The organism is Dysgonomonas sp. PH5-45 (genome assembly GCF_029893235.1).
Taxonomy (GTDB): Bacteria; Bacteroidota; Bacteroidia; order Bacteroidales; family Dysgonomonadaceae; genus UBA1309.
Window position 1 is genome coordinate 1 of the sequence record NZ_JARXWE010000018.1, and the last position, 57393, is coordinate 57393.

The window sequence follows — 57393 nt, forward strand, 5'->3', positions numbered from 1 at the left end:
CAAGAGATTGAGCAAATATTTGGTGCGCTTATTTCATTGATAATAAATAATTTAACTAAACAAATCAGCGAATTGTTTCAACTACTGATTCGCATAATTAATGAAATTCTTGAAGCCATAGCGGACGAAGTGCAAGCAAAGGCTTTTTATATACTTGCCGAAAATCAAAAGGATTTGGATCGTATAGACGATAAAGAAAGCCTCCGGTATGCTAAATTGCAACTGACCGAAGAAACGTTGCTACGGATTGCCGAAGATATCCGTGGGGTAATAGAATTGCCTTCTCCCACAGGGAAGCAAATAGAGAATACTACGTTGCCAAATGGCTTGCGATTATGTAAAACGGCAGTCCCTTTCGGGGTGGTTGGTGTTGTGTTCGAAACCGGTCCGTACGCGTGCTTTGAGGTTTTTTCTCTTTGCTTCAAATCGGCAAATGCTTGTGTGCTGAAAGGTGATGCAAGTATGAAGTACTCTAACCAAGCCATTGTTGATATAATACGCAGTGTGCTCGATGAATGCGGCTTGAATCCGAATGTTTGTATTTTGTTGCCCAACCATAAGGAAACGATGAGCGAATTGCTGCAAGCCAAGGGTTTTATCGACCTGATTGTGCCTAAAGGGGGTAGGGCGCTGATTGATGTTGTTTGCCGGGATGCCCGTATGCCTGTTATAGAAACGGGCGCGGGTGTGTGTCACACTTATTTTCATTCGAGCGGAAAAGCCGAAACAGGACAAAAAATCATCACCAATGCAAAAATAAGACGTATAAATGCGTGCAATACACTCGATTGTTTGGTCATAGATAAAGACAGATTGAATGATTTGCCATATCTTTGCCGGGGTTTACGCGACAACGATGTTATTATTTACGCCGACCGTCATGCGTATGCGGCCTTGCGGGGCAGTTATCCCGACAGTTTGCTGGAAGAAGCCTCCGCCGATAGCTATGGTACAGAGTTCTTGGATTATAAGATGGCGGTAAAAACGGTCTCGAACATAGAAGAAGCCTTGAGGCATATTTCACAGTATGGAGGCAAGCACAGCGAAGCTGTTGTGGCGGAGAGCGCAGATGCCATTGCGTTGTTCAGAACTTTGGTGGATGCTGCCTGTGTTTATGTTAATGCTTCAACCGCATTTACCGATGGTCAGCAGTTTGGCTTGGGTGGCGAAGTTGGCGTCAGCGTCCAGAAACTCCATGCCAGAGGCCCCGTCGGATTAGAGGGTCTTTGTACCCATAAATGGATTGTGGAAGGTGAGGGGCAAATAAGAGAAAATTAGAAATGAAGAGGAAAAAGAAAAACAATAAAAAACGAACCATAAATATAGACGATTATATAAAAGCCGTAAAGAAAGCCGACCGCGAAATACAGTTGGAACAATCGGCCGGTTGGGTGGCTGTAAACAAGATACACAAAAGCAAAAAAGTATATAGCCGTAAGAATCTGAAAAAAGATTATCTGAACGAATAACTTAATTTGAATATGCAACGAAACCTTACATTAGACTATTTTAAACTGCTACTAAGTATCTTAGTTATACTTATACATTTGCAGCCTCTTACCTACGGGCGCATATTTGTTGCTTACGAAATATCGAACGGTTTGGCACGGATAGCAGTGCCATGTTTTTTTATAATTAACGGTTATTTTATAGATCGTTTTATTGATGATGGTAAAAAAGTATGGAACTACATTCTGCACTTGTTTTTGGTTTATGTGGTTTGGACTCTCATATATGGCGGACTTAAATTTCCGGATGTTATTACAGCCTTCCTTACCGGGGGCATTCATTTATGGTATGTTCCGGCTCTGATTGGAGCTGTTTTGATAGTGTATGCTGTGAGAAAGATGAAAATAAATATTCATCTTACATTGGGGCTTGTTTGTGTGTTTGTTGTGATAGGATATTATATCCAGAATTTTACAGCCTTGCCCGAACAATACTCGGCAATAGTGTATCGGAATTGTTTCTTTGAAGGGTTTCCCTTTGTATTTATGGGATATTTCCTGAAACAAAAAGATATTATATCTAAACTGAGCAAGTATAAAATAGTAATTCTGGGTCTTGCCCTTTTGTTTAGCGTAACCCTTTTTGCGGAAGTGTATATTGGTTTCAAAAATAAATGGGGTATGGATATTTATTTGTCTTTATTACCCCTGTGTGCGCTTCTATTTATATTAGTCATGTTTTTTCCTAAATATAGTGATAAACCGGATTATATACAGAGCAATTTGCCTTCGGGGATATATTTCTCGCACATGCTTGTCTTGGAGTTTGTTCTTTCTGGTACATCGGGTGAACGTTATATATTGCTTCCCGAAATAATATTTCTTACAATCCTTTTGGCAAGCGTAATTGTAATTGTTAATAAACGGATAAAGATTTTTATATAACTCCATAATGAATAATAAAGTACCAGCCAGTCCGTATATGAGTTTCTCGCGGCAGAAGTGGGCGGCGCTCCGCGACTCGGAACCCTTGACGCTGACCGAAGGAGAGTTAGCAACACTGAAGGGCATCAATGAGGAGATTTCTATTGGCGACGTAGAGGATATTTATTTGCCATTGTCGCGTTTGCTGAATTATTACGTCAATGCAACCACCTCGCGACAGGCTGCGATAATGAACTTCTTGAGCGAAGAGAACAAAAAAATCCCTTTCATCATAAGCATTGCCGGAAGCGTGTCGGCCGGAAAAAGCACTGCTGCGCGCGTCTTACAGGCATTGCTCAGCCGGTGGAAAGAGCATACGAAGGTTGCTTTGGTAACTACCGATGGCTTTTTATACCCGAACGATGTGTTGGAAGAAAAGGGGCTGATGCTGAAAAAAGGCTTTCCGCAGTCGTACAACATACAGCGGTTGTTGCAGTTTATGGTAGACGTAAAGTCGGGCAATAGTAGTGTAAAAGCTCCTATTTATTCGCATTTGGTTTACGATATTGTTCCCGACGAGTACGAGGAAATAAATCAACCCGATATTCTGATTCTTGAAGGCCTTAATGTATTGCAGAGCGGAATGGATTACCCTCACGACAAGCCCCGTGTTTTTGTATCAGACTTTGTCGATTTTTCTATTTATGTAGATGCCGAGGAAGAGATGCTGGAAGACTGGTATGTATCGCGTTTCCTTAAATTCAGGGAGGGGGCTTTTGCCAACCCGCAATCCTATTTCCATAGCTATACCAAGCTGACGGAGAGCGAAGCCACAAAAATGGCAAAAACAATCTGGCGCGAAATTAACCGGAAAAATCTGCGGCGTAATATACTACCCACCCGCGAAAGGGCAAGCCTTATTATCCATAAGGGGAAGGAGCATGTCATTGATTATGTACGCCTGAGACGATAGCAGAATTTGCCCGAGGAAAGATAGAAAATGATATTTTTGCACTTCAATATATACGTAATCGTGTTTTTTAGCGTTATTATTTTCAGGTTAAGATAGTTTAAGCCTGTACTATTTATACTTTGTATGATTGATTATATAAAAGGGACGATTGAAGAATTGACACCGGCTTCGGCAACTGTCGAGACGGCGGGTATCGGTTACTTCCTTCAAATATCGCTCAATACATATACAGCCCTTAGGGGGAAAAAAGAGAGTAGGCTCTATGTTTATGAGGCTATTCGCGAGGACGCTTACCAGCTTTTTGGCTTTTTCGATAAGCGTGAGCGCGACTTGTTTATGTTGCTTATCTCTGTTTCGGGCGTGGGGGCAAGTACGGCACGGATGATACTCTCGTCGATGTCGGCAAGTGAACTCGAAAACGTTATCGCTTCGGGCAATGCCGATATACTGAAAACGGTAAAAGGCATCGGCCTGAAAACCGCACAGAGAATCATTGTAGATTTGAAAGACAAGATAAAAACCGTAGGCGATGGCCTTATCGGCTCGCCTCAAGGGGTTGTTGCAAATTCTGTATTGACCGAAGAATCGGTAGCGGCGCTCGTTATGCTTGGTTTTGCGCAAGCGGCATCGCAAAAGGTTGTGAATAAAATATTAAAAGAAAAACCCGATAGCACCATAGAGCAGGTAATTAAACAGGCTTTGAAGATGCTTTAAGTTACTGGAAGGGTGATAAATACATTGTTTTTCTGTATTGAAAAAGGCGTATAAAAACATATTATTGTTGACTGTGTTTGTCAGTTGCTTGAGCATTTGGGCTTTAACCCAAGGCGGGCAATTGAGCAGCTTTCCTGTGTCTTTGATGAGCGGAAGCATGGACGTGCAGCAAACCCCGCCGCCATCGCAGGACGACTCGAAGGTGCGTTTTGATGTGAAGAAAACACAGCCTCAAACCGTTGAGGACTTAAATGTAAAACCTCCAATCGATTTGCGCGACCCTTCTAACATTCAGAGCGAAGTCGTTTACGACGACTTGCTGAAGATGTACCTGTTCCGTACAAAAGTCGGGGACGGAGAGTGGACAACAACCATGACCATGACTCCGCGCGAGTATCACGATTATATGCTCAACCGTTCGATGAGCGACTACTTCAAAACCAAATACGTAGCCGAACAGGGAAAAGATACGGCTGGCGACTTCTCGTTACGGGATGTGAAAATAAGTCTGGGTGCTGCCGAAAGGATATTCGGTCCGGGTGGCGTTCGTGTTAAAACCCAAGGGTATGTTGAGGTGAAAATGGGTATGAAGCACTCTTTCAGAGACGACCCTTCGATATCGGAAAAGAACCGAAGCCGCATGATGTTTGACTTTGACGAAGAAATAAAACTGAACGTAAAGGCATCCGTAGGCGACAAAGTGAATTTCGATATGAACTACGATACGGGTAGTACATTCGATTTCGATTCAAAAAAACTGAAGCTTGGCTACGAAGGCAAAGAAGACGAGATAGTGAAACGCTTGGAAGCCGGTAATATCTCAATGCAAACCACCAACTCGCTGATAAACGGAAGCTCGTCGCTGTTCGGTATCCGTTCCGACCTCCAGTTTGGTAAATTTAAAGTGAGTGCTGTGGTGTCGCAGCAGGAAGCACAATCGCAAACCGTGGGTTCGCAGGGTGGCATACAAACCACTCCTTTCGAGTTCATGGCCGACCAATATGACGAAAACCGCCACTTCTTTTTAGGGCATTATTTCCGCGACAATTACGACTATGCCATGTCGTCGCTGCCAACCGTGAAATCGCAGGTGAGGATTAAAGAGATGGAGGTTTGGATAACAAACAAACGGGGCAACTATGACCAAGCGCGCAACATTGTAGCTTTTGCCGATTTAGGAGAGACAGGCAAGATAAAGAACGATAAATGGACACCTCTGTTGTCGGCATCGGCTCCACCTCAAAACAGGGCTAACAGTCTGTATTCGAGCATGACGGGAACTTACTCCGGCATCAGGGATATAAGTCAGGTTAATAATATATTGCAGAATCAGGTAGGGCTTGAAAGCGGGTTAGACTACGAAAAAGTAGAAAACGCGCGCCTGTTGTCACCTTCGGAATATACGTATACCCCCGAAACAGGGTTTATTTCGCTGAAGAGTGCTTTACAATCGGACGAGGTTCTGGCTGTGGCCTATAAATACGAAATACAGGGCACGACTTACAATGTAGGTGAGATGTCGTCCGAAGTTACCGATACCTACCGCGATTCTACTTCGGTAACCACCGATGCCCTTGTGGGGGGAGCTCTGATACTGAAGCTTCTGAAACCCGTGGCACTATCGCCCGATGCCTATACGTGGGATTTGATGATGAAAAACGTTTATTCGCTCAATGCTTATGGCGTGCAGGAAGACCGCTTCCGCCTAAATATCTCTTACCAGAGCGATACAACGGGAACATACGTAAACTATATACAGGACGGAAATATAAAAGACTCGCTACTACTGAGGGTGATGGGGCTCGACAGGCTTAACACTAAAAAGGCGGCACACCCCGATGGTATCTTCGACTTTGTTGAGGGATACACCGTGCTTTCGTCAAACGGGCGCATAATATTTCCGGTGGTAGAACCTTTTGGTTCTCACTTAGAGAATGTTATAGGCGATACAATTATCTCCAATAAATACGTTTACAAAGAGTTGTACAACTCCACGCTTACCGAGGCACAACAGGTTGCCGAGAAGAATAAGTTTAAGATAAGTGGTTCGTACAAATCTACTTCTACGGGAACCATAAGCCTCAATGCCACGAATGTGGCCAAGGGGTCGGTTGTTGTTAAGAGTGGGGGCATTGTACTCACCGAAGGGGTCGATTATACGGTCGATTATCTGATGGGGCAGGTAACCATCATCAACGATGCCTATTCAAACAGTGCCACTCCGCTAACGGTGTCTTTAGAGAACCAGTCGCTGTTCAGCATGCAGCGCAAAACGGTTTTGGGGCTGAACCTGAGTTACGATTTCAGTAAAGACTTCACGATAGGCGGAACCATAATGCACCTTTCGGAAAAACCGCTGACAACCAAAACCGAGGTAGGCAGCGAGTCGCTCAAGAATACAATCTGGGGGCTGAATATGTCGTACCGCACAGAGTCGCAGTGGCTTACCAATCTGGTAGACAAGCTGCCGTTTTATAATGCAACCGCACCGTCGAGCATAGCTCTTAATGCCGAATTTGCCCAGCTCATACCGGGGCATTACGAAAACGAATATACGGGTGGCTACTCGTTTATTGATGACTTCGAGTCGGCCAAGTCGAGCATAGATATACGTTACCCCAGTTATTGGTCTTTGGCTTCTACCCCTAACAAAAAAAGCATGTTCCCTGAAGCCTCTTTGGTCGATAATGTAGACTATGGAAAAAATCGTGCGCATATAGCTTGGTTTGGCATAGACCCTTTGTTCAACCGTAAAAACTCGTCGCTGACACCTCAACACATAAAGGACGACAAAGACCAGCAGTCGCTACACTTTGTACGCGAAATAAAGGTAAGCGAGATATACCCAAACCGCGATCAGGCTTATAACGAAAACGCGTCGCTGACGCCCCTCAACATATCGTACTACCCCATGCAACGCGGGCCTTACAACCTTGATGCCGCGGGAATGAACGATGATGGAACATTGAGCAATCCCGAAAAACGCTGGGGAGGTATCATGCGCCGTTTCGACAGCAAAGACTTCGAGGCTCAGAATATCGAGTATATCGAGTTCTGGCTGATGGATCCCTTTGTCTATAACAACGACCCCAAGCGGAAAGACGAATTCTATAACGGGGGAGGGGAGCTTTACATCAACCTCGGCGAAATATCGGAAGATATACTGAAAGACGGACGCAAGTTTTACGAAAACGGGCTACCTACCGATGGCGATGTAACTAAATATATAGAAAACAATTGGGGGCGTGTTCCTTCACAGCAATCTACCGTCTATGCTTTCGATGTAAACAACAGCTCTAAACAAGACGTAGGGCTTAACGGATTGAGTACCGAACAAGAAAAAGAACACCATTCGTATAAGGCTTATATCGAATCTATCAGGGCAAAGCTACCCGCCGAAACTATTAGACGGATGGAAGACGATCCTTTTTCGCCTCTTAACGACCCCGGTGGCGATAACTACCATTATTACAGGGGCAACGATTACGACCGCAACCAAGTAAGCGTTCTTGACCGTTACAAATATTACAACGGTACGGAAGGCAACTCCACACCGGTACCCGGCCAAGACAACCTTGCCGGTACAGCCCGTAGCACCCCCGATGTGGAAGATATAGACAGCGACAATACGATGACCGAAACCGAATCGTTTTACGAATATAAGGTTGAACTATACCCCGGCATGGGTGTAGACGATACGCGGAATAAATATATAGTAGACCAGCAGACCATACCCATAAAACTACGTAACGGAGACACCGAAGATATAACATGGTATCAGTTCAAGATTCCGATTAAGGAACCTGACGACAAAGTAGGGAAAATCAATGGATTCAAATCCATCCGCTTTGCCCGTATGTACCTCACTCAGTTTGCCGAACCCGTGTATCTGCGCTTTGCTTCGTTAGAAATGGTACGTGGCGACTGGCGTGTCTATTCGGGAGCCTTAGAGCCTAATGTGCCTCTTGGCAACGGAACGCTGAACACAACAACTATAAACATAGAAGAAAACTCTAAGAAAGAGCCGGTAAACTATATCATGCCTCCCGGTGTGTCGCGTATGACAGACCCCAACCAGCCGCAGCTTACGCAGCTGAACGAGCAGGCAATGTCTCTACGTGTAGATAAGCTTACCACCGGCGACTCGCGTGCCATTTACCGCAGCACAGCCTTAGACCTCCGCCGTTACAAGCGTTTGCAGATGTTCTCGCATGTCGAGGAAGTTGTGAACGACCCGATAGGTTTGAACAAGGGCGAATTGTCGGTATTCATCCGCTTAGGATCGGACTACAAGAATAACTATTACGAGTACGAGATACCTCTTGCCGTAACTCCTGCCGGAGTGTATAGCAACAATAGTTCGGCACACCGCAAAATAGTGTGGCCGGAATCGAACATGTTCGACTTTGCGCTCGAATCGCTCAAAAATGTAAAACTGAGCAGAAACCGCGAAAAACGTAAGGCCGGTTCTACGGTGTCTTATTCTACCCTCCATTCCGAAAAAGACCCCGAAAACCCACAAAACAAGATATCGGTGATAGGTAACCCGTCGCTTGCCGAAGTGAAGGTGCTGATGATAGGTGTTCGCAACAATTCGCGCGATACGAAGTCGGGCGAGGTATGGGTAAACGAACTCCGCTTGACGGATTTTGACGAAGAAGGCGGATGGGCGGCACAAGGTAGCTTGAGTGTAAACCTTTCGGACCTGGCTACAATAAATGTATCGGGACGGAAGGAGACTTCGGGCTTCGGGTCTTTGGAGCAAAGCCTGACCGAACGCCGGATAGACGACTATTCGATGGTTAACTTCTCTACTAATATAGATGTAGGTAAGCTCTTGCCCGAAAAAGCAAAGGTTTCGGTTCCTATCTATTATGCCTATTCCAATCAGACGTCAACGCCCAAGTACGACCCTCTGGATCAGGATGTGACCCTCGATGAGGCTCTCTCTTTGGTGAGTACTAAAGCCGAGAAAGACTCTATCAAGAATCTGGCTCAAACCAAAACAACAACCAAGAGTTTCAGCATTACTAATGCAAAGGTGGATATAAAGAGTAAAACACCAATGCCTTACGACCCTGCCAACTTTACCTTCGGATACGCGTACAGCCGTACGGATGCCAGCGAACCGACTGTTAAGTACGATATAGCGAAAAACTATGCCCTGAACCTGAATTATAACTACAGTCCTCAGGCCAAACCTTGGGAACCTTTCAAAAACTCGAAGAGTAAGGCTCCTATAACTAAATACTTGAAATCGTTAGGCTTTTCTTATCTGCCAAACAATATAAGTTTGGGTTCGTACATAACCCGTAACTATACCGAAACCATGATGCGCGATATGGAAAGTTATACTTTGGAGGACGGAGGAGCCAACAGCAACCAGTATCTGACATTCAGCCAGGAGTTTTATTGGGATAGGGAATTCAGTTTGAGTTGGGATTTCTTGAAGAACCTTAAATTCAGTTTCCAATCGGGAACCCGTGCCGAGATTGAAGAGCCTTACTTACCGGTAAACAAATCGCTCTATCGTGACGAGTATGAAGTCTGGAAAGACTCCGTTATGCAGAGTATAAAGAATCTGGGAACACCCCTGTCGTACAAACAATCGGCCAAGCTTACTTATACCCTGCCCACAAACAATATTCCGTTTTTGGACTGGATAAGCAGTTCGGCCAACTACGACGCCACTTATAGGTGGGATAGGGGAGCCGATGCCGAAGAAGACCTGCAAACAGGAAACTCGCTCTATAACAGTGTTACCTACACGCTCAACAACCGCCTCAATCTGGTATCGTTCTACAACAAGTTCGATTTTTTGAAGAAGGTGAACCAGAAGTTCGACTCATCGTCGCGAAGCAGCGCAAGTAACCGAAACCGTCCGCAGCAAGCGCAAAAGGCAGAGAAAAAGAAAAAATTTGAACGTCAGGTCAAGCTCAATACCGATAGTGTAACCATCGTGAAGCACAACCTGAATACCAAAAACATAAAAGTAACAGCCCGTATCGACAGTTTACGGCGGTATATGGTCAAGTTTAAAAAAATAGATAAGAATACGATAGCCATACAAAACAAAGATTCGGTTGCCATAAACATCAGCATACTTCAAGGGCCCGACCCCGAAGAGAACACATGGTATAAAGTGGCTCAATACGCATCGCGTGGGTTGATGTCGGTTCGTTCGCTTTCTTTCAACTATTCGCGCCGTCAGGAAACCTCTATTTCGGGCTATAAATCGCAAGTGGGCGATGTGTTTGGGCAACGCGATACGAATTCGGATTTCGGCTTGGCTCCGGGTCTTGATTTTGCTTTTGGTTTTGCCGGGGGCGAAAGCTATATAGACAAACTGTTGGCCAACGATATGCTTATCCATAACGATTCTATAAGTATATCGCCTGCCATTTATAACCAAACCGAAAGATTTGAGTTCAAAGCACAGCTCGAACCTATAAGAGGTTTGAAGATAGACCTTACAACCCTGCGCGAAACGTCCGACCGTACAGAATTTCAGTACATGCAAAACGGTATGCCGCGCACGTACGGGGGTAGCTTCTCGATGACAACCATCGCCCTGTCGTCGGCACTGAAGTCGAGCAGTTCAAGGAACAACTATGCTTCCGCCACGTTCGATAAATTCCTTGCCATGCGCGGTGTGATAGCACAACGGATAGAGAACCAATATGCAGGCAAGAAATATCCTACCGGTGGATTTTTTACCCAATTGCCGGGTATGGGTGGTGCTGATTACAGACCGGGGGCATTGAGCGAGAACTCGTCGGATGTACTGATTCCCGCGTTCTTTGCCGCTTATACGGGCAAAAGCGGGAGTTCGGCATCGCTCAACCTTTTCCCAACCTTAACGGCTCTGTTGCCAAACTGGTCCATAACCTACGATGGGCTTATACATGTGCCTTGGTTCAAAGATAAATTCAAATCGTTCAAGCTGTTGCATGCCTATACGTGTCTGTATCGGATAGGGGCGTACAGTTCCGCGTCCGACTGGGTGCAAATGAGCGGCGATTTGGGCTTTGTGAGCAACAGCACAACGGGTACGATGCAGGCTGTGCCTTCTTCGCCCTACGTTATACCTTCGGTAAGTTTGACCGAGGCCTTCAATCCGTTGTTTGGAGCAGAAGGTACGCTCAACAATAGCATGACCCTGCGTGCCAAATATAACAACAATCGCTCGGTAAGCTTAAACACATCGTCTTATCAGGTTGTGGAAAACTTTACCAACGAGCTTGTGTTCGGATTGGGATATCGCATCAGTAACTTCAACCGTGTGATAGGTATTACCGATAGGCAAACCAAAGGGTTTAACAACGACCTGAACATTTCGGCCGACTTCAAGTATAACAAAACACATGCCTATATCCGCAAGATTATAGAGGGATACACACAGGCAACCTCGGGTGCAACCAAGCTGACAATAAACCTGTCGGCCGACTACGCGCTGAGCAAGGCTCTGACCCTGAAAGCATATCTGGAAAGAATAGTGAACGATCCTTTGATTTCCACATCGTCTGTTCCTACAACAAATACAAATTTCGGTATCAGCCTCCGGTTTACTCTGAATCAGTAGGCGGTAAGTCTTTGGTAGGGTCTGTTGGTTCTGCTTCCGCTTTCAACTTCCTTTTCTGGTATGGCAGGTTAAATTTTTCTTGCCACAAAAGCCACAGCAAGAAAACAACGCCATCGTAATAGAGCCACCGGAACACATCTTTGTGGAACAACTGAAACCAGTCTTTTCTGAAAACGCGGTGCATCTGGGGGGTATCGCTCCAAACGCGTTGGTTGTACCATTCGTTGAAGGCTATAAATTCGGTAGGGAATCCGTTTTTGGTGAGTATCGCGGTTACCGAAATGCGGAGTATGTTAATGCCCCAAAGTACTATTATGGCTAAGGGCACGTAGTATAGTTTTTTGCGCCAAGGGCCGTAGTAGCACATCAGTATGAGGGCAAATATAAATATCTGCTTCAGGCTTGTGCAGCCCCATACAATACGCAAGCGTAGGGCATCGGGAAAGTAGATGATAATCCCCTCGCGCGAGAAGGTTTCGTATCCGAACAGGTCGTGTACCATCCAGTACACCGATTTGGCTACGATCTCGCATATAGGGTACACCTCTCTGGTAAGGTCTCTGCCCAAAAAAATAAACGAACTGCCGGTATCGCCTTCCGATACAAAAAGCTTATAAAGAAGGTCAAAGCCTATAAACAAAAACAAAAACCATAGTATATCCTTAAATGGCGATAAGGATTTCAGAGTGTTGCGCAGAGTTACTTTTATTTCGGAAGCCATTTATCTTTAATTTTTGCTTTGGTAAAGGTATAAATAAAGTTGAAATATGAGTGCTGCCGTAAATTTTATTTAAGAAGCAGTGCTGCCCTGTTTGTTATTTTATATAATTGTGTGTGCTTCTATAACTTATGAATAACAGATGACGGGAACTTTTAGTCGTCCATAATAAGTTAAGATATATGAATTTTGGAAATATTATGATTAGTAAAAAACCATTTCGTGTAGGAGCTATCCGAAAAAACAATACATTTGTAAGCGAAAAAATAAAAAAAGTTACTTATATTTTTTATAAAACAGAATGCAGAAAATAAATAAACTGATTTTAATCGTTATTCTGCTTTGTTCTTCTATAGGAGTCATTGCACAAAGTACAAACTCTCCATATAGTCGCTATGGATATGGTGTATTGAACGACCGCTCGGTTGGCCTATCAAGGGGTATGGGCGGTATCAGTTACGGGTTGAGGAGCAATCTGAGTGCAAATCCGGGCAACCCTGCTTCGTATTCGAAAGTCGATTCCCTTACTTTTATACTCGATTTTGGGGTGAGCTACTCTAATGTGCGCTTAGACGATGGAACGAATAAAATAAATAAAGACAACGGAGGGCTCGATTATATAACCATGCTGATGCCTCTCAGTAAGAGGGTAGGCTTTAGTTTTGGGCTTATTCCTTTTTCGTCGGTAGGATATAAATATGGCAAGGTTCAGAATCTGAATGGTGTGGCTTACAGAGAGTCGCACGAAGGTTCGGGTGGCTTCAGCCAACTATACGGAGGTGTGGCATATGAGCCTTTCAACGGACTATCGGTAGGGGCCAACGTGTCTTACATGTTTGGTACATTGAAGCACGACAGAAGTGTGCCGTCTATATCGGACGGTCTTCAGAACGACCCTTACACTTCTTTCCAGTACAGAAAATTCAGGCTGAATTCCCCTAAAGTAGATTTTGGCGTTCAGTACGAAATGCCTTTGTCTAAGATACAAACCCTTACGCTTGGCGCGGTGTTTTCGCCCAAGATGACGGGCAGGGGTAAGATTACGCAGAACACCTATAAGGTGAATTCTTCGTCGGGCTCGATGATGACGGGCGACACAATCTCGCACGCGGGTTTGGATGTAGGTTTCCCGATGGCGATAGGCTTTGGGGTAACTTATGCCCGCGATAACCGTTTGCTTCTTGGAGCCGATGTAACGTACGAAGCTTGGGAGAAAGTGAATACCGACACTCTTATAAACGATGGCATGCTGAGCAAAGATCGTTTCAATAACCGATGGAAGGTGAATGCCGGTGTTGAATATTGCATAAATCCGTACGAACGTAGCATCTTTAAACGGATGAAGTTCAGAGGGGGTATCAACTACTCTAACTCTTACATGAATGTTTTGAATGCCGATGGCAGGATAGGCGGCTATAAGCAGTATGGAGCAACAATAGGTTTCGGTATTCCTATCCGGGATCATATTTTTTCCGACCGCACGTCTTATCTGAACATAAACTTTGAGTACACAAAACTCAAAGGCGATATGTCTAACATGGTAAATGAGCAATACTTTGGCGTATCGGTCAATGTAAATATCAACGAATTGTGGTTTATGAGACGTAAGTTCAAGTAAAACAGACGCGCCGTTCGCGTTGCGTTTTGTTTTCGGAGAGGGAATGTAAGAATATTTTGATTTTAAACAGAAAAAATATAAAAAGACTATATATAGCAGCTTTGGCAGGAGTTGCTATATTTGTTTTTTCGGCTTGTAGCGAAGAAACGAAAGAAACGGTTGCCTTGAAGTATAATAAGGAAACCGTACCAACGATCGACACCGACAGCGCAACTATCCTCATATCCGATTCGGGAATCGTCCGCTATAAACTGGTGGCCAAAACCTATCAGATTCTGGATAAGGCAAGCAACCCTCACTGGTATTTCCCCGATGGGGCATACCTTGAGCAGTTCGACCCGTTTTTGCGCCCGCAAGCCACCGTTAAGGCCGACACAGCATGGAACTATACACGACAAAAATATTGGCGTCTGAAAGGGCATGTGCACATCAAAACAATAGAAGGCAAGGAGCTTAAAACCGACGAACTGGTGTGGAACGTGGAAACACGTACCATCTCGTCCGACTCATATTTTGAGTATCTGAATCCGGGCGAAACTATACTGAAGGGTATAGGCTTCAAAACCAACGAGCAAATGAGCTGGTTTAGTACTTCGAAACCCGACGGAGGATACTATTACGCCCCCGATGATACAGAAAACACTGCCGTGAACGACACAATCCAATCTCGTTAGAAGCCTGAATACGGATTGTTATGTCTGACAACAGGCATGGTTATGATGTTGTTTTTTTGGTATATGTTATTCATTTTCGGTTCAAAATTATTATATTCGCATGCTAATTTGTATTTTTTAAGAAAAATCAATATAAAATAAAAATAACAGTAAGTTTTAAATGGCTGCATTACAAAGTATTAGAAAGAGATCCGGTCTTTTGATCGGTATTCTGGGGCTTGCCTTATTGGCATTTATACTCGGCGACTTATTCAATTCGGGAAGCTCGTTATTCAATAAGTTTAGAGATAAGGCTTTTGTTGTGAACGGAGATGTTGTTTCCACAAAAGAATATCAAGACAGGATAACAGAAATGGAAGAGTTCTACAAGATGAGAATGGGAATATCTAACTTAAGTGAAGACCAATCGACTCAGCTTAGAGAACAAATTTACCAACAGATGGTAAACGAAATGATTGTGAGCGAGCAAGCTCAGAAACTTGGCTTGATCGTTACCGACGAAGAGCTGAGCGATATGATTTATGGTCAGAACATTTCGCCCGTGCTTCAACAGTTTTTTGGTGACCCGCAAACAGGCGTCGTAGACAGGCAAGCAATTGCTCAATATATGAATTCTTTGAATACCGACCCTGCCTCATTGCAGGACGACGAGCAGAGAATGCAGTTGGCATCTATGCAGGCTATGTGGAAGGTTATTCACGGAATGATTAAAACACAACGCCTTGAAGAAAAATATACATCCCTGATAGCAGGGGCGATGTTGGTAAACGATGTGGAAGCCAAATCGACGTTTGAGGCAACAAAGAAAAGAGCGGACATCGCTTACGTTATTCAACGCTACGACGCGATACCCGATTCTACTGTCAAGGTAGCCGATACCGAAATAGCGGCTCTCTATAAGGAGCGTAAAAACAACTTTAAGTTGCAAACCGAATTAAGAAAGGTTTCGTACTTTGTTAAAGATCTTATACCAAGTGCCGACGATTATGCTGTGGTTGAAAAAGAAGCGAACACCGTTCGTGAAAAACTGACTGCTTCGACCAATCCGGAGATGGTGGTAGCCGATTATTCGGACACACCTTACCGCGATGTGTTTGAGTCTGTTTCTTCGCTTGCTCCCAACTTGAAGGAGTTTGCGCAGGCTGCATCTGCCGGCGATATTTTAGGTCCTGTAAGAAGCGACGAAAGCTATGGCGTTTATCGTTTTATTGACAGAACAAACAGAGCCGACTCTGTGAAACTGCAAATGATATTTATTCCGGAAGGAGCAGATAAGGTAGTAAGCAATAACTTTGCCGATAGTATTTTTAATGTAATTAAAGGCGGAAAAGATTTTGCCCAGGTTGCAACCGAACTGAACCAAGGTAATGCCAATGCAGGCCAAGGAATGTGGGTGACAGAACAATTGCTGGCTCAAAGCAATATGGACAAAGAGTTTATCAGCTCTTGCTTTAATGCTCCAAAAGAAGATGTATTTAAGAAAACATCGCCCGGTGTAATCCAGATAGTGAGGGTTGAAGATAAAACCGCTCCGGTAGAAAAAGTGAAGATAGCAAAAGTTGTGCTTCCTGTTGTAGTGAGCGACCGCACAATGAATAATCTGGACAATGAATTAAATAAATTCTTGACAGACAACGGCGATTCTAAAAACTTCGAAAAAGCAGCGAAAGAACAAGGCTACACCTTAGAGTCGGATGTTCTGATTTCGCCTTCGCAATATAATATCGGTAATGTGAGTGGTTCGCGCTCTGTTATCCATTGGGCGTTTAACGAAAAAGTTGGTTCTGTAAAGAAATTCGACTTTTCGGAACAACGAATAGTTGCCCTCATTAAAACCGAGATAGAAGACAAATATATGCCTCAATCGGAAGTTGAAGATATACTGAAAGCCGAAATTATCAAAAACAAAAAAGCCGAAAAGATGATTGCCGAATTAAGTGCGAAAAATCTGAAAACACTCGATGCTTATGCTCAGGCTTTGAATACGAAAGTTGATACAACCCGCTTTGTTACTTTCGGAACGGCCAACATAATGGGCTTGGGACGTGAACCTATAATGAATGTCTATGCCGAAGTTGGTAAACTGAATACAACAACAGCTCCTCTTAAAGGTGAGAACGGTGTAGTAATACTGAACGTGCTGAACAAGGCCGACCAAGAAGGTATGACCTACAATCCGGAACGGATAAAGATGGAGACACAGCAACGTACCAATTACTATATGAGCAGATACATGCTGTCGAGCTTGAGGACGAAAGTGAAAGTAGAAGATAACCGTGTGAGATTCTTCTAACACAGAGAGATACAAAAAAATATAAGGAAAAGCCTTCGGTATTTATTTTACACCGAAGGCTTTTTTTTATTAAGTTTGGAACAGAACTATTCAAGAAGGGAAAATGACAAAAAAAGAAAGATATCAAGGCGTTATAAAATGGTTTGAAGCCAATATGACTATTGCCGAAACGGAGTTGCATTACGATAACCCTTTTCATTTGCTGATAGCCGTAATCTTATCGGCACAATGTACGGATAAGAGGGTGAATATGGTTACCCCTCCGCTTTTTGAGCATTACCCCACCCCCGAGGTAATGGCCTTATCGTCGGCCGACGAAATATACACATTCATAAAGAGTGTTTCGTATCCCAACAATAAGGCTAAGAACCTTTTGGGAATGGCCAAAAAGATAGTTGCCGATTTTGACGGTAAAGTGCCCGATACATTGGAGGAGTTGGAAACAATACCCGGCGTGGGGCGCAAAACGGCAAATGTGATGCTTGCCGTAGCCTTCGATAAGCCTGCCATGCCTGTCGATACACATGTGTTCAGGTTGGCAAACAGGATAGGCTTGACTACAAACTCCAAAACCCCATTAGAAACAGAGCGCGAGCTTGTAAAATATATTCCACAAGATTTGTTATCTAAAGCCCATCATTGGCTCATATTGCATGGCAGGTATGTATGCGTGGCTCGAAAGCCGAAGTGCGAAGAATGCGGGCTAAAACAATGGTGCAAGTATTTTGCGGCAAATAAGCTGTAGAAGAAAAATATGTGTAAGAGCAATGCTGTTTTGCCCCATCAGAGCAATTCTTTCATATAATCGGATATCTGCTTGCCGGCAACGCCCCAGTTAAGGCGGGTTTTGTATTCGTTGTAGGCCGAGAGGGCTAAATCGGAATACCTTTTCGTGTTGGTAAAAGTGTTACTGATGTAGTCCGCAAAAAGTGAAACAGGGCTTTCCGGGGCAAAGGTAATGCCGTTTACGTTATCTTTGATTATGGTAGTTATACCGCCCGTTTTGCTCGAAATGGATGGTATGCCGTATGCCGCGGCTTCGCAAAATACCAAACCGTAGGCTTCCGCTTGCGAGGGCATAAACAGGAAGTGGCAATTCTGTATTGTTTTCTCAAAAAGTTCTAATCCCTGCGGTGTCGCTTTGCTTATAAAACCGTGGTTTACGACGAATGGGGCTTGTGCCACTTCGTTGGGCAGGCTGTCTAAGCCTAAGATGTGTAATTCGGTATTTAATCCCCCTTGGTTCAGTTCTTTTACGGTACGGAATACGGTGTCTCCACCCTTGCGTTCCCAATCAACACCGATAAATAATATTCTGCAAACAGACGAATCCCGGTTGTTGATGGCCGACTTTACTTCGTCGAATGTAAGCTCGTGGTCTATATTTGCTCCCATTGGCACAACCCGCACCTTGTTGGGGGGAGTTCCATAATCTTTTATTGCGCTTTGTGCTGCCCAATCGGACGAAAATATGGCGAGCGAAGATGTGTCAACAGCTTTTTGGTCTAACCGTAAGCCTTCTTTTATCGTGATTTTACTCAGGTTTTTATACCAATCGTAGTAGTCGATCATGGCCGCGAAAGTAGCATCCGTGTAAAAAACTTTAGGTTGCTTACAATCTAAATGGGCAATGGGCATAGTGCCGGGCGAAAAAACGATGTCGGCATTCAGACCTTGCAGTTTTTGGCTTACCTGCTGTGCATATTGTTTTACTACGAAGGGAGCCCGGTTTAGTTGGTACTTCTTACCCGATTTTATGCTTACCTGATATTTCAGGCGGGTAAATAAATCTAACCTCTCCTCCAAGCCTGCAATGTGTTCGAGTTGATTTCCGGCTACATTGCTAATTGCTTTTGCAATGTAAAACTCTGAGCCCGACCAGTTTTTTATGTCGATCGACTCGAATCGTGATATGTAGGCGATTTTCATGAAGTTGTTCCCCTCAGGGCTTAAACGATGTCGATAAAGCGTTTTTCCACTTTATTAAATACCCAAGAACCAACTATAATTACCACAATGGTAAACACGAAACTGTATAGTAACCCTCCCCAGCTGAAATCGCCTGCTCCAAGAACGCCGTATTTAAAGGCCTCAAAAATAGAAGAAAGAGGATTCAGTTCTATAAATATTGCCAATTTGGGGAATGTCTCTTTCAGTACAGACATAGGGTAGGCTATCGGTGTTGCAAGTTGCCATAGTTGTATGGCAAAGCTTATGAGTATGGCTATATCCCTGTATTTTACGGTAAGAGAAGATATGATGATACCCAAGCCTAATCCCATACCGGCAAGCATCACTACAAGTAAGGGGAAGAGCAAGGCATATTCGTTGACGTTCACAAAGGTTCCCTTTAGGGCAAAGTAAGTATATATCGAGATAAAAAGCAGAAGCTGTATGCCAAACTTCAAGAGGTTGGATATAGCACTGGAAAAAGGCACAACCAGCCTCGGGAAATATACCTTGCTGAAAACATTCGCATTCCCCGAAAATGTGGAAGAACTGGCGCTAAGGCAGTCGGTAAAATATCCCCAAAGAACCAATCCCGCCATATAAAACAAGGGTTGGGGTATTCCGTCGGTGGGTATTTTTGCTATTCCTCCATAAATGAACATAAACATTATGGTAGAAAAAATGGGCTGGATAAAAAACCAAAGAGGGCCAAGTATAGTTTGCTTATATACTGTTGTGATATTGCGGTTTACATATAGCATCATGAGGTCTTTGTAGGCCCATACTTCTTTTATGTTCAGTTCAAATTTCTTTGTTTTGGGTTTTATTATTATATCCCATTTATCGTTATCGGTAGATATAGCCATGTTTGGTTGTTTTTGTTAAGAGCAGACAAATATATAAACAAATACTTTTATTTGGAAATTTGGAGGGTACATATACGGACATAAATAAAAAGATCCACACGGATTTCCATGCGGATCTTTTTATTTCTTTTTTGAAATGCTTATTACTGTGCAGGAGCAGCTTCAGCAGCAGGAGCTTCTTCAACAACAGGAGTTGCAACTGAATCACCTTCAACAGGAGCAACAACTTCAGGAGCTTCTTCAGCAACAACAGCAGTTGTATCTGTTTCAGGAGCAGCTTCTGTGTTAGCTTTGTTAGAGCATGAAGCGAAAGAAAGAGCAACGATTGCAGCAGCAAATAAAACTAATTTTTTCATTTTTTCAATAGTTTAAAGTAAATTGTTATCTTGTTTTCGAATAATTAAATTCGTTGCAAATATAGGATACTTTTTTGATATTTTATATCCTTATCACATTTTTTTTATGGATAAAAGCAAATTTTCATCAAATCACACCTCATAGAGGTATCGTTTGATGCTTTTTTTGGGGGTTTTCTCAAATTCGGTAGGGTAAATATTCATTGCCGTAATATTTTCGTAGCCGGCCACCATTTTGTTGAGTTCCTGTTTGTTTGCATCCATTATTACTTGTAGTTCGCCGGTGTCGATGCCATCGGCGTCCATTGCTTCATAGTCGGGATATACCAATGCCACAAGCTTGTTATTGCGCAAAACGACAAGGCTTTCCGAAACGTAGGGCATGTTGTTTATCTTGGCTTCAATCTCTTCCGGAAATATGTTTTGCCCGCTTGGCCCCAGTATCATGGTTTTGCTGCGGCCTCTCAGGTAAATGCGGTTGTTGCTGTCGGTTGTGCCCAAATCGCCCGTTTTGAGCCAGCCATCGCTGGTGAATGCGGCTTTGGTGGCCTCTTCGTTTTTGTAATAGCCGGCCATCACGTTTTCGCCGCGTACTTGTATTTCGCCAAGTGTGTTGTAAGGGTCGGGCGAGTCGACACGCAATTCCATTATATCTTTCAGTATTTGTCCGCACGAGGTAGGCACAAAGTCGTAATGATGGTCGTACGAGATAAGCGGAGCGCACTCTGTCATGCCATATCCCACCGTGAACCGGAATTTTATCTGATACAGAAAACTCTCCACCTCCTGATTGAAGGCAGCCCCACCTATAATTACTTCGCTGAACCGCCCGCCCAACGCACTGGTAAGCCCTTCGCGTATCTTTGCCTGTATTTTTTGTTTTACGATGGGTATATTCATCGCAATCTTCATTGTTGGTGTGCTTAGCTTAGGCAGGATTGTTTTTTTGTAAATCTTTTCTATGATAAGCGGAACGGTAACAATGAGGTGTGGTTTTACATCGGCAAAAGCCTGAAGCAGAATTCTGGGCGATGGCGTTTTGGTCAGTAAAAATGTATGTGCCCCTGCCGATTGGGCGTACAGGAAGGTAAACGCACAACCGTAGGTGTGTGCCAAAGGGAGGAACGACAGTACGTTTTCGCCCCTGTTCAAGATATTGAGCGTGGCGGCATAGGTTACATTCCCTGCCAGATTGTTGGCTGTGAGCATAACGCCTTTGCTGAAACCTGTTGTGCCCGAAGTGTAGTTTATCAGTACAACCTCGCTGTTATCTACCTCGGCATATTTCACATCGGCGGGCGAATATCCTTGGGGGTATTTCTCTGTCAGCAGTTTTTCGCGGCTGTCAAGAATTTCTTTTATGTTTTCGCCGTTTTTCTGGTACAGGAACGTGTAGTCTCTGTTTTCGATGGATATGGCTCCACGGATGAGGGGCAATTGCGCATCGTCCAGATTTTCCCATATCTGGTTACTTGTGAATATAAGTTTCGAATCGGAATGGTTCAGTATATGCTGAATGCTGTCGGGGTGGAAATCGCGTAATATAGGTACAATCACCGCTCCGTAGGTTACCGTGGCCAGATATGCAATGCACCACAGCGAATTATCTTTGCCTATCAGGGCAATTTTATCGCCTCTTTTTATTCCGGTTTTTTCGAAGAAGATGTGTAGTTTTTCTATCTGCGTTGCAGTATCCCTATAATATAATGTATTGTTTTCTGAATAGTCGGTAAACGAAGGTAGGTCCCAATTTGTTTTGAAACTGTGTTCATACAACTTTACAAGATTCTGCTTAATCATAAATATTGCACGTTTTTGGTGAATATGTGCAAAAATAAGTTCTTTTAGGCTATTCGCAAAGCTTTTTATATTTAAAATAGATTCAATTTGTGTATTTTTGCACACCCACAATGATGTGATACGAAAAGTATATCGCAAGGAAGGGATACATTAAGAGGATGATAGACAATACCATATTCGAAAATAAAAAAGCGGCTTACCTTACTTTGGGCTGCAAGCTTAACTTTGCCGAGACTTCGGCCATTGGCAAGCAACTGTCCGATTTGGGGATACGCCGTGCCCGTCGGGGGGAGGTTGCCGATGTGTGCGTAATCAATACCTGTTCGGTTACCGAGCTTGCTGATAAGAAATGCCGTCAGGCCGTCAGGAAGATGATAAAGGAAAACCCCGGCGCGTTTGTTATCGTAACGGGCTGTTATGCACAGCTAAAACCCAACGATATACTGAAGATAGACGGCGTAGATGTGGTGTTGGGAGCCGAGCAAAAAATGGATGTGGTAGGCTATCTGAACGATTTGAAGAAAAAAGACCGTGGAACGGCCTTTACAACCCAAACGGCGCAGATAAAAACGTTTGTGCCTTCTTGTTCGTGCGACGACCGCACACGCTACTTCCTGAAAGTGCAAGACGGGTGCGACTATTTCTGCTCGTATTGTACCATCCCCTTTGCCCGGGGGCGTAGCCGTAACGGAACCATAGAGAGTTTGGTGAAGCAAGCCCGTGAGGTGGCAGTCGGTGGCGGACGCGAAATAGTGCTGACAGGCGTCAATATTGGCGATTTTGGGCATACAACGGGCGAAACGTTTTTCGACCTCGTGAAGGCTCTTGACGAAGTTGAGGGCATAGACCGTTTTCGTATATCGTCTATCGAGCCCAATTTGCTGACCGACGAGATTATAGAATTTGTGGCCCGTTCAAAGCGGTTTGCTCCTCATTTTCATATACCTTTGCAATCGGGGTCGGACGATGTGCTGCGGCTCATGAAGCGCCGTTACGATACGGCCCTCTTCCGCCACCGTGTGGAGAAGATTAAGGAAGTGATGCCTCAGGCTTTTATAGGTGTGGATGTGATTGTGGGAACCCGAGGCGAAACCGATCAGTATTTTGAAGATGCCTTGCGGTTTATTGACAGTTTGCCGGTTTCGCAACTCCATGTGTTCACTTACTCCGAGCGTCCGGGAACACAGGCCTTGAAAATAGACTATGCCGTAGACCCCAAGACGAAGCATGCTCGTTGCAAAGCCTTACTCGATATATCGGACCGGAAGACGGACGCTTTTTACCGTTCGCAACAGGGAACCCTACGCAGGGTATTGTTTGAACATACCCCTCATGGCGACAAGATGTATGGCTTTACCGAAAACTATGTGAAGGTGGAAGCCCCTTACAACGAAACAAAAGTAAATAACATAGAAACACTTGTTTTAGGCGATTTCTCCTCCGACGGGGTTGCCCTTAAAGCAAAACAAGAGTAAAACAGATTAGGATAGCCGATGCTTACAAAACTGACATATGGATTACTGTATTCGTGGATGATGATTCATGCCGTATTGCCTTTTCGGTTACTGTATGTTTTGTCGGATATACTGTATGTTGTTGTCTATAAAATTGTTGGTTATAGGCGGAAAGTAGTGCGCGGAAATCTGCGAAACTCTTTCCCTGACAAATCGGACAGGGATTTGATGCAAATAGAGAAGGATTTTTATCATCATTTTTGCGACTATTTTGTAGAAACCATCAAATTGCTGCATGTTTCGGACAAGGAGATACAAAGCCGTATCCGCTTCAAAAATCCGGAATTGGTACGCGAACTAACCCGAAAGGGCAATTCGGTGCTTATGTACCTGGGGCATTATGGCAACTGGGAGTGGGTTCCGGCAATGACTTTGCTTATGGATGCCGATGTGAGTACAGGCGATATTTACCGTCCGTTGAAAAACAAGGCCGTAGATGATATCTTTCTGAAAATACGAAGTCGCTTCGGGGCGTTAAACATACCCAAGAACAACACCCTGCGCGCCATAGTCAAGATGCGGCAAACGGGCAAAAAAGTAGTGGTAGGTTTCATGTCCGACCAAACCCCCTCGGTGAATAATATACATTATTGGACAACGTTTCTCAATCAGGACACCGCTGTGTTTACCGGCGTAGAGCGCATTGCCAAAACAACGGGCTTTGCCGTTATTTATCTCGATATGGAGAAGGTGGGGCGTGGCCGTTACGACTGCACTTACCACTTGATAACCGAAACACCCAAAGAAGACCCCGAATTCCAGATTACGGAAAAATATATACGTATCTTTGAACAGACCATACTCCGCAATCCTGCCTATTGGTTGTGGACGCACAAACGCTGGAAGTATAAAAAATCGGATTTTGTGGACAAGGAATGAAAAAAATATCGGTCGTTATACTGAATTGGAATGGCAGGCAACTGCTCGAAGAGTTTTTGCCTTCGGTGGTGGCTTTCTCCCGCATAGAGGGCGCCGAAGTGGTTGTGGCCGATAATTGCTCGACCGACGATTCCATCAGCTTTGTTCGTGAAAATTATCCGGCTGTGCGGCTTATCTGCCTACCCGAAAATTACGGATATGCCGATGGTTACAACAAATCTCTGGCGCAAGTCGAGGCCGAATATGTGGTGCTGTTGAACTCGGATGTAGAGGTGACCGAAGGTTGGCTCGAACCCATCATTTCGTTTCTGGACGAAAACCCTGACGTGGCAGGCTTGCAACCCAAGCTATTGGCGCAGAAAAATAAACATTGTTTTGAATATGCCGGAGCTGCGGGCGGATTTATAGATAAGTATGGCTATCCGTTTTGCCGGGGGCGTATCTTCGATAATCTGGAAGAAGATGGCGGCCAATACGACCAACCCATAGATGTATTCTGGGCAACGGGTGCATGCTTGGCAGTGAGGCTGAAAGATTATTTTGAGGCGGGTGGCTTGGATGCTTCGTTCTTTGCCCATATGGAGGAAATAGACCTCTGTTGGCGGCTCAATGCAAGAGGCAAACGTTTGATGTGCCTGCCGCAGTCGGTTGTTTATCATGTTGGGGGTGCTACCCTCTCTGAAACCAGCCCGCACAAAACTTACCTCAATTTCAGAAACAATCTGTTGATGCTGTATAAGAATTTACCCGACAATGCTCTTGGTGGAGTGTTGCGTATGCGCCGTTTCTTAGACCTGTTGGCGGCTTTGCAAATGTTGCTGTTGGGCAAAAGGGCGAATGCGCAGGCGGTACTGAAAGCCCAAAAAGATTTCAAAAAAATAAAACCCGATTACAAGGCAGCCAGAAATCAAAATCTGGCAAAAACTATCGTTCACACCATTCCTACAATCTACAACAAAAGCCTTTTGTGGAACTTTTATGCAAAGGGCCGGAAAGTGTTTAGCAGCCTCCGTTTCAGATAGGGCTATCTGCTATCCCGATGATTTGCTTTAAAACTTGCTCTTCGGTCAGTTCCGAGAGGTTAAACCAGTGTATGCTCTCGTCCCGTTTGAACCACGTTAACTGCTTGCGGGCATAAACACGGGTATTGCGTTTTATTTTTTCGATGGCAAAGTCCAGTTCCCATTCTCCTTCCAAGTATTTGAACAGTTCTTTGTATCCCACAGTGTTTAGCGAGTTCAGGTGTTTATTGGGCAGGTGGCTTTTGGCTTCGTCCAGAAGTCCGTCCTGCATCATTTGGTCTACACGCCGGTTTATGCGCCCGTACAGTTCTTCGCGGTTGCGGGTAAGCCCTATGCGGATTATCCGGAAGGGACGCTCCTTGACGCTGTTTGTGCGGAACGAAGAATAAGGTTTACCTGTCATCAAACAGACTTCGAGGGCATGAATCACCCGTTTGTGGTTTTTGAGGTCTACCTGTGCGTAAAAAGCGGGGTCGAGTGTTTTCAACTGCTGGCGTATGTGTTCCAAGCCTTTGTTCTCGTATTGTTCGTAAAGGTCTTTGCGCAAGCTTTCGTCGATGGTAGGAATATCGTCAATACCTTTGCAGAGGGCATCGACATACATCATAGAACCTCCGGCAAGAACGAGGTGTGAATGTTGGCGGTGTAGTTCTTCAATCAGGCGGATGGCTTCCGCTTCGAACTCGCTGGCACTGTAATAGTCGTCAACGCTGAGCGAGCCAACGAAGTGATGCTTAACTTTGCGCAACTGCTCCGGGGTAGGGGCGGCGGTTCCTATCTCCAACCCCTTGTAAAATTGGCGCGAGTCGGCCGATATGACAGGACATCGGTAATATTCTGCAAGATTAAGGCTGAGGTCGGTCTTCCCGACCCCTGTGGGGCCCAGCAGAACAATCAGTTTTTTCATTAAAAATCGTCACCTTGTTGCGAAGCCATGTTGTCTAAGCCGTCAAAACCGTCGGCATCGAGTTCGTCCATGTCGTAAGTTTCGTCGCCATAAAAATTTTCTCCGGTTTCGATGGTCTGTATCCCTGCATCGAATGTTTCGAAATCGACAAACTGGGCAGGGGCTTCGCCTTCGGTTTTTGTGCAAACAGCCTGTTCAAGGTCTTTGCCTGTTATGATTTCGGCCAGTTCCATGAAGAATGCCCGCTCGGTCATATAGTCGAATACGTACATCAGTTTTTGTTTTTCGTCTTCCAAGAAATCGCCTAAATGACATTCTTCCATGATATACGAATCTTCGTCCGAACTGGTGTTCATTTCTACGAGCGTAATTTCCTTTTCTTTTTCCCAATCGTCGCTGCAAATAAAGAACGAGCACATTTCGCCGTCATTATATCCAACCGATTTGGTTATAGCCTTGTGCAAATCAAGGAAGCTGGCATCCGAGTCTATTTGAATTTCGCGACGGAAGTCGTCAACTTCGTCCGAAAGGATTAAAAATCTAAATATCATCACTATTTGTTTTTTTTACGGTGTTAGGTTTATATCCGATTCAAAAATAATATATTTTTCAGACAGAACAAAGAAGAAGTTTTTTTATTCGGAGTGCTAATTTCCTCCATAATATTGTATCTTTGTCAATTGTATGATATAATACAGACAGATTAAAACTATTACATAAAACTATTATAAAAAATTAATGGGAACAATCTCTTTTTCAATTCCCCGCCAGTTGGTACAATCTATAACAAATAGCTTGGATATAGATAACTTTGTGGAAACCGGTACTTTGCAGGGAAATACCAGCTTTTGGGCAGCCACAATTTTTAAGAATGTTTATTCGATCGAAATAAACCCGACCTTAGTTAAACTGGTGTCTGAAAACCCTGCATGCAAAACAAATATAGAGCTTATAACCGGAGATAGCCGTACAGAGCTTTCTAAACTGATGCCTCGCCTGAAAGGAAGAAGCATCTTTTTTTTAGATGCCTATTGGCAAAATAATAAATTTTGGAAAGAAGTTGCAGGCGGAAAGGATAACGAATGTCCTTTGATGGAGGAACTTGAAGCAATATCGGCCAACCAGAACGCAATTATTTTTATAAACGAAGCCCGTCATTTTTTCGGGCCTTTGCCTTATCCTCATAAAAGCGAGCAATGGCCAACTTTTGAGCAGGTTTTTGCAAAGTGTAAGAAATTATTTCCCGATTCGTACATAACCATCGTTGACGGAGTAATTGTTTGTGTGCCTCAAGATACGGTAAATTTGGTGAATGCCTATTGGGTAGAAACATACGGTCAGCGGTTTTACGCTCCCGACCCTCAGCCTTATAAACGTTCTTTTGTAGAGAGAGTTATCTCTAAACTGAAAAGAATGACAAAAAAGAAAACAGCCAAAGAAAAAGAAGATGACACTTTTGTGTTGGATATCAATAATAACAGGTGGTTTGAGGCTCATTGCAATCTGTTTTTTGACGAACACAAATGGCTGCAAAGAGAAGATTTTAAATCGGTAGTCGATGTAGGTGCCAATGTAGGGCAGTTTGGCCGTAAGATGAGAAGGTTTTTCCCTCATGCGCATATTTATTCTTTCGAGCCTATACCGGTGGTTTACAAAACTTTGGTTGAGAATTTTGCGGAAGATAAGAACTTCACTCCCTTCAACGTGGGCTTGGGCGAAGAAAATGGAAAAATGCAGTTCTTCCTGAACGAGTTTTCCGATTCGTCGAGTATGCTGAAAATGGGCGATTTGCATAAGGAGAACTTCCCGTATACGAAAAACGAAAAGATGATAGAAGTCGATGTTAAACGCTTGGACGATTGCATTGATGCCACCAAAATACAAAAGCCGTATTTGCTAAAACTGGATGTGCAAGGCTTTGAAAAGCAAGTGATAGACGGCGGTCTCGAAATTGTGCGGAATGCGGAAATGATAATAACCGAAGCCTCGTACAAAGAACTGTATGAAGGGCAAACCTTGTTTGACGGGATGTATGAAACCATCAAGAGCTTTGGTTTTCAGTATATAGGTAATCTGGAGCAAATGGATTCGGCTTTCAACGGTGAGCCTTTGCAAGGAGATGCGATTTTCAAAAAGATAAGAAAAGATGTCTGATATAGCTATAAAAATAGAAGGAGTATCTAAACAATACCGTTTAGGAACGATTGGTACAGGAACTTTGCAGCACGACCTTAACCGTTGGTGGCACTTGGTCCGTGGCAAAGAAGACCCGTACCTGAAGGTAGGAGAACTAAACAATCGGAGCGAAAAAGCCAATAGCGATTATGTTTGGGCATTGCATGATATAAATTTGGAAATAGAGCGTGGCGAAGTACTTGGCATTATCGGTAAGAATGGAGCCGGCAAATCGACTTTGCTTAAAATCCTATCGCGGGTCACAGCCCCCACAACAGGAGTTATAAAAGCCAAAGGGCGTATAGCCTCGTTGCTCGAAGTAGGAACAGGTTTTCATGGAGAGCTGACAGGCCGTCAGAACGTTTACATGAACGGTGCCATTATGGGGATGACAAAGACGGAGATAAAAAGTAAGATGGACGAAATCATCGACTTTGCCGGAGTTGAAAAATATATTGATACACCCGTAAAGCGTTACTCGTCGGGGATGAATGTTCGCTTGGGATTTGCCGTAGCCGCTCACTTAGACCCCGAAATACTTGTAGTGGACGAAGTGCTTGCCGTGGGCGATGCCGAGTTTCAGAAGAAAGCCATCGGTAAAATGAAAGATGTATCGAAGGGAGGCGAACGTACGGTTTTGTTTGTGAGCCACCAATTGAACTCTGTCAGCGCATTGTGTAGCAAATGTATGCTAATGGAGAATGGTACGGTCAACAGCGTTGGCCAAACACAGGATATAATAGCAAAATACCTTAGCCTTGGCGATGCCGAAAAAGCTCCTGTCTGGATAAACAACAGCACTAAGTATTGGAACAGGTATTGTGCCATACAAGAGATCGCTATTGTTGACGAAAACAAGACGCTTATGGAACGAGGCTATATGGTGAACAACAACACGGGCTATGTAAAGATTCGTTTCGATGTAGAAGAAATGAATTCGGCTCTTTGTGTTGGCTTTGCCGTATACGATGCAAGGGAACAGTTGTTGTTTTGGGCTTATCATAACGATGCCCAAGAAAGCAAATGCCCTGAAATTAAAGTTGGAGAAAACGTGATTTATGGCAAATTGCCGGAGCGTTTCTTTAACGAAGGCGAATATTTTGTTAAACCCATTATCAGTCTGCATTATATAATGTGGATTATAGACCCCGCTTCGGATGCGCCTGTTGTCAGTTTTAATATAGCAGGAGGCTTGAGCGATTCGCTTACTTGGCAAATGGCTCGTCCCGGCATATTGGCTCCGGTTATAGAGTTTGTGATTTAAAGAAAAAAACACCATACATGTATTATTTTAACATATTTACAATATGAGATTAAGGAAGGTATTGAAAAACTTAGCACCTTATTTTGTTGTTGATACGATAAGGAGGAAATACGATGAACGCATTTATCAGGAACAATTGGCTGGTAGCCCGTATAGCTGTCCGGTTTGCAATAATAAAGTGGTAGATTTCTGGCCATTGCCGGCTTTATATGCCGAAGAGATGGAAAAACACGGATTTATATACCCCTCCGGTTATTTTGAAACAATGAACAAGAAACAATATCGCTGTCCGCACTGTGGTAATTCCGACCGAAACAGGCTGTATGCCATTTATCTGAAGAAGAAAATAGAACAAGGTAAAACATATTCTTTTCTGGATGTTGCTCCTAACCAAGCTTTGGCTCAACTATGTATCAAGTCGCTAGGCGACATCAAATATCGTAGTATGGACTTGTATATGGATGGTGTTGATGATAAGCTTGATATAACCGATCTCAATATTTATGAAGACGATAAATACGATATAATTTTATGTTCGCATGTGCTTGAGCATATAGAGGATGACCGCAAAGCTATGTCGGAACTTTATAGGGTTCTTAAAAAAGGTGGTTTCGGGATAATAATGGTACCTATACTACTTACATTGGAAGAGGACAAGGAAAATAAAAAATATAATACTGATGCCCTTCGTTGGAAATATTTTGGGCAAAACGATCACGTTCGTATGTATTCTAAAAAAGGATTTGTCGCAAAATTGGAAGAAACTGGCTTCAAAGTAAATCAGTTGGGGATAGATTATTTTGGACAAGATGTATTCCATAAATATGGAATACATCCACGCTCAGTTTTATATGTCGTAGAAAAATGACAAAAAAAATAAATGTAACACAACCATGTCTTCCCCCATTGGAAGAATTTATTCCTTATCTGGAAAAGATATGGGATAGTAAATGGCTTACCAACAATGGTCCGTTACACCAACAGTTAGAAAAAGAACTGGCTGATTATTTAGGTGTGAAGTATATCTCTTTATTCTCGAACGGGACATTGGCTTTAATATCTGCACTACAGGCTCTTAATATTCAGGGAGAAGTAATTACCACTCCATTTAGTTTTGTGGCTACATCACACTCTTTGTGGTGGAATAAAATTACACCGGTATTCGTTGATATAGAACCTGAATACCTAAATTTGGATCCCAACAAAATAGAAGCAGCCATAACTCCACGCACAACAGCCATTATGCCTGTACATGTTTATGGAAATCCTTGTCAAGTAGATAAAATACAAAAAATAGCCGATAAACATAATCTGAAAGTAATATATGATGCCGCTCATGCTTTTGGTGTGGAAAAGAATGGAATATCAATTCTTAACTATGGCGATTTATCTATATTAAGTTTTCATGCAACAAAAGTTTATAGCACGATTGAAGGAGGTGCCATTGTGTGCCATTCGGACGAAATGAAACACCACCTCGATAATCTTAAAAACTTCGGATTCCGAGGCGAAACCGTAGTCGAAGAGCCAGGCATAAACGCCAAAATGAACGAAGTTCAGGCAGCCTATGGCTTGCTTCAGCTGAAATATGTAGACGGTTTTATAGAACGTCGCAAAGAAATAACAGAGCAATATCGGGCTTTATTGAATGATATTCCTGGCATACGTTTTCTGAATGATATGGCAGATGTAAAACATGGATATTCATATCTGCCTATATTAGTCGATGAGGCCAAATATGGAATGAGCAGAGATAATTTGTATGAGAAACTGAAAGAACACAATATATTCAGTCGTCGGTATTTCTATCCGCTTATAAGCGATTTTGAGCCCTACAGGGAGTTGTCATCGGCCAAGGCGGAGAATTTGCCCATAGCCACCCAAATAGCAAGCAAAGTGATTTGCTTGCCGATATATAAAGATTTGGGCTTGGATGAAGTTAGTAAAATAGTAGAATTGATAAAAATAAGGGGGATATGAAAAATCATAATATCGCTGTTACTGGCGTTGGCGGAGGTGTTGGATTGAGTGTTATTAAGTCGTTGTACAACACAAGATATAATGTGATAGGATTGGATGGAGAACCACTGGGAACAGGATTATATTTAACGCCAAAATCATATAAAATTCCGTATGCAAATAACCATGATTATATACCCCAATTATTAGATATTTGTAAAAATAATGATTGTAAATTGTTATTTCCCGGCTTAGATGCCGAATTAATGCCGCTAGCGTTAAATAAGCATAAATTTGACGAAATAGGAACAACCGTTGTTGTAAGTAGGCCAGAGGTAATAACAATTTCGGATGATAAACTGGAAACCTACAAGGAATTAATTTCACTTGGGGTAAATGTGCCTAAAACTTTTGATTTGAAAGATTGGGAATATGTGAAAAACGAAATAGAATTTCCGATTATAGTTAAACAACGATTAGGAGGAGCAAGATCTAAAAACGTATACATGTTTTCTTTGGAAAAAGACTTAGTTGAATTTCTTGAAAACATAGGTGCAAATGCGGAAAAGTTTATAGTTCAAGAATATATTGAAGGAGATGAATATACTTGTGGAAGTGTTAATCTGAATGATGTTTGCAAGGGAGTGATTGTTATGCGTCGTATATTGAGGGACGGGGACACATATAAGTGTTTTTCGGAGCTTAATCCGATAATTGAATCCGAAGTTCGTAAGGTGGTAGATGCCATTAAACCATTCGGTGCATGTAATGTGCAACTACGCCTTAAAAATGGAATACCTTATGTTTTTGAGATTAATGCGCGATGCTCTGGTACTACTGCTGCAAGAACGCTATGTGGTTTCAATGAACCTAAGATGATTGCCGATTATTTATTAGAAGGAATAGAACCGAGTTATCGGATTGAAGAAAAAACAATATTACGCTATTGGACTGAGTTGGAAATTGATAATAAGCATGTCCAAGACATGAAAAACAATGCAATGTTGACTAACTGTATATAAAACATGATACTTTTTACAGGGGTAGGAAGCCTTTTTGATGCTTTTCAGAAAAAATATGAATGTAGCGCCATTTCAGCAAGACGTACGTCAACTTCAAAATTGAAGTTTGCGTTTAAGAGTGCTAGTGTTGTAATCCATAATGCAGCAAATCTGTCGCCCCATGATTTGGAATCCTCGGTTGAAGATAATTTTAATTTAACAAAACGCATTGTTGATACCTTATATGAAGTAAATCCAACGGCAAAATTTATTAATATAGGTTCCATGAGTTATCTGAAGAGTGATTCTCAATATTTGGATATTAATGATATGACTTTGTATGCGTATTCCAAATATTTGTCTGAAACATATTGTCTGAAACATCAAATGAAGCAAATAGTATTAGTGAGATTTTCAACTTTGTTTTATGAAAATCCTGAAAAAGATGGATTGTCAAAACTTATAAATGACGCGAAAATATATAATAAAGTATCTTTAATTAATGGAGGAAAAGCGTGTCGGAATTTTTTGCCGATAGATGCTGCGGTAGAGTATCTGAATAAAATAGCTTGCGGCAACTATACAGATATAAGAGACAAAATATTAAATATTGTGTCGTTAAATAAACATAGTTTTAAGGATATAGCAGACTACTTAAGAAAAGTATCTCCCTCATTGAAAATAGAGAATATAGAGCTACCCGAAGCTGAAAAAAACATTGTATTATCTGAGTTTTCTCCTCAAAGTATAAAGAATTTGGGCGTTGTCGATTTTAAATTAGAGGATTATATATTGAATTATTTTAACCAACTGGACAATATATGAGATATTTGGTATATAGTGATGTTCATGGAAATCTTCCGGCGATGGAAGCCATGCTTAAATATGCCGATGATATCGATAACTTCATCTGCTTGGGCGATTTGGTTAACTATGGGCCTTGGAGCAATGAATGTGTTGATTTGGCTCTAACGCTTCCTAATTCTATACTCTTAATGGGAAATCATGAAGTTGCATTTATTGAAGGAAAATATAGTGGGTCGAACAAATTAGTTACAAACTTTTTTGACCAATGCTTCCCATCATTTAAACGGTTAGAAGAAATCAAAACATTTAAAAATGAATATCAGATAGGAAGCACTGTGCTAAAACATACAATTTCAGAAAAATATATCTATCCCGATACGAATGTGCTTTTAGACAGAAATTATATAATAGGGCATTCTCATCATCAGTTTTATATTGATAACAGAGGTTTTCGGCTATGGAATGCTGGAAGTGTTGGGCAAAACAGGAAATATATAAACAGAATTGAATTTCTGATTTATGACACTGAAAAAGAGTTCATAGATCCTTGTTCTATTACATATGATATAGAGCAGTTAATCAATGAAATGAAAATCTGCAAATATCCTTCGGATTGTATTGAGTATTATTTGTCAAAAAAGAAACTTTAAGGAGAATTGATTTTATGGGAAAAAATATACTTTTAAGCATTTGCTGTTTGGCATATAATCATGAATCGTTTATTCGTCAATGTTTAGATGGATTCATAATGCAGAAAACTAATTTTAATTTTGAGGTCTTGATTAATGATGATGCCTCGACTGATGGAACAGCTGATATTATCAGGGAGTATGAAATCAAGTATCCAGATATAATAAAGCCTGTTTATCAGAAAGAAAATCAGTATTCTAAAGGAGTTCAGGTTTTCACTAACCTATTGTCTCGCGCCAAATATAAATATATTGCATTGTGCGAGGGTGACGACTATTGGACAGACCCCAACAAGTTGCAGCGGCAGGTCGATTTGTTGGAACAGCGTCCAGATATAGTCTTATCAGCTGAAAACGGAATGGTAGTTAATCCTTTAAATAAAAACTCGTCTCATCTGTTTAATATAGTAATGGAGGAAATGAATGTATCAACATTCGATTTACTCGAAAAGAGAAAATTCCCAACAGCATCTGTTGTGTTTCGTTCAGAATGTATTAAAGATTGTTTTAGATTGAAAGAAAACGGAGATACTATATTGTGGGTGTTATTGTCAACAAAAGGAGTGGTTCATTACAATCCGGTTGTATCATCGGTCTATAATAGGGGGGGGCACGGAGTCGTGGAATCTACGCCTAAATTACAATGGGCGAAAAAAATGGAGTCGTGGAATCGTCAAATAATCTATATTATAAAGCACTCCAAAATGGGAGAATCGTTCAACTATAAGATTTTTAAGGAGAGAAATTTTAGCGAATATTCTGCGGCATATAAAAAAATGTCATTCAAAATAGCTCCTGTTAAGAAGATGTATTGTCTTTATAAATGCTTTGTGAATAATCCTTGGATAATATTTAAGCTATTTCCATTGTGATATGTTGTATATGCTTTTTTTGCTGTAAATCTCTATATTAATGAAAAAAAAATTAAAGATAGCGTATGTAGTTAGCGGATTCCCTGAGTTATCCGAAACGTTTATTTGTAACCAGATAGCAGATATGATAGATCGGGGGTATGATATAACAATATACGCCACGCATAAGCCAAGCCCGCCTTATCATAAAATAGTTCAAGAATATAAGTTGGAAGAAAAAACGACTTACTATTCAGAATTATCTTACACGAAATTTAAATTGATAAAGGCAATAATAAACTTGATGAGTTCTTCCTTATATACCTCGTGGAATATTTTAAAATATATTTTTGGAAGAAAGTTTTTGAAACATTTACCTATTGATAAAAAAATGTTTATTCTGGGTTCTGAAATAAAAAAATCGAGAGCAGACATTATACATGTTCATTTTGCGATAAATGGAGTAGAAATTGCGAAGCTAAAAAAATGGGGAGTATTTAAAACATCAAAACTTGTGACAGCTTTTCACGGATATGATATTCAAATAGAAGAATTATACCCCGGGACTTACATTGATTTGTATGAACAATGTGAAATATTTACAGTAAATTCTGAGTATTCGAAGAAATTGATAGTAAAGACAGGCTGCCCTCTTAGTAAAATAAGAATGTTGCCAGTTGGTTTAAATGTAGATAATTTTAAACCAACCAATAGAGATGATTCAACATCGAACAAACCTCTGAAGATAATATTTATTGGACGATTAATTGAATTTAAAGCTCCTGATTTAGTAGTGGAAATTTGCCGCTTATTAGTCGAAAATAAAATTTCTTTTACGTGTAAGATTATAGGGCGAGGAGCGCTTTTGCCTCAACTATCAGAAATGATTAACGAATATAAGTTGACCGATAGAGTGGAATTGATGGGGGGACAAACCCAAGAACAAATTATAGATATAATGAATCAATCGGATGTGTTTTTGCTTCCGGGTATTTATGATAAAACAGGACGAGCGGAGAATCAAGGATTGGTTATTCAGGAAGCTCAGGCTATGGAATTACCGGTAATAGTTTCGAATGTGGGAGGTATGCCGGAAGGGTTAATTGATGGCAAAACTGGATTCGTGGTGAATGAGTACGATCTTGAGGGCTTTGTTGAGAAATTAAAATATTTGGCAGAAAATAAAGATGAGAGGATACGAATGGGGCGAAATGCCCGGAAATATGTAGAAGAAAATTTTTCGAGCAAACTCTTGGGAGATAGGTTGGAAGATATATATTGATTTTTTTTAATCACTAAGTAAAATATATAGTATTTTAGGAATGCGTCTAACTATTACAAAACGATTATAAATAATAGAATATGAACGATACACATCAAGCACAACCTTTGGTCACAGTAGTGATGCCGTTTTTTAACGAAGAGAGGTTTATAGCAGCAGCTATAGACAGTATAATTGAGCAAACATATAAAAATTGGGAACTGTTGATAGTTGACGACGGGTCAACCGATGGCTCAGCTGCAATAGTGGACAGTTATATAGGTACAGATCCCCGATTAAGACTATACAAACGACAATCGAAACAAAGAGGTGCATCGGTATGTCGTAACATAGGTTTAAGGGAGGCTAAAGGTGACTATATTATCTTTTTCGATTCTGATGATTTGCTTTTTCCTCAATGTTTGGAAAACCGGGTGAATAAAATGCTCGAATACTCCGATGCCGATTTTATCGTTTTCCAGATGTGTGCTTTTTTTAAAGATGGGTATGACTATACTAATCTGTTAAGCAAAGAAAAAGATAATTATTTGTATGCTTTCCTTTCACATAATATAGCTTGGGGAACCACTTGCGCTATGTTAAAACCTAAATTTATCAGAGAGAAACTAAATGGAGGCTTCAATGAGCGATACCCTCGCCTGCAAGATGCAGAGTTCTATACAAGGGCTCTTCTTGTTGATAATGTTAACTACGAGATGTTTATAAGCCCCGAATATATTGATTGTGCTTACCGTATGGAACAAGGGAAATCACTCAATATAGAAATTGCTTTAACGGGTTTTTCTTATTATATAGAAGATTTTTATGAGCTGGTTAAGAATCGTCCCGATAGTAAAGAATGTATATTTCGGCTATCGCAATTGTACACAAAATGTTTTAGTTATCTGACTATGTTTACCGACAAGCAGACCATAAAACCACACATAGAAGCGGCTTACGGAATAATAAGGAAAGCACGCAAAAGAAAAATAATTCCTTTACTAAAAGGCCTTCAAAACCGGATAATGCTGTTTTGTCTGAAAAACAATTTATATGATAATAGGCTTTTACGTAGACTTTTGAGTATGGTCGGGATAAAAGCATTCTATAAGTTTGATTAATGAAAAAAATGGCTAATCCTATAATATCTATAATAGTGCCATGTTACAATCAGGCACAATATTTGCCAGAAACTTTACAGTCTGTACTGAAGCAATCTTTACAAAATTGGGAGTGTATTATTGTTAACGATGGTTCGCCCGACAACACAGAAGAAGTTGCTTTGGAATGGTGCGGCAAAGATGCCCGCTTCAAATATCAGAAAAAAGAAAATGGAGGGATTGCCAGTGCGCGTAACTACGGGATAGAGCATTCTACGGGGAAATATATCTTGCCTTTAGACTCTGACGACTTGATATCAGAGGATTATGCAAAAGAGGCTGTCGAGGTTTTAGATACAGACCCCTCTGTAAAGATCGTTTTTGCGAGAGCTGAACTGTTTGGAGAACTGAACGGCGAGTGGGATTTACTGCCATACTCCTACACAAACGAGCTTTTTATAAGGAACTGCATACATTGCTCGGCTGTGTTCAGACGTAGCGACTATGATAAGACAACGGGCTATAACTCTAACATGAAAAAAGGGTGGGAAGACTATGATTTTTATTTAAGCCTGCTTGAGCCTGACGATAAAGTTTTTAAGATAGATAAAGTTCATTTTTATTATCGTATTAAGGAAGTTTCAAGAAATGCCGGAGTTACTGAAAGTATAGAGGCGGAACTTCGCCTGCAGCTTTTCAGGAATCATCAGGAGGCCTACTTGAAGTATATGGATCCCATAGAAATGTACAGACAACTACGCCGTTTGGAGTTGATAGAACAATCAACACAATACAAGGTTGGAGGGATGGTTTTGGCTCCGTTGCGTTGTCTGCTCAAAATATTTAAAAGAAAGGGTTAGTGCACTTATGGTATATATAGAGCTAAACGGACGGATAGGCAATCATCTATTTCAGATAGCAGCAGGTATTTCGTATGCCAAGAAGCATGGTATGGAATACACTGTTATAACTCACGATGGATACAAATTGGCTCCACCCGATAACTGTTATATAAAGGATTATATAAAGCAGTTTAATGACAATATCCTTCGTAATGTTACAATAAATGGGGGTAGGCCATCGCACGATTGTTACTACTATTATGAAACTGAATATACATACAAGGAAATTCCGGTGTTTGACAGGGATATCTTGCTGTATGGCGCTTTCCAGTCCGAAAAATATTTCGATAGCGAATTGGTAAGGGAATTATTTTCTATCACACCCGCAATAAAAGAATATATTTACAGCAAATACGGAAACATCTTGGAGCAAGGCGTAACGGCTATCAATGTGCGCCGGGGCGACTATTGCAAGCAGCCTCATAAATACATGCTTTGCTCTATGGACTATTATAAAAAAGCGATAGAGTATATTGGCAAGGACAAAAAGTTTTTGGTTATCAGTGACGATATAAAGTGGTGCAAAAAAGAATTTCTGGGCGATAACTTTTATTTCGTAGACGACGAAGAACCGATTATAGACCTGTACATTCAAACGCTTTGCGAGAATAATATAATAAGCAACAGCACCTTCAGTTGGTGGGGCGCTTGGCTGAATCCAAATCCCGGTAAGACGGTTGTTTGCCCAGATCATTGGTTTGGCCGGTTTTATAAGTATAGCACCCAAGACCTGATTCCTACCGATTGGATTCAATTAGAAAATAAATTATCTTCGGGCATGGAACTAAAGGCATCGTTGCTGATGGGTATCGAAAACATGAAAAAATTAGCTCCACAGTCGCTGAAAAATAAAATCAAGAAGGCTCTGAAATGAAAATTGTAACTCTTAGCACGAAAGATACACTGGGCGGCGCGGCACGGGTTGCATACCGTTTGCATGAGGCATACAAAGCCAAAGGGGTAGACGAGATGCTTCTGGTCAGTGCAAAGCAATCGGCCGACGCATCGGTTGTCCGTTTTGTTGAATACCATAAACCCAAAGGAATGCTTGGGCAGATGGCCGAGGCTGTGTATCACAAACTAAGAGAACGCAAACGCCTACGGAAATGGAATAAATATAAGAACCGGAAAGACGTTGTTTTTACCGATTTGGAAATTTCCCTGCTTGGCGACACGCTTCATAAAATAGATTTCAATGTTTTGCACCTGCATTGGGTGGGCGAATGTTATGTTAACTTCACAGAATTCAGGGATATAGATAAACCCGTTGTTTGGACATTGCACGATTGTTTCGCCTTTACTGGAATTTGCTCGTATTTCGAAACCTGCAATAAATACCAAACTCACTGTGGCGATTGCCCATTGTTACAGTCGGGACAGGAAAAAGACCTCAGCTATAAGGTTTTTGAACAAAAACTGGAGCGATACAAAAATATAGACTTCCATATAGTAAGCCCCAGCCGGTGGTTGGCCGACAGGGCAAAAGAGAGTGCATTGTTGGGGAAATATCCCATACATGTTATACCTAACGGGTTGGATACGAACTTTTTTTATCCTATTCCGAAAGAATCGGCAAAAAAGGCTTTAGGCATCAATCCCGATAAAACTGTATTTTTGTTTGGGGGGATCGCCATCGATAAAGACCCGCGCAAGGGGGGGCGTTTGTTGCTCGAAGCCTTGCATAAGTTTAAAAAGGAGCAGAATAGGGATGATATAGAAATTCTTTTGCTCGGAACAAAAAATAATGATATAGACTACGGATTTCCGGCAACACCGTTGGGCTACGTCACCGACGAACGTTTTATCCGTATTGCTTATTCGGCAGCCGATTTGACATTGTTGCCATCCATGCACGAAAATCTGCCGACAACCATAATGGAAAGCATGGCTTGTGGAACGCCCACCGTTTCGTTCAACATTGGCGGTAATGGCGATATGGTAGACCACAAAAAGAACGGGTATCTGGCTCAGCCTTTCGACACCGACGATTTTAAGGATGGCATAGTTTGGTGTTTGCAGAACAACGAAGGTAGTATTTTGGAGCGACTGGCGAGGGAGAAAGTCTTGGCCGAGTTCAGAATAGAAGACATTGCTCAAAAATACGTGGATTTATATAATAGTTTGGCTCAGAAATGAAAGTCTTGTTCGATCATCAGATATTTCAAACCCAGCGTTTTGGTGGGATATCCAGATACTTTGTCGAGATAATGAAGCATCTGCCTCAGGAAGGCGTGGAGGTCGATTTGGCTGTGAAGTACACATTCAATGAATATCTGCGCGATAGCGGTTTGCCGTGCGAATACAACCGCCAGCTCGTAAATGAGTTTCTGCCACAATACAAATTCAGAGGGCAGAAAGCTGTGGTGCGTCTGCTCGAAAAATATTTCCCCAAGAAATATCCCCGAATGATGCACGAAAATTATCTCTATATGAGGCAGAAAATATCGGCGGGCGATTTTGACATTCTCCATCCTACGTTTTTTGACGACCATTTTCCGGCTTTTCTGAACAAGGACAAACCTTATGTGCTTACCGTGCACGACATGATTGTGGAACTCTATCCCGAGTTTCTTAACAATCCGCTTTTTATCAAGCGGAAAAGGCAGTTGGCCGAGAATGCCGCTCATATTATTGCTGTGTCTGAAAACACAAAAAAGGATATTGTGGATCTTTTCGATATAGACCCCAACAAGATATCGGTAGCGTATCATGGTTCTTCCCTCAAGGAAACGGGCAGTGATATTGCTTTACCCAAGCGGTATATACTATACGTTGGCGACCGCAGGCTTGGGTACAAAAACTTTGCTTTTTTTGTCAGTTCGGTATTGCCTATACTCAACGAATTTGCCGATGTGCAAATAGTATGTACGGGCAATGTCTTTACGAGCGAAGAAAAGGTATTTTTTAAAAACTTAGGGATAAATGACCGCGTGAAACATATTTTTGTTTCTGAAAACGATTTGTTTACGATATATAATAAGGCTGAGATGTTTATGTATCCATCTTATTACGAAGGGTTTGGTATTCCCATCCTTGAGGCCTTCCAGAGCTGGTGTCCTGTTGTATTGGCCGATGCCAGTTGCTTCAGAGAGGTTGCCGGAGATGCAGCCCTGTATTTTGACCCAAAATCTGCTAAACAATTGCAGAACAATGTGAGGGCACTGTTGACCGACAAGGAATTAAGAGCCGGGATGATACGAAAAGGTACGGAGCAGTTGGAAAAATACTCGTGGCAAAAAACAGCACACGATACGGCAAATATTTATCGTAAGGTATTGGAAAACAGAAGATGAATAAGGTATCTGTCATAACTATAACTTTCAATAATGCGGCAGGTTTGCGCAAAACACTTGCAAGTGTGGTTGGGCAAACCTACACCAATTACGAGCATATAGTAATTGATGGAGGTTCTACCGACGATACATTAGCCGTTATAAAGGAATATGAGCACAATATCACTTATTGGGTGAGTGAACCTGATGGTGGTATTTACAATGCTATGAATAAGGGTATTGCCGTAGCTAAAGGCGATTACGTTCATTTTCTGAACGGAGGCGATGCTTATGCGTCGGACGATGTTTTATCTGCATTTTTTTCGGAAGAAAGAAGCATTGCCTTTATCCGGGGAACGCAGATATGCAATTATGGCAACAGAACGGAGGTGTGGACTAACTTAGGCCCCCGAAGGGTTACTTTCTATGATATGTTTGTCAACACGATGTTGCATCAGGCAACGTTTATCCGTACAGACTTATTCAAAAAATACGGGCTGTATGACGAGGCCTTGAAAATAACATCCGATTGGGTTTTCTTCTTCAAAGCAATATTAGGAGGCGAAGACACCCTGTTTATAGATAAACCCATAGTCGATTTTGAAATGTACGGGCTTAGCACAAACCGGGAGTATGGGGCTTTGCTGAAAGCGGAAAGATTTGAGATGATAAAAAAATTAACACCCCCTAATCTGTATGACGATTACAGGCGGATGTGCAATCAGGAGAAGGACGAGTATATTGTCCGTTTCGTAAAGTCAAATAAATTTTTCGTAACGGTATTCAAGGTTTTTCGTAAGTTATGCCTGTCGGTTGGGATAGGTAAAGAGTGAACTGCTAAACTTTTTATAAAAAATGGCTAAATTGTCTGTCATCACAATAAATCTGAACGATAAGAATGGTTTGCAAAAAACCATCAATAGTTTAATGTGCCAAACCTATCAGGATTTCGATTTTTATGTGATAGACGGAGGCTCTACCGATGGCAGTGTTGATGTAATAAAACAGTACGAAAACCGTATCACTTATTGGGTGAGCGAGCCCGACAGAGGCATATACAATGCCATGAACAAAGCCATTGCGAAGGCAGAAGGCGAGTATTGCTATTTTCTGAATTCGGGCGACTATTTGGTTAACGAAACTGTTTTCGAATCGGTTTTCAAAGGCGACCCTCATGAAAGCTTTATCTGCGGAAACTTTTATTACGAAGAAAACGGAGTCCGTACCCATCAGACCGAATACCGGGAGCGCGATTGGGCATTTGCTCTGTACGATATTTATTCGGGATACCTGTGTCATCAGGCATTCTTTATACGGACAGACAATTTCCGGAAATACGGATTGTATTCCGAAGAATACAAAATACTTTCCGACTGGAAACTGTTTCTTGAAGCCATCGGGGTGAATCACGAAGCGGTAAGGTATGTCGATACCGATATTGTGGTATATAATCTGGGTGGAATCAGCTATACGATAGGTGGCAAAGCAATTTATAAGGAAAAAGTAAAAATCGCTGAAAACGTTTTGTCGCCCTACCTTTTTAAGAAGCTTAACAGGCTCTATTACCTGCAACGAAACGATTTTTACGTAGATTTTATCTTCTCCCGGAAATGGATAACCTTTATAATTAAATGCTTTATGAAGGCATGTTATGTTTTAAAAATATCTAAACCATAGGGTATTGTTGTTTAAATTAATGTATTTTTGTCAGGATTGAATAGACCTTAGTGATGAAGCGTATTTTTCTTGTTGGGTATATGGGGGTTGGAAAAACCACTTTAGGAAAAGCACTGGCAAGACGGCTGTCGTTAAGTTTTATTGATTTGGACTTGTTTATCCAAGCCCGCTACCAGAAAACCGTGAAGCAGATGTTTGCCGATTTTGGAGAAGATGGCTTCAGAGATATTGAGCGTAAGGTGTTAAGCGAAGTGTCTGATTTTGAAAATGTTGTTATTTCTACCGGAGGGGGAACTCCGTGTTTTTTCGATAACATGGATCTTATGAACAAAAAAGGCAAGACGGTTTATCTGGAAGCCAGCACCGAGGTTTTATTTAAACGTTTGCATCCGAGAAAGGACAAAAGGCCGTTGTTGTATGGTAAGTCGGACGAGGAACTCCTTTCTTTTATAAAAGAGAATCTGGAAAAAAGAACTCCCTTTTATCGGAAAGCGAAGTATATATTTAACCCACAGGGCGAAATCGGCAGAAATGATATAAATAAACAAATAGAACTTCTTTTGTTTCAGTTAAATATAAATATAAATGAAAAAGATTGACTTTAAATTTTTAGCTGTTTTATTGATTGCGGTATTCTTTAGCAACAATCTTTCGGCTCAAATTAGTAAAGGAGGAACGCCTCCCAGTTTTAATTATCCTAATCTATTACGTTCAACAATCAAGACTTACAGAGCGACTTTGAACTTTGATGTTGAGCAGTTAAGAAAAGAAGATCAAGTAACAGACCGTAACGGAAACCTGAAGCGTATAGCCGTTAATGTTCCTGTTGATGTGGACATAGCTCGTACCGGTGAATGGACAGTGCTTCCCGATGGAAAAGAGATATGGCAACAAAAAATACAAGCCCCCAATGCTGAGGGTTTGATTGTTGTTTATGAAGATTTTTATATTCCCAAAGGCGGCGAATTGTTTTTGTACACAGCCGATAAATCGCAAGTGATAGGTGCTTATACACACGAAACACATCCTCAAGGTGGAGCATTCTCTACACAAAACCTGTATCAGGATGAAATTATTCTGGAATACGTAAAATCGTCAACTACCGACGAAGCTCCCAGAATTAAGGTACAAGAAGTAGGTTACATATACGGCAAAGCCGGGCTTGACGATTTGGAACCGGGTTACTCAGCCCATTGCCAGATAGACGTAAACTGTTCGGACGGCGATAATTGGAAAGATCAGTCGAGAGGTGTTGTGCATATACAAATGGCTTTTGGAAAAGACTGGTACATATGTAGCGGTTCGTTGGTGAATAATGCGAAAGAAGATAAAACTCCATATATTTTAAGTGCATGGCATTGTTTTATTGATGGTTACAAGACTGCCGACTATGCAACAACGCAATACTATTTCTTTTACGAGTATAAAAAATGCGGACGTTTTACATTAGATGACGTAAAGGTGATTGTGGGTGCCGAGCCTAAGGTTATATTACCTATGAAAAAAGGTTCGGATGGAGCTTTGGTTCAGCTTTTAGAAGAAATTCCTGAAGATTGGAATGTTTATTACAATGGTTGGGATGCTACCGACACAGATGTTCAAAGTGGTGTAGTTATACATCATCCCAGTGGTGATGCAAAGAAAATATCAACATTTACATCTCCTTTGACTACTTTTGGTTATTTGGACTTTGGCGCGGGTCAGGTTTCTGCAAGCGATAGCCATTGGAAAGTTTTCTATTCTAAAACCGGAAACGGAAAAGGTTGTACTGAAGGCGGTTCGTCGGGTTCTCCAATATTTGACCAAAACGGACGTATCGTTGGAACACTATCGGGTGGACTTTCTGCTTGCGACTCTTCTGTTCAATATCAGCAAGGTCCTAATTCACCCGATTATTTCGGTAAAATGAGTTTCCATTGGGATCAATATTCCTCAAGCACATTGCATATGAGTACTTATCTCGATCCGGATAATACAGGCGTTAAATTGCTGAATGGCCTTGACCCGAAATCATCAATCGGAGAGGCTGTTATAGAAGACCGCGCATCGGTTACTATCTTCCCTAATCCGGTATCGGACATGATGAATATTTATGCTGCGGATATAATAAAATCTGTAAAAGTATATGATATAGCAGGACGCTTGGTTATTTCGGTCGAGGTGGGCGATTCTTCTACGACGGGTATTGCCACATCATCCTTAGCTAAAGGAGTGTACTCCGTATTGATTGAAACGGCTAAAGGCTCGGAAGTGAAAAAAATAATTAGGCAATAAAAAAAGTAGCAAAAAAAATGAAAAGGAATAAATTGTTTCTTAGTTTGTGCGTTTTGTTCTCTGCTTTGAGTTGGGTGTCGGTTTCGGCACAAATCAGTGAAGGTGGAACGCCTCCCAGTTTTAATTTCGAGAATACATTGAAGTTTGCTCAACAACCATACGTTGTGAACTTTACGGGAGATATTCAGAAACTGAAACTTGAAGATGAAATTTTAGTTCAGAATGGTGGCCCTCAAAGAACAGGGATGCCAATATCGGTGGATATTAATATAAATAAGACAGGAAAATGGACTACGCTTTCTGATGGACAGGAAATCTGGCAACAAACATTGAAATCGCCAGGTGCAACCGCATTATTTATTGTCTATGACGATTTGTATATTCCTGAAGGAGGAAAATTGTATTTATATACAGCCGATAGAAAACAGGTTATCGGAGCTTTCACTCATAAAAACACTCCTAATGGAGGCCGCGTATTTTCTACTGAGCCTTTGTTTCAGGACGAAGTTGTTTTCGAGTATGTGAAGTCTAAGGTTTCGGACGAAGCTCCTCGCTTATCTGTATCAAGGGTTGCTTATATGTACAATGTTGTTAGCCCTTATGCAACAGCAGATGAAGTAGATTTATCTTGTATGGTTAACGTAAACTGTCCGGAAGGAGACAATTGGCAAAAACAAAAAAGAGGAGTTCTTCAGTTGACTTATATGAATAAAGGTGGCGAATCGTTTATTTGTTCAGGTTCGTTGATTAATAACTTAAAACAAGATGGTACTCCTTACGTATTGTCGGCCGACCACTGTTTCTCTAATTTGCAGACTCATGAGGTGCTAACCGATTTCTCAACTATGGTTGCAAGGTTCAATTACGAGTACAGAGATTGTGGAAGCAATATTCCTGGCCGTGCATCTTCTTTAACAGGTGCATCGCCGCTTGTCCAGATTCCAATAAAAGGTAACTCAGATGGCTTCCTGTTTGTGATGGACGACGATGTTCCTGCCAGCTATAAGGCATATTATAATGGATGGAATGTTACATCACAGCCACCGCAAAGTGGAGTGGTTATTCATCACCCAGCGGGTTATGATAAAAAAATATCAACATTTCTTCGTCCGGCTGCTAATGCAGGAGTTTCGCAGATGGTTGATAATGTTGAAACCGGAGAGAATTCTCATTGGGCCCTTAAGTATTCAGAAACAGAGTCGGGGTTCAGTGCTATTTCCGGCGGTTCTTCGGGTTCTCCTCTCTTTAATCAGGATGGACTTATTGTTGGTACACTTACAGGAGGATATTCGTCTTGCGCATATCCGAGAGGAAAAGATATATACGGAAAATTGTGGTATCACTGGGATCAGTATGGAACAGAACCTGCAGGTCATATAAAATCGTATCTTGACCCGGACAATACAGGTGCAACGGCATTGTTGGGCTATGACCCTGCAACAGATGAACCAGGTAACCCACTATCTATTGGGGATGTAGAGAACGCAAACAACAAAGCATTGCTTTTCCCTTCTCCATTTACCGATAATCTGAATATAAACGCAGGCGACATCTTGCGTACCGTAAAAGTTTTTGACCTGTCGGGACGTACTGTATACGAAGCCAATAACCTTTCTTCGTCAACACTGACTATCCCTGCTTCTGCTTGGACAAAGGGTTCGTATATCATTGTTTTGGAAACAGAAAAAGGAAAAGAAACTCATAAGGTTATTAAATAAACCGAAACGAATGGCAAAAAGCAAGTCTGTATTTATTTGCAGCAATTGCGGAAACGAATCGCCTAAATGGTTGGGCAAATGTCCTGTTTGTGGCGAATGGAATACATACGTAGAGGAAGTAGTTGTAAAAACTACTTCCTCTCGAAGTATTAATAGAGGCATTGAGCAGTCGAAACCAAAACCTTTGCTACTGGCCGAGGTAGAAACCGGAGAGGAATCGCGCATCAACCTGCGGGACGAAGAACTGAACCGTGTGTTGGGCGGAGGGCTTGTGCCCGGCTCTTTGGTTTTGGTGGGTGGCGAACCCGGTATTGGCAAGTCGACACTCATTCTGCAAACCGTGCTTAATTTGCCCGGAGTGAAGGTTCTGTATGTGTCGGGCGAAGAAAGTGCGAAGCAGCTTAAACTCCGAGCCGACCGCATTGCTTCAGAAAATCAGGACTGTTATATAGTATGCGAAACTAATCTGGAACAGATTTTCGGGCATTTGCAAAATATTAAACCCGATTTGGTGGTAATAGATTCTATCCAGACGGTATATACCGAAGTGGTGGAATCGTCGCCGGGCAGTGTGTCGCAAGTCAGGGAATGCTCGGCAGCTATACTGAAATTTGCTAAGGAAACGGCAACTCCCACTATCCTGATAGGGCACATAAATAAGGAAGGAAGCATCGCAGGGCCCAAAGTGCTGGAGCATATCGTAGATACGGTTCTTCAGTTTGAGGGCGACCAGCATTATATGTACCGGATATTGCGGAGCATCAAAAACCGTTTTGGCAGTACGGCCGAACTTGGGATATACGAAATGCGGCAGAATGGGCTTCGGCAGGTTAGTAATCCTTCGGAGTTGCTTCTTACCCAAAACCACGAAGGTTTGAGTGGTGTTTCCATATCCGCGGCCATAGAAGGTGTGCGCCCGTTCCTTATTGAAACGCAGGCTTTGGTGAGTACGGCTGCTTACGGAACGCCTCAACGGTCGGCTACCGGGTTCGATATCCGACGGATGAATATGCTTTTGGCGGTCTTGGAAAAAAGAGCCGGCTTCAAACTGGTTCAGAAAGATGTATTTCTGAATATTGCAGGCGGCTTGAAGGTTAACGACCCGGCAATAGATTTGGCTGTGATAAGCGCGGTTCTGTCGTCGAGTTTGGATATAGCCATAGAACGCCATGTCTGCATGGCGGGCGAGGTAGGGCTTTCTGGCGAAATACGTCCTGTGAACCGTATAGAGCAACGCATATTGGAGGCCGAAAAGCTTGGCTTTTCAAAGATTCTGATACCCGATAACAACCTGAAGGGATTTACTTCCGATGTGAATATCGAGATACTGGCCGTAAGGAAAGTGGAAGAAGCTTTCAGGCAACTGTTTGGTTGAAATTGTGTAGTTTCTGCTTTTAACGGTTTTTCTGTTAGAATTATTTTGTACTTTTGTGCTCCGGATAATCAGAGCGAATATCTTGGCCCTGTAGTTTAATGGATAAAATGGAGGATTCCGGTTCCTTTGATATGGGTTCGATTCCCGTCAGGGTCACTAAGGCGAATGTATGTAAAATCTCGTAACTGTCAGTAAGTTACGGGATTTTGTTTTTTGCTACATAGGGTCTACATCGTAGTGTATGAGCACGTTTTTGTATTCTGCGTTTTTTTGCAATGCCGCACGGTAATATTCTATCGTGTCGCGCACAAACTTAGGTGAGGTTGTGGCTTCTGTTTTTATCAGTATTTTGCGTATATGTAATGCCTGTACCCGCGATACGGGCGGTTTGGTGGGTCCCAATACATTGTCGGGCGGAAAAGATTGTCGCAGGGCGGATGCAAATTGTTCCGAGAGGTGTTGCAACACAAGCTCGTCTCTCCCCCGTAGTACTATATAGATAAGCTTCAAAAAAGGTGGATAGCGGAACAGGCGGCGTTCTTCGGTTTGAGTGTTGTAAAACGATAAGTAATCGTTCCTGCAAACGTCCGCAATAACAGGGTGTTCGGGGTGAGAAGTTTGCAAAACTACCACTCCTTGTTTTTCTTTTCGTCCGGCTCGTCCGCTTACTTGTGTTATCATCTGGAAGGCACGTTCGTGCGCCCTAAAGTCGGGATAGTTGAGCATGGCGTCTGCATTCAGTATTCCCACTACACGCACGTTGCTGAAGTCTAACCCTTTGGCAACCATCTGTGTGCCAACGAGTATATCGGCTTTGTGTTCCGAAAAATCGGAGATAATGCGTTCGTATCCGTGTTTGCTACGGGTTGTATCTAAATCCATCCGCAAAACGGTTGATTGGGGAATAAGCCGTTCAACCTCTTCTTCGATGCGTTCTGTTCCGTATCCGGCCACTTCGAGGGTTGGAGTTTGGCATTCGGGACATTCTGCGGGGATGGAGTACGTTGCTCCGCAATAGTGGCAAATGAGCAGATTCTGGCCTTTATGATAAGTGAGGCTCACATCGCAATGGTTGCATTTGGGCGACCACGAACAGGTTTTGCATTCCAGCAAGGGCGAAAATCCACGTCTGTTCTGAAAAAGTATTACCTGTTCCCGATTGGTTAAAGCCAGTTCTATGTGCTTCACCAGATTGGGCGAAAGGATAGACTTCATCTGTTTCTTCCGCCTCAGTTCCTTGGTGTTGACTACCTCTATGCGGGGCAGTTCAATATCTTTGTGCCGTTTGTGGAGTCTTACCAATCCGTATTTTCCATTCAGGGCATTATAATAACTCTCTATGGAAGGGGTTGCCGAACCCAACAGGGTTTTTGCTTTGTGGATATATGCCAGATAAATAGCTGCATCGCGGGCATTGTAGCGGGGAGTGGGTTCTTGCTGTTTGTAGGAGGCTTCGTGCTCTTCGTCCACAATAACGAGGCTTAGGCGGGTGAAAGGTAAGAATATTGACGAGCGTGCGCCCAGAACAACCTGCGGAGCATTGCCATCGTCAGCCAGAAGTTTTTGCCATACTTCGCCACGCTCGTTGTCGGTAAATTTGGAATGATAGACTGCCAGTTTGTTGCCAAACACGTCCCTCAGCCGTTGGGTTATCTGCGTGGTGAGTGCTATTTCGGGCAGAAGGTACAACACTTGTTCGCCTCGTCCGATGGCTTCTTTTATCAGCCTTATATATATTTCCGTTTTACCGCTTGAGGTAACGCCGTGCAGCAGAACGGTATCCTGCCTGTTGAAACAATTAATGATTTCGTTGTATGCCTTTTGCTGATGAGGGTTCAGACTATTGACCGAATTTAAGCTGAGATTTCCATAATCAAACCGGCTGATTTCGGACGGGAAAGCCCGCAATATCCCGCGCTGAATCAGACCATCTAATACCGATACCGATGCGTTTGCTTTTTGCAGCAACTCTTTCTTGGGAACAGCAAAATGATCGGGATTTGCCGATGCGTCCCGCAGAGTAAGGAAATCGCCCAAAAGGCTCTGTTGTTTTTTTGCACGATGTAGGTGTGAGAGAGCCTCGGATAGTTCCTCGTCCGTAAAATGTTTTGCCAAAGAGACAGCAGTTTGCGTTTTAGGCGAGTAATCGGCATGTATGTCCTCGCTGAGGAAAACGGCGTTTTTTTCGGCTAAGGCTTTCACTACTGGCATAATGTTGCGGATGCCTGTCTGTTTTTCGAGTTCCTGTATTTTTACAGGTTTCTTGTCGGTAAGGGCAAAAAAAATCTTTTCTTCGGGCTGTGTAAGATTCTGCCCGGCCTGATAATCGCCATTGCGGAAAACAAAAGTCTGGCTTTCGAGCTTCAAGGCTGAAGGCAAAGCTGCTTTATATACATCGCCCACCGCACACATATAATATCCGGCCAGCCATTGCCAGAATTGCAATTGAGCAGGGAGTACAATAGGCTTGGAATCGAGCAGGGTTTCTATTTCTTTCAGATTGCCGTCGCCATCGGCCTTGTTGTGCAATTTGCTGACGATTGCCGTATAGTATTTTCGCTTACCGAACTGCACTATTACCCTGCATCCCACTGCTATATTGCCCTGCATGCTGGCAGGAACGATATACGTGAAAGTTGTTTGCAAAGGAAAAGGTACAATTACATCAGCGTAAAGCATTGTTGTATATGATATGGATTTGTTTGAGGTAAAGGTACAAAAACAGAACGAAAAAACAGGTGCTTCTCCTAAAATGGAGAGGCACCTGTTTTCCCGGTTTACTTATCTGTTATTTGATTATTTAGCAGGCACAGCTGTGAAGATAACAACACGGTTCCAAGCATCGTTTTGGAAAGGTTGTTCTCTGTCGCCGCTGGCTTGTTTTGTAATACGTTTTGGATTGATACCGTATTTTTCTACCAAAATCTTAGCCACAGCTTCAGCACGACGTTCTGACAATGCTTGGTTGATAGCTGCTGTTCCGGTTGCTTTGTCGGCATAACCAGTAACGATAATGTTCATATCAGGATTTTCTTGGAAATATTTTGCAGCATTGAAAATATTGATTTCCTGATTATCTTGCAAGTCTGATTTACCAAGTTTGAACACAACAACGGCATTCATTTCGGTTTCTTCTATCGTTTTCTTAACTTCTTCAGTTACAACAGTTGGTTTTTTGGCCAAAGCAGATTGAAGGTCAGATATCTGTCTGTCTTTGTCGTTCAATGAAGATCTCTGAGCATTGATCTGTCTGTTCAACTCGTCTATCTGGCTTGGGTCTGCATAGCTAACCATGTCGAAACCGCTCTTTCCTAACTTGAAGGTGATACCTGCCAATAGGTTTACAGTAGCATCGTTTTTAGCACCGTAGTGTCTTCCATTGAATCCGTCGTACATAAGGTTACCGATGGCCTCAAGGTTCACGTTGATGCGGTTGTTGACACGGAAATCGGCTTGAAGTCCGGCTCTTGGCACAACGCTATTGGTAACGCCAATCACTCCGTCTTTCTTGAATCCGTGAACGTACCCGATACCACCAATGGCAATAAGGTTAAACACGCGGTCTTCTTTGTATGGCAAGAAAATGTTAGTAAGGTTAACCAACGCGTCGGCATTCGCCTGTATGTAGTTAAACTTGTACTTCGAATCGGTAGCGTTTACATAGTTACGCGATTGCCATCCGTTGGCCTGCAAACGGGCTCCGAACTGAGGGGCAAAATACTTACCTACCGATATGGCAGCGTGAGGACTGATCAAATCGCCAAAAGAGGCTTTTTTAAAGTCTTCGCTGATGGTTAGCGAACCACCACCTTGTAGTTGTACAAACCAATTGTCCCAAAATGAACTGGGTTTCATTACTTGTTCTTGTGCAGAAACACTTGTTAATGCCAAGGCAGCTGCTAAAGCTGAAATTAAAATCTTTTTCATACTATTTTCAAAATTTTGTTGAACTCTTTTTTTAACAGAAGAGCATTAGTAGTTCTGTTGAAATAAAAACAACCGTTGATGGATAAAAGTTTTAAGAATGTGTTATTTTTTTATTTATAACAACAAAAATATAATTTTTTTACGAAAAAGCAATTATTAATCGGCCTTTATGGGGTTTCTTTATCTTAATTTATAATACTTACGCTTCTTATTTTACTTTTGTTAAATAAAAATGAGGCGTGCATTAGGGTAAAATTTGGAGGGGCAAATGTTTAGGTGTTTTACGGTAGAAGCTTCCGGAAGCAAAAACACACCATCCTTTTTTTGTTTTCTTTAAAAAAAAGATGGTAACTTGCTTACAAACAAATTACCATCCCTGTTTTAGGGTGAAAGACGGGTCTCGAACCCGCGACCTTCGGAACCACAATCCGACGCTCTAACCAACTGAGCTACAATCACCATCTTGCATTAGCGGTGCAAAGATAGGTAATTTTGTTGTTTTTGCAAACGTTTTGCCCGAAAATATTTTCTTTTGCGCATACTCCCAATAAAGCTCTATAACCCAAAAAATATTGTATTTTTGCTTGTATTATGACTAAGAGGATATTAATTACGGGAGCGAGCGGTTTTATAGGCAGCTTTCTTGTGGAAAAAGCTTTGGATTGCGGTTTTGAAACATGGGCGGGCATACGCAAAAGCAGTAGTCGTGAGTTTCTGACAGATAAGCGCATACAGTTTATCGACCTCAACTTTGCAGACAGGAACAAGCTTGTGGGACAGATCAGAGAGTTTGTGGCTCGTAACGGGCGTTTCGATTATGTTGTACATAACGCAGGCGTTACCAAATGTCTCGATAAGGCCGATTTCGACAAAATTAATTTCCAATACACAGTCAATCTTATAGATGCCTTGGAGGAGGCAGGCTCTATTCCCGAAAAGTTTGTGCTGATGAGCAGCCTTAGCGCTTATGGAGTGGGAGATGAAGCGAACTATACCCCTCTGAAACTTACCGATACGCCCAATCCTAATACCGCTTACGGTAAGAGCAAGCTGAAAGCCGAAGCGTATCTGAAACAGAAGTCGGAATTTCCTTACATGATTATGCGCCCTACGGGGGTTTACGGACCTCGGGAGAAGGATTACTATTTGATGCTCAAAACCGTCAAATCGGGTCTGGATGTAGGAGCGGGCTTCAAACCCCAGCACCTTACTTTTATTTATGTGCGCGATTTGGTAGATGCTGTTTTCTTAGCACTCGAAAGTACTCTGAAAAATAAAGAATACTTTGTTGCCGACGGAAGTGTATATACCGATAAAGAATATACGGCACTGATAAAAGATATTCTTCACAAAAAAATGGTGCTCAGCATAAAAGTGCCTTTGTCTGTGCTGAAGGTTGTGTCGGTCATAGCCGAAGGGCTGTCTAAACTGACAAAAAAACCTTCTACCCTCAACAGAGACAAATACGTGATAATGAAGCAACGCAACTGGGAGTGCGACATACAGCCCCTTGTCGTGGACTTGGGCTTTTCGCCCCGGTACGATTTGCGCAAGGGTTTGGAAGAGTCTGTTGAATGGTACAGAAACAACGGTTGGCTTTAAAAAACACCGTGTGTTACCGCCTGCCGGATATCCCGGTCATAAAGCTTATCCGGCTGTTAAATTCGGATGCTTTGAGCAAATCTTCAATATTAAGGTGCATCCGGTACTGCCAGTAATGGTTAGGATTTGCAGGATTGTTTATGATTTCTTCTTCGGCGTCGGGTCTTTTCAGCCTGTCGTCTATGGCAAGCCAATCTTGGAGTGGTAGTATCGCCAGCATTGCAGGCGAATTGAGGTGATTCATAATGATTTGCCAGCATAAATCGACCGTACACTCCAATGGAGCGTTACCTTCTTTCCTCAACACCTCTTTGTAGTAACGCTGAGCGCGGGCTTTATCTTGTGTCCACCATGCGCGGATGGGTGGCATATCGTGCGTAGAAGTTGTACAAACACTGAGGTAGGGGAGCGAGGTAAGGTCTTCGAACTCCCGATATGGAGTTTTGGGCATCCGTTCTACATCGAGTCTTAGTATTTGCAACTTTTCCATAACCGCAGGTACACAATTGGGTATCATGCCCAAATCTTCACCGCAAACAAGCATTTGTGTTGCGGCAACCAATTCGGGTAATTTCCGCATGGCCTCTTCTTGCCAAAATGAAGAATGACGCTGATAGAAAAAATAATTGTAAAGCTGATTGTACGATTCTTGCTCATACTCTGTCAATGCTTTGAAAGAATATGTTTTTTGTGCGGCAATACGGGGATGATATTTTTCGGGCTGCTGTTTATCGGGAATGTACAGAACTTCGGTGCAAAGGAGGTATAATCCCTCGCGGATACAGTCTTGTTTTTCATCCGATAGGCTGTCCGAGAAAAGAGTTTTTATTTTAAGCTGATTATCGCAAAAATCGTTCAAGGCAAATTGCCCATTCCCTATGGGGTGTAAAAACTCGGCTATAACCTCCGATGTGTAATTGCCAAATACTTCGGGCAGGTAATCGCTGTGGATATAAGGCTGGGTGAGTCGCTCCTGGTCGAAGGGAACGCCGCTGTTGCCTATTTCTCCCGCAGTGAATGGTAGGGCAGGGCTAAAATATCCCAATAAGCCTTGCACGGCAGTGGTGGGAATCTCCCATATTCTGAAGAAACCCAATATATGGTCTATACGATAGGCGTCGAAATAATCGGCCATTTTCCGGAAGCGTTTTTTCCACCACGAATATCCGTCTTCTTTCATTTCGTTCCAGTTATAGGTAGGGAATCCCCAATTTTGTCCCATTACGGCAAAATCGTCGGGGGGTGCGCCTGTTTGCGAATCCAGATTGAAATATCGGGGTTCGACCCATGCCTCAACACTATTCCGGCTGACGCCGATGGGAATATCCCCTTTCAGAATTACTCCCTTCTGATGGGCGTACTCTTTCGCTCCCCGCAATTGTTTATGCAGCAGATATTGGGTGAAAAAAGTCTTGTTGATTGAATGGCGGATGTTTTTGTCCGATTCTATGAGGCTATTAAGTTTTTCAAAATTGAATGAGCCGAAATCTCCCCATTCTTTGTAATTTGCCGTTCTGAAACAATCGCGCAGATATGAAAAACAGGCGTAAGGAAAAAGCCATTCTTCGTTTTCTGCATAGAAGTCTTTAAATCCTTTTTCTTCTAATATATTCTGTCCCTGTTCGGCAAATAAATCGGATATATATGCCGATTTTAAGGTTATCACCTGTTCATAATCAACAGTTGGCAAGGCATTCAGTGCTTCAAATTGCTTTTTGTATTTATAGAACTTATCAATATCGGCAAGGGGATATTTGGCCAACCCCAAATATATGGGGTGAAGGGCATAGACCGACACCGCATTGTAGGGGTAAGAGTCGGCCTGAGTTCCGGTCTGGGTTGTATCATTAACGGGCAATATCTGAACTATTTTCAACTGGGTAGCGGCAGCCCAGTCTATAAGCTTATTGAGGTCGGAAAACTCGCCAACTCCAAAACTGCTCTCCGTTCGTAACGAGAACACAGGGATAGATATTCCCGCTGCTTTCCACCCGAAACTGTTGTAGTTGTAATTATGGTAAATAATTCTTGTATCATACTCACCGCCGATGTCATTGACGGAAAATGTATGGTTATCGGACTCTTCCCAGTGTGCGACCTCATTCTTCAAATTGTCGAATATCGCAAACTTATACTGAAAAGATTCAGCAATTTGTTCTTTTTCCAAAGTAATGCCCCACCACCCGAATTCCAACGGTATAAGTGGTAGTGCTTTTTGGGTATTCCACTCTCCTAACAAAGTAGAACTGCCACAAATAATCAATCGCTGTTCGTTTTTTACATACGGACATTGCACTTTCAGGAATATAGAGCCTGATAGGGTTTTGTTACAATCAATGTTTTGATAATCCCTACGGAAAAAACTGTTCGAAAAGCCGGATGTGTACAGAAATGTATCTTTAGGTTGGACTTGCCAAATGTCGTTTATGGCGAATGCCTTATCAGCATCCAAGAGCAAGGAATGAGGTTTGCCCCATTCTTCGGACGTTATTCTGAAATCGTCTTTCACAAAGTATTGATATTCTATGTGCCCTGTGTCGCAAATTTCAACTTCGGCACACCATTGGGAGGGAGAAGTGCATACCAAGGGCAATGCTTCGCGCTTATTCCACCCACCTAGTTCGGGGGTAGACCCAACGAGACAGACAGTTTGTCCCCAAGAGGTATTATAATTAATGAAGAATTTGATTTTCATACCTTAAAAACTGCTTTGCGGCGAGCATTACATCAAGAGCAAAACTAATGCTTTATTTTGTAACACCACGGTTTGCGTGTCATAAAAAAGCTTAGTAATGCTTGTATATAGTCAGGCTTTTATTCAATTTCTTTATTATTGTGCTAATATTTTAGCTTCTCTTTTTTGGAGATTAGCAAAAAAGCAATATCTTTGCATCGCTTTTTAAGCAACAGGCTTGTCTCATGGTGTAATGGTAGCACTGCAGTTTTTGGTTCTGCCTGTCTAGGTTCGAATCCTGGTGAGACAACAAAAAGATGAAAGATGTGAGCATTTACGCTTGCATCTTTTCTTTTTTATATGCTACATTCTACAATTTGTATACACTATTATTGGGGGGCAAGCTGAAAATACGGTGAATATATGTTCCTTAAGCAAAAAGTTTCATCCTGATAATAGAATAGCCTTTGTTTTTAACAAATAACTGTATGTATTAAACATTTTCTCAATAAAATTATTTATCATTGCAAAATAGTACTGATGCGTTAAAAATTTGAATTAAATAAATCCAATTGCTCTTTGACATTTTGTTTTGAATTGACTTGAAATTCGGTAAGCAGTTCTCTT

44 protein-coding genes and 2 tRNA genes are annotated in these 57393 nt (G+C 42.2%); 35 read left to right on the forward strand and 11 right to left on the reverse strand.

Features of this window, described 5'->3' with window-relative positions; translation table 11 throughout:
- Positions 1-36: 36 nt before the first annotated feature.
- The 6 genes from M2132_RS07725 to sprA all read left to right on the forward strand — a co-directional run bounded on the left by M2132_RS07725 (position 37) and on the right by sprA (position 11641).
- A complete protein-coding gene (locus tag M2132_RS07725; RefSeq protein ID WP_407932417.1) occupies positions 37-1278 on the forward strand; it encodes a glutamate-5-semialdehyde dehydrogenase in 1242 nt (413 codons plus the stop codon).
- A gap of 2 nt (positions 1279-1280) precedes the next feature.
- Positions 1281-1469 (forward strand): hypothetical protein, encoded by a 189-nt coding sequence (locus tag M2132_RS07730; RefSeq protein WP_280672825.1) that lies wholly within the window; start codon positions 1281-1283, stop codon positions 1467-1469.
- Positions 1470-1481: 12 nt separating this feature from the next.
- Entirely contained in the window at positions 1482-2393 is a 912-nt protein-coding gene (locus tag M2132_RS07735; RefSeq protein WP_280672824.1) for an acyltransferase family protein, read from the forward strand.
- A gap of 7 nt (positions 2394-2400) precedes the next feature.
- A complete protein-coding gene (gene coaA / locus M2132_RS07740; protein ID WP_280672823.1) occupies positions 2401-3345 on the forward strand; it encodes a type I pantothenate kinase in 945 nt (314 codons plus the stop codon).
- Positions 3346-3468: 123 nt separating this feature from the next.
- Positions 3469-4059, forward strand: coding sequence for a Holliday junction branch migration protein RuvA (gene ruvA / locus M2132_RS07745; RefSeq protein ID WP_280672822.1), 591 nt, complete (start codon positions 3469-3471; stop codon positions 4057-4059).
- 73 nt (positions 4060-4132) lie between these two features.
- Positions 4133-11641, forward strand: a complete 7509-nt coding sequence (gene sprA, locus M2132_RS07750) for a cell surface protein SprA (protein ID WP_280672821.1) — start codon at positions 4133-4135, stop codon at positions 11639-11641.
- On the opposite strand, the gene M2132_RS07755 is transcribed toward sprA, so the two are convergent.
- Positions 11625-12362: an archaeosortase/exosortase family protein gene (locus M2132_RS07755; protein WP_280672820.1), complete on the reverse strand. Its 738-nt coding sequence runs from the start codon at positions 12360-12362 to the stop codon at positions 11625-11627. The two genes, sprA and M2132_RS07755, sit on opposite strands and share 17 nt — an antisense overlap.
- Positions 12363-12660: 298 nt before the next feature.
- On the opposite strand from M2132_RS07755, the gene M2132_RS07760 reads away from it, so the two are divergent.
- The 4 genes from M2132_RS07760 (at position 12661) to nth (ending at position 17689) form a co-directional block, all read left to right on the forward strand.
- Positions 12661-13977 (forward strand): OmpP1/FadL family transporter, encoded by a 1317-nt coding sequence (locus M2132_RS07760; RefSeq protein WP_280672819.1) that lies wholly within the window; start codon positions 12661-12663, stop codon positions 13975-13977.
- 56 nt (positions 13978-14033) lie between these two features.
- Complete coding sequence (lptC, locus tag M2132_RS07765) at positions 14034-14651, forward strand: LPS export ABC transporter periplasmic protein LptC (protein ID WP_280672818.1); 618 nt, start codon at positions 14034-14036, stop codon at positions 14649-14651.
- A 160-nt stretch (positions 14652-14811) separates the two neighbouring features.
- Positions 14812-16944, forward strand: coding sequence for a peptidylprolyl isomerase (locus M2132_RS07770; protein ID WP_280672817.1), 2133 nt, complete (start codon positions 14812-14814; stop codon positions 16942-16944).
- Between the two features lie 103 nt (positions 16945-17047).
- Positions 17048-17689 carry an endonuclease III gene (gene nth, locus M2132_RS07775; RefSeq protein WP_280672816.1) on the forward strand — a complete coding sequence of 214 codons (642 nt, stop codon included), beginning with the start codon at positions 17048-17050 and terminating at the stop codon, positions 17687-17689.
- Between the two features lie 38 nt (positions 17690-17727).
- On the opposite strand, the gene M2132_RS07780 is transcribed toward nth, so the two are convergent.
- From M2132_RS07780 to M2132_RS07795, 4 genes are all read right to left on the reverse strand, one after another.
- The gene (locus M2132_RS07780; RefSeq protein ID WP_280672815.1) at positions 17728-18873 is read right to left on the reverse strand and encodes a glycosyltransferase family 4 protein; all 1146 of its coding nucleotides are present in this window, start codon (positions 18871-18873) and stop codon (positions 17728-17730) included.
- Between the two features lie 20 nt (positions 18874-18893).
- On the reverse strand, positions 18894-19760 hold the full coding sequence (locus tag M2132_RS07785; protein WP_280672814.1) for an ABC transporter permease: 867 nt from the start codon (positions 19758-19760) through the stop codon (positions 18894-18896).
- Positions 19761-19903: 143 nt separating this feature from the next.
- Entirely contained in the window at positions 19904-20116 is a 213-nt protein-coding gene (locus M2132_RS07790; RefSeq protein ID WP_280672813.1) for a hypothetical protein, read from the reverse strand.
- A 132-nt stretch (positions 20117-20248) separates the two neighbouring features.
- Positions 20249-21916 (reverse strand): AMP-binding protein, encoded by a 1668-nt coding sequence (locus tag M2132_RS07795; protein WP_280672812.1) that lies wholly within the window; start codon positions 21914-21916, stop codon positions 20249-20251.
- A gap of 158 nt (positions 21917-22074) precedes the next feature.
- Between M2132_RS07795 and mtaB the strand changes: the two genes are divergently transcribed.
- From mtaB to M2132_RS07810, 3 genes are read left to right on the forward strand one after another with little or no spacing between them, the layout of a single operon-like run.
- On the forward strand, positions 22075-23391 hold the full coding sequence (mtaB, locus tag M2132_RS07800) for a tRNA (N(6)-L-threonylcarbamoyladenosine(37)-C(2))-methylthiotransferase MtaB (protein ID WP_280672811.1): 1317 nt from the start codon (positions 22075-22077) through the stop codon (positions 23389-23391).
- Between the two features lie 18 nt (positions 23392-23409).
- On the forward strand, positions 23410-24309 hold the full coding sequence (locus M2132_RS07805) for a lysophospholipid acyltransferase family protein (RefSeq protein ID WP_280672810.1): 900 nt from the start codon (positions 23410-23412) through the stop codon (positions 24307-24309).
- Entirely contained in the window at positions 24306-25331 is a 1026-nt protein-coding gene (locus tag M2132_RS07810) for a glycosyltransferase family 2 protein (RefSeq protein ID WP_280672809.1), read from the forward strand. The genes M2132_RS07805 and M2132_RS07810 overlap by 4 nt, the downstream gene beginning before the upstream one ends.
- Here M2132_RS07810 and miaA read toward each other — a convergent pair.
- Both miaA and M2132_RS07820 read right to left on the reverse strand, forming a co-directional pair.
- Positions 25324-26238 (reverse strand): tRNA (adenosine(37)-N6)-dimethylallyltransferase MiaA, encoded by a 915-nt coding sequence (gene miaA / locus M2132_RS07815; RefSeq protein WP_280672808.1) that lies wholly within the window; start codon positions 26236-26238, stop codon positions 25324-25326. The genes M2132_RS07810 and miaA overlap by 8 nt on opposite strands.
- Entirely contained in the window at positions 26238-26789 is a 552-nt protein-coding gene (locus M2132_RS07820) for an IS1096 element passenger TnpR family protein (RefSeq protein ID WP_280672807.1), read from the reverse strand. The genes miaA and M2132_RS07820 overlap by 1 nt, the downstream gene beginning before the upstream one ends.
- 187 nt (positions 26790-26976) lie before the next feature.
- On the opposite strand from M2132_RS07820, the gene M2132_RS07825 reads away from it, so the two are divergent.
- The 21 genes from M2132_RS07825 (at position 26977) to M2132_RS07925 (ending at position 48719) form a co-directional block, all read left to right on the forward strand.
- Positions 26977-28392 (forward strand): FkbM family methyltransferase, encoded by a 1416-nt coding sequence (locus M2132_RS07825; protein WP_280672806.1) that lies wholly within the window; start codon positions 26977-26979, stop codon positions 28390-28392.
- A complete protein-coding gene (locus tag M2132_RS07830; RefSeq protein WP_280672805.1) occupies positions 28385-29677 on the forward strand; it encodes an ABC transporter ATP-binding protein in 1293 nt (430 codons plus the stop codon). Before M2132_RS07825 ends, M2132_RS07830 begins: the two co-directional genes overlap by 8 nt.
- Before the next feature lie 43 nt (positions 29678-29720).
- The gene (locus M2132_RS07835) at positions 29721-30545 is read left to right on the forward strand and encodes a class I SAM-dependent methyltransferase (protein ID WP_280672804.1); all 825 of its coding nucleotides are present in this window, start codon (positions 29721-29723) and stop codon (positions 30543-30545) included.
- Positions 30542-31657 carry a DegT/DnrJ/EryC1/StrS aminotransferase family protein gene (locus M2132_RS07840; protein ID WP_280672803.1) on the forward strand — a complete coding sequence of 372 codons (1116 nt, stop codon included), beginning with the start codon at positions 30542-30544 and terminating at the stop codon, positions 31655-31657. Before M2132_RS07835 ends, M2132_RS07840 begins: the two co-directional genes overlap by 4 nt.
- Positions 31654-32658 (forward strand): ATP-grasp domain-containing protein, encoded by a 1005-nt coding sequence (locus M2132_RS07845; RefSeq protein ID WP_280672802.1) that lies wholly within the window; start codon positions 31654-31656, stop codon positions 32656-32658. Before M2132_RS07840 ends, M2132_RS07845 begins: the two co-directional genes overlap by 4 nt.
- 3 nt (positions 32659-32661) lie before the next feature.
- The gene (locus M2132_RS07850) at positions 32662-33462 is read left to right on the forward strand and encodes an NAD-dependent epimerase/dehydratase family protein (RefSeq protein WP_280672801.1); all 801 of its coding nucleotides are present in this window, start codon (positions 32662-32664) and stop codon (positions 33460-33462) included.
- Positions 33459-34094, forward strand: coding sequence for a metallophosphoesterase (locus M2132_RS07855; protein WP_280672800.1), 636 nt, complete (start codon positions 33459-33461; stop codon positions 34092-34094). Before M2132_RS07850 ends, M2132_RS07855 begins: the two co-directional genes overlap by 4 nt.
- Before the next feature lie 14 nt (positions 34095-34108).
- Positions 34109-35005: a glycosyltransferase gene (locus M2132_RS07860; protein WP_280672799.1), complete on the forward strand. Its 897-nt coding sequence runs from the start codon at positions 34109-34111 to the stop codon at positions 35003-35005.
- 40 nt (positions 35006-35045) lie between these two features.
- Positions 35046-36266 (forward strand): glycosyltransferase, encoded by a 1221-nt coding sequence (locus M2132_RS07865; RefSeq protein ID WP_280672798.1) that lies wholly within the window; start codon positions 35046-35048, stop codon positions 36264-36266.
- Positions 36267-36346: 80 nt separating this feature from the next.
- A complete protein-coding gene (locus tag M2132_RS07870) occupies positions 36347-37366 on the forward strand; it encodes a glycosyltransferase family 2 protein (protein WP_280672797.1) in 1020 nt (339 codons plus the stop codon).
- 8 nt (positions 37367-37374) lie between these two features.
- Positions 37375-38205, forward strand: coding sequence for a glycosyltransferase family A protein (locus M2132_RS07875; protein WP_280672796.1), 831 nt, complete (start codon positions 37375-37377; stop codon positions 38203-38205).
- A gap of 7 nt (positions 38206-38212) precedes the next feature.
- On the forward strand, positions 38213-39121 hold the full coding sequence (locus M2132_RS07880; protein WP_280672795.1) for an alpha-1,2-fucosyltransferase: 909 nt from the start codon (positions 38213-38215) through the stop codon (positions 39119-39121).
- The gene (locus M2132_RS07885; protein ID WP_280672794.1) at positions 39118-40383 is read left to right on the forward strand and encodes a glycosyltransferase family 4 protein; all 1266 of its coding nucleotides are present in this window, start codon (positions 39118-39120) and stop codon (positions 40381-40383) included. The genes M2132_RS07880 and M2132_RS07885 overlap by 4 nt, the downstream gene beginning before the upstream one ends.
- Complete coding sequence (locus tag M2132_RS07890) at positions 40380-41540, forward strand: glycosyltransferase family 1 protein (RefSeq protein ID WP_280672793.1); 1161 nt, start codon at positions 40380-40382, stop codon at positions 41538-41540. Before M2132_RS07885 ends, M2132_RS07890 begins: the two co-directional genes overlap by 4 nt.
- Positions 41537-42352 (forward strand): glycosyltransferase family 2 protein, encoded by an 816-nt coding sequence (locus M2132_RS07895; RefSeq protein ID WP_280672792.1) that lies wholly within the window; start codon positions 41537-41539, stop codon positions 42350-42352. Before M2132_RS07890 ends, M2132_RS07895 begins: the two co-directional genes overlap by 4 nt.
- A 22-nt stretch (positions 42353-42374) precedes the next feature.
- Complete coding sequence (locus M2132_RS07900; RefSeq protein WP_280672791.1) at positions 42375-43196, forward strand: glycosyltransferase family 2 protein; 822 nt, start codon at positions 42375-42377, stop codon at positions 43194-43196.
- Between the two features lie 53 nt (positions 43197-43249).
- The gene (locus tag M2132_RS07905) at positions 43250-43795 is read left to right on the forward strand and encodes a shikimate kinase (protein WP_280672790.1); all 546 of its coding nucleotides are present in this window, start codon (positions 43250-43252) and stop codon (positions 43793-43795) included.
- Positions 43782-45470, forward strand: a complete 1689-nt coding sequence (locus M2132_RS07910) for a T9SS type A sorting domain-containing protein (RefSeq protein ID WP_280672789.1) — start codon at positions 43782-43784, stop codon at positions 45468-45470. The genes M2132_RS07905 and M2132_RS07910 overlap by 14 nt, the downstream gene beginning before the upstream one ends.
- 17 nt (positions 45471-45487) lie before the next feature.
- Positions 45488-47188: a T9SS type A sorting domain-containing protein gene (locus M2132_RS07915; RefSeq protein WP_280672788.1), complete on the forward strand. Its 1701-nt coding sequence runs from the start codon at positions 45488-45490 to the stop codon at positions 47186-47188.
- Between the two features lie 10 nt (positions 47189-47198).
- Positions 47199-48563: a DNA repair protein RadA gene (radA, locus tag M2132_RS07920; RefSeq protein ID WP_280672787.1), complete on the forward strand. Its 1365-nt coding sequence runs from the start codon at positions 47199-47201 to the stop codon at positions 48561-48563.
- A gap of 84 nt (positions 48564-48647) precedes the next feature.
- Positions 48648-48719 (forward strand) — tRNA-Arg (locus M2132_RS07925).
- 60 nt (positions 48720-48779) lie between these two features.
- On the opposite strand, the gene priA is transcribed toward M2132_RS07925, so the two are convergent.
- From priA to M2132_RS07940, 3 genes are all read right to left on the reverse strand, one after another.
- Complete coding sequence (gene priA, locus M2132_RS07930; protein WP_280672786.1) at positions 48780-51242, reverse strand: primosomal protein N'; 2463 nt, start codon at positions 51240-51242, stop codon at positions 48780-48782.
- Between the two features lie 117 nt (positions 51243-51359).
- Positions 51360-52490 (reverse strand): OmpA family protein, encoded by a 1131-nt coding sequence (locus tag M2132_RS07935; protein WP_280672785.1) that lies wholly within the window; start codon positions 52488-52490, stop codon positions 51360-51362.
- Positions 52491-52874: 384 nt separating this feature from the next.
- Positions 52875-52950, reverse strand: a tRNA-His gene (locus tag M2132_RS07940).
- Positions 52951-53081: 131 nt separating this feature from the next.
- Here M2132_RS07940 and M2132_RS07945 point away from each other — a divergent pair.
- On the forward strand, positions 53082-54092 hold the full coding sequence (locus M2132_RS07945; protein WP_280672784.1) for an NAD(P)-dependent oxidoreductase: 1011 nt from the start codon (positions 53082-53084) through the stop codon (positions 54090-54092).
- Between the two features lie 13 nt (positions 54093-54105).
- Here M2132_RS07945 and M2132_RS07950 read toward each other — a convergent pair whose 3' ends face one another.
- A complete protein-coding gene (locus M2132_RS07950) occupies positions 54106-56787 on the reverse strand; it encodes a 4-alpha-glucanotransferase (RefSeq protein WP_280672783.1) in 2682 nt (893 codons plus the stop codon).
- Positions 56788-57393 lie beyond the last annotated feature (606 nt).

Bases quoted from the DNA above. Each gene is read 5' to 3' on its own strand.
- M2132_RS07895 (WP_280672792.1), top strand. From the start codon at position 41,537: ATGAATAAGGTATCTGTCATAACTATAACTTTCAATAATGCGGCAGGT.
- ruvA (WP_280672822.1), top strand. From the start codon at position 3,469: ATGATTGATTATATAAAAGGGACGATTGAAGAATTGACACCGGCTTCG.
- M2132_RS07875 (WP_280672796.1), top strand. From the start codon at position 37,375: ATGGCTAATCCTATAATATCTATAATAGTGCCATGTTACAATCAGGCA.
- M2132_RS07915 (WP_280672788.1), top strand. From the start codon at position 45,488: ATGAAAAGGAATAAATTGTTTCTTAGTTTGTGCGTTTTGTTCTCTGCT.
- priA (WP_280672786.1), bottom strand. From the start codon at position 51,242: ATGCTTTACGCTGATGTAATTGTACCTTTTCCTTTGCAAACAACTTTC.
- M2132_RS07905 (WP_280672790.1), top strand. From the start codon at position 43,250: ATGAAGCGTATTTTTCTTGTTGGGTATATGGGGGTTGGAAAAACCACT.
- M2132_RS07890 (WP_280672793.1), top strand. From the start codon at position 40,380: ATGAAAGTCTTGTTCGATCATCAGATATTTCAAACCCAGCGTTTTGGT.
- M2132_RS07760 (WP_280672819.1), top strand. From the start codon at position 12,661: ATGCAGAAAATAAATAAACTGATTTTAATCGTTATTCTGCTTTGTTCT.
- M2132_RS07880 (WP_280672795.1), top strand. From the start codon at position 38,213: ATGGTATATATAGAGCTAAACGGACGGATAGGCAATCATCTATTTCAG.
- M2132_RS07830 (WP_280672805.1), top strand. From the start codon at position 28,385: ATGTCTGATATAGCTATAAAAATAGAAGGAGTATCTAAACAATACCGT.
- M2132_RS07900 (WP_280672791.1), top strand. From the start codon at position 42,375: ATGGCTAAATTGTCTGTCATCACAATAAATCTGAACGATAAGAATGGT.
- M2132_RS07825 (WP_280672806.1), top strand. From the start codon at position 26,977: ATGGGAACAATCTCTTTTTCAATTCCCCGCCAGTTGGTACAATCTATA.
- coaA (WP_280672823.1), top strand. From the start codon at position 2,401: ATGAATAATAAAGTACCAGCCAGTCCGTATATGAGTTTCTCGCGGCAG.
- M2132_RS07835 (WP_280672804.1), top strand. From the start codon at position 29,721: ATGAGATTAAGGAAGGTATTGAAAAACTTAGCACCTTATTTTGTTGTT.
- M2132_RS07780 (WP_280672815.1), bottom strand. From the start codon at position 18,873: ATGAAAATCGCCTACATATCACGATTCGAGTCGATCGACATAAAAAAC.
- M2132_RS07805 (WP_280672810.1), top strand. From the start codon at position 23,410: ATGCTTACAAAACTGACATATGGATTACTGTATTCGTGGATGATGATT.
- M2132_RS07910 (WP_280672789.1), top strand. From the start codon at position 43,782: ATGAAAAAGATTGACTTTAAATTTTTAGCTGTTTTATTGATTGCGGTA.
- M2132_RS07935 (WP_280672785.1), bottom strand. From the start codon at position 52,490: ATGAAAAAGATTTTAATTTCAGCTTTAGCAGCTGCCTTGGCATTAACA.
- M2132_RS07840 (WP_280672803.1), top strand. From the start codon at position 30,542: ATGACAAAAAAAATAAATGTAACACAACCATGTCTTCCCCCATTGGAA.
- M2132_RS07860 (WP_280672799.1), top strand. From the start codon at position 34,109: ATGGGAAAAAATATACTTTTAAGCATTTGCTGTTTGGCATATAATCAT.
- M2132_RS07855 (WP_280672800.1), top strand. From the start codon at position 33,459: ATGAGATATTTGGTATATAGTGATGTTCATGGAAATCTTCCGGCGATG.
- M2132_RS07810 (WP_280672809.1), top strand. From the start codon at position 24,306: ATGAAAAAAATATCGGTCGTTATACTGAATTGGAATGGCAGGCAACTG.
- mtaB (WP_280672811.1), top strand. From the start codon at position 22,075: ATGATAGACAATACCATATTCGAAAATAAAAAAGCGGCTTACCTTACT.
- M2132_RS07795 (WP_280672812.1), bottom strand. From the start codon at position 21,916: ATGATTAAGCAGAATCTTGTAAAGTTGTATGAACACAGTTTCAAAACA.
- M2132_RS07870 (WP_280672797.1), top strand. From the start codon at position 36,347: ATGAACGATACACATCAAGCACAACCTTTGGTCACAGTAGTGATGCCG.
- miaA (WP_280672808.1), bottom strand. From the start codon at position 26,238: ATGAAAAAACTGATTGTTCTGCTGGGCCCCACAGGGGTCGGGAAGACC.
- M2132_RS07945 (WP_280672784.1), top strand. From the start codon at position 53,082: ATGACTAAGAGGATATTAATTACGGGAGCGAGCGGTTTTATAGGCAGC.
- M2132_RS07885 (WP_280672794.1), top strand. From the start codon at position 39,118: ATGAAAATTGTAACTCTTAGCACGAAAGATACACTGGGCGGCGCGGCA.
- M2132_RS07735 (WP_280672824.1), top strand. From the start codon at position 1,482: ATGCAACGAAACCTTACATTAGACTATTTTAAACTGCTACTAAGTATC.
- M2132_RS07845 (WP_280672802.1), top strand. From the start codon at position 31,654: ATGAAAAATCATAATATCGCTGTTACTGGCGTTGGCGGAGGTGTTGGA.
- M2132_RS07790 (WP_280672813.1), bottom strand. From the start codon at position 20,116: ATGAAAAAATTAGTTTTATTTGCTGCTGCAATCGTTGCTCTTTCTTTC.
- M2132_RS07770 (WP_280672817.1), top strand. From the start codon at position 14,812: ATGGCTGCATTACAAAGTATTAGAAAGAGATCCGGTCTTTTGATCGGT.
- M2132_RS07865 (WP_280672798.1), top strand. From the start codon at position 35,046: ATGAAAAAAAAATTAAAGATAGCGTATGTAGTTAGCGGATTCCCTGAG.
- M2132_RS07730 (WP_280672825.1), top strand. From the start codon at position 1,281: ATGAAGAGGAAAAAGAAAAACAATAAAAAACGAACCATAAATATAGAC.
- M2132_RS07950 (WP_280672783.1), bottom strand. From the start codon at position 56,787: ATGAAAATCAAATTCTTCATTAATTATAATACCTCTTGGGGACAAACT.
- M2132_RS07820 (WP_280672807.1), bottom strand. From the start codon at position 26,789: ATGATATTTAGATTTTTAATCCTTTCGGACGAAGTTGACGACTTCCGT.
- M2132_RS07785 (WP_280672814.1), bottom strand. From the start codon at position 19,760: ATGGCTATATCTACCGATAACGATAAATGGGATATAATAATAAAACCC.
- M2132_RS07755 (WP_280672820.1), bottom strand. From the start codon at position 12,362: ATGGCTTCCGAAATAAAAGTAACTCTGCGCAACACTCTGAAATCCTTA.
- radA (WP_280672787.1), top strand. From the start codon at position 47,199: ATGGCAAAAAGCAAGTCTGTATTTATTTGCAGCAATTGCGGAAACGAA.
- nth (WP_280672816.1), top strand. From the start codon at position 17,048: ATGACAAAAAAAGAAAGATATCAAGGCGTTATAAAATGGTTTGAAGCC.
- M2132_RS07850 (WP_280672801.1), top strand. From the start codon at position 32,662: ATGATACTTTTTACAGGGGTAGGAAGCCTTTTTGATGCTTTTCAGAAA.